51 protein-coding genes and 1 tRNA gene are annotated in these 56,940 nt (G+C 67.6%); 32 read left to right on the top strand and 20 right to left on the bottom strand.

Features of this window, described 5'->3' with window-relative positions:
* The first annotated feature begins 46 nt into the window (after positions 1-46).
* From ASE86_RS04715 to ASE86_RS04705, 3 genes are all read left to right on the top strand, one after another.
* A complete protein-coding gene (locus ASE86_RS04715; protein WP_056423013.1) occupies positions 47-271 on the top strand; it encodes a hypothetical protein in 225 nt (74 codons plus the stop codon).
* Positions 272-391: 120 nt separating this feature from the next.
* Positions 392-691, top strand: a complete 300-nt coding sequence (locus tag ASE86_RS04710) for a DUF1153 domain-containing protein (protein ID WP_056423010.1) — start codon at positions 392-394, stop codon at positions 689-691.
* A gap of 183 nt (positions 692-874) precedes the next feature.
* A complete protein-coding gene (locus tag ASE86_RS04705) occupies positions 875-1,126 on the top strand; it encodes a GlsB/YeaQ/YmgE family stress response membrane protein (RefSeq protein WP_056423007.1) in 252 nt (83 codons plus the stop codon).
* A 186-nt stretch (positions 1,127-1,312) separates the two neighbouring features.
* Here the strand turns inward: ASE86_RS04705 and ASE86_RS04700 are convergent, their stop codons facing one another.
* Positions 1,313-2,029, bottom strand: coding sequence for an SIMPL domain-containing protein (locus ASE86_RS04700; protein ID WP_056423004.1), 717 nt, complete (start codon positions 2,027-2,029; stop codon positions 1,313-1,315).
* A 276-nt stretch (positions 2,030-2,305) separates the two neighbouring features.
* Between ASE86_RS04700 and ASE86_RS04695 the strand changes: the two genes are divergently transcribed.
* From ASE86_RS04695 to ASE86_RS04685, 3 genes are all read left to right on the top strand, one after another.
* Positions 2,306-3,475 carry an efflux RND transporter periplasmic adaptor subunit gene (locus ASE86_RS04695; RefSeq protein WP_082441672.1) on the top strand — a complete coding sequence of 390 codons (1,170 nt, stop codon included), beginning with the start codon at positions 2,306-2,308 and terminating at the stop codon, positions 3,473-3,475.
* A gap of 10 nt (positions 3,476-3,485) precedes the next feature.
* The gene (locus ASE86_RS04690; RefSeq protein WP_056422999.1) at positions 3,486-6,641 is read left to right on the top strand and encodes an efflux RND transporter permease subunit; all 3,156 of its coding nucleotides are present in this window, start codon (positions 3,486-3,488) and stop codon (positions 6,639-6,641) included.
* Positions 6,642-6,748: 107 nt separating this feature from the next.
* Positions 6,749-7,957 (top strand): DUF445 domain-containing protein, encoded by a 1,209-nt coding sequence (locus tag ASE86_RS04685; protein WP_056422997.1) that lies wholly within the window; start codon positions 6,749-6,751, stop codon positions 7,955-7,957.
* Positions 7,958-8,088: 131 nt separating this feature from the next.
* On the opposite strand, the gene ASE86_RS04680 is transcribed toward ASE86_RS04685, so the two are convergent.
* Complete coding sequence (locus tag ASE86_RS04680) at positions 8,089-8,766, bottom strand: HAD family hydrolase (RefSeq protein ID WP_056422995.1); 678 nt, start codon at positions 8,764-8,766, stop codon at positions 8,089-8,091.
* A gap of 62 nt (positions 8,767-8,828) precedes the next feature.
* Between ASE86_RS04680 and ASE86_RS04675 the strand changes: the two genes are divergently transcribed.
* The 5 genes from ASE86_RS04675 to ASE86_RS04655 all read left to right on the top strand — a co-directional run bounded on the left by ASE86_RS04675 (position 8,829) and on the right by ASE86_RS04655 (position 13,018).
* Positions 8,829-9,923 (top strand): ABC transporter permease, encoded by a 1,095-nt coding sequence (locus ASE86_RS04675; RefSeq protein WP_056422992.1) that lies wholly within the window; start codon positions 8,829-8,831, stop codon positions 9,921-9,923.
* On the top strand, positions 9,923-10,759 hold the full coding sequence (locus tag ASE86_RS04670) for an ABC transporter ATP-binding protein (RefSeq protein WP_056422987.1): 837 nt from the start codon (positions 9,923-9,925) through the stop codon (positions 10,757-10,759). Before ASE86_RS04675 ends, ASE86_RS04670 begins: the two co-directional genes overlap by 1 nt.
* Positions 10,759-11,724 (top strand): MlaD family protein, encoded by a 966-nt coding sequence (locus ASE86_RS04665; RefSeq protein WP_056422984.1) that lies wholly within the window; start codon positions 10,759-10,761, stop codon positions 11,722-11,724. The genes ASE86_RS04670 and ASE86_RS04665 overlap by 1 nt, the downstream gene beginning before the upstream one ends.
* A gap of 8 nt (positions 11,725-11,732) precedes the next feature.
* Positions 11,733-12,314 (top strand): ABC-type transport auxiliary lipoprotein family protein, encoded by a 582-nt coding sequence (locus ASE86_RS04660; protein WP_056422981.1) that lies wholly within the window; start codon positions 11,733-11,735, stop codon positions 12,312-12,314.
* 107 nt (positions 12,315-12,421) lie between these two features.
* Complete coding sequence (locus ASE86_RS04655; RefSeq protein ID WP_056422976.1) at positions 12,422-13,018, top strand: hypothetical protein; 597 nt, start codon at positions 12,422-12,424, stop codon at positions 13,016-13,018.
* Positions 13,019-13,030: 12 nt separating this feature from the next.
* Here the strand turns inward: ASE86_RS04655 and ASE86_RS04650 are convergent, their stop codons facing one another.
* On the bottom strand, positions 13,031-13,900 hold the full coding sequence (locus tag ASE86_RS04650) for a peptidylprolyl isomerase (RefSeq protein ID WP_056422973.1): 870 nt from the start codon (positions 13,898-13,900) through the stop codon (positions 13,031-13,033).
* A gap of 89 nt (positions 13,901-13,989) precedes the next feature.
* Here ASE86_RS04650 and ASE86_RS04645 point away from each other — a divergent pair.
* Together ASE86_RS04645 and ASE86_RS04640 are read left to right on the top strand one after the other, a co-directional pair.
* Positions 13,990-14,080, top strand: a tRNA-Ser gene (locus ASE86_RS04645).
* A 519-nt stretch (positions 14,081-14,599) separates the two neighbouring features.
* Entirely contained in the window at positions 14,600-15,079 is a 480-nt protein-coding gene (locus ASE86_RS04640) for a DUF3833 family protein (protein ID WP_235523988.1), read from the top strand.
* Positions 15,080-15,290: 211 nt separating this feature from the next.
* Here the strand turns inward: ASE86_RS04640 and ASE86_RS04635 are convergent, their stop codons facing one another.
* The 6 genes from ASE86_RS04635 to ASE86_RS04610 form a co-directional block, all read right to left on the bottom strand.
* Positions 15,291-15,710, bottom strand: coding sequence for a TetR/AcrR family transcriptional regulator (locus ASE86_RS04635; RefSeq protein ID WP_235523987.1), 420 nt, complete (start codon positions 15,708-15,710; stop codon positions 15,291-15,293).
* Positions 15,711-15,975: 265 nt separating this feature from the next.
* Positions 15,976-16,251, bottom strand: a complete 276-nt coding sequence (locus ASE86_RS04630; RefSeq protein ID WP_056422970.1) for a hypothetical protein — start codon at positions 16,249-16,251, stop codon at positions 15,976-15,978.
* Between the two features lie 81 nt (positions 16,252-16,332).
* Positions 16,333-17,070 (bottom strand): spermidine synthase, encoded by a 738-nt coding sequence (locus ASE86_RS04625; protein ID WP_235523986.1) that lies wholly within the window; start codon positions 17,068-17,070, stop codon positions 16,333-16,335.
* A gap of 196 nt (positions 17,071-17,266) precedes the next feature.
* Positions 17,267-17,602, bottom strand: coding sequence for a DUF6481 family protein (locus ASE86_RS04620; protein ID WP_056422968.1), 336 nt, complete (start codon positions 17,600-17,602; stop codon positions 17,267-17,269).
* Positions 17,603-17,802: 200 nt separating this feature from the next.
* Positions 17,803-19,185, bottom strand: coding sequence for a sensor histidine kinase (locus tag ASE86_RS04615; protein WP_056422966.1), 1,383 nt, complete (start codon positions 19,183-19,185; stop codon positions 17,803-17,805).
* Complete coding sequence (locus tag ASE86_RS04610; RefSeq protein ID WP_200911483.1) at positions 19,175-19,840, bottom strand: response regulator transcription factor; 666 nt, start codon at positions 19,838-19,840, stop codon at positions 19,175-19,177. Before ASE86_RS04610 ends, ASE86_RS04615 begins: the two co-directional genes overlap by 11 nt.
* Before the next feature lie 100 nt (positions 19,841-19,940).
* Between ASE86_RS04610 and ASE86_RS04605 the strand changes: the two genes are divergently transcribed.
* The 6 genes from ASE86_RS04605 (at position 19,941) to ASE86_RS04580 (ending at position 26,131) form a co-directional block, all read left to right on the top strand.
* Positions 19,941-21,014, top strand: a complete 1,074-nt coding sequence (locus tag ASE86_RS04605; protein WP_056422963.1) for an ABC transporter substrate-binding protein — start codon at positions 19,941-19,943, stop codon at positions 21,012-21,014.
* Positions 21,011-22,486 carry a porin gene (locus tag ASE86_RS04600; protein ID WP_056422957.1) on the top strand — a complete coding sequence of 492 codons (1,476 nt, stop codon included), beginning with the start codon at positions 21,011-21,013 and terminating at the stop codon, positions 22,484-22,486. Before ASE86_RS04605 ends, ASE86_RS04600 begins: the two co-directional genes overlap by 4 nt.
* Before the next feature lie 26 nt (positions 22,487-22,512).
* Positions 22,513-23,814: a CitMHS family transporter gene (locus ASE86_RS04595; RefSeq protein ID WP_056422955.1), complete on the top strand. Its 1,302-nt coding sequence runs from the start codon at positions 22,513-22,515 to the stop codon at positions 23,812-23,814.
* Between the two features lie 18 nt (positions 23,815-23,832).
* Positions 23,833-24,489 carry an alpha/beta fold hydrolase gene (locus ASE86_RS04590; protein ID WP_056422952.1) on the top strand — a complete coding sequence of 219 codons (657 nt, stop codon included), beginning with the start codon at positions 23,833-23,835 and terminating at the stop codon, positions 24,487-24,489.
* A 93-nt stretch (positions 24,490-24,582) separates the two neighbouring features.
* Positions 24,583-25,158: a pseudouridine synthase gene (locus ASE86_RS04585; RefSeq protein WP_056426603.1), complete on the top strand. Its 576-nt coding sequence runs from the start codon at positions 24,583-24,585 to the stop codon at positions 25,156-25,158.
* A 139-nt stretch (positions 25,159-25,297) separates the two neighbouring features.
* Positions 25,298-26,131: a 23S rRNA (adenine(2030)-N(6))-methyltransferase RlmJ gene (locus tag ASE86_RS04580; RefSeq protein WP_056422949.1), complete on the top strand. Its 834-nt coding sequence runs from the start codon at positions 25,298-25,300 to the stop codon at positions 26,129-26,131.
* Between the two features lie 20 nt (positions 26,132-26,151).
* Here ASE86_RS04580 and ASE86_RS04575 read toward each other — a convergent pair whose 3' ends face one another.
* Complete coding sequence (locus ASE86_RS04575; RefSeq protein WP_056422946.1) at positions 26,152-26,472, bottom strand: hypothetical protein; 321 nt, start codon at positions 26,470-26,472, stop codon at positions 26,152-26,154.
* 45 nt (positions 26,473-26,517) lie between these two features.
* Positions 26,518-27,357 (bottom strand): formate/nitrite transporter family protein, encoded by an 840-nt coding sequence (locus tag ASE86_RS04570; RefSeq protein ID WP_056422942.1) that lies wholly within the window; start codon positions 27,355-27,357, stop codon positions 26,518-26,520.
* A 230-nt stretch (positions 27,358-27,587) separates the two neighbouring features.
* Between ASE86_RS04570 and ASE86_RS04565 the strand changes: the two genes are divergently transcribed.
* The 7 genes from ASE86_RS04565 (at position 27,588) to ASE86_RS04535 (ending at position 37,156) form a co-directional block, all read left to right on the top strand.
* Entirely contained in the window at positions 27,588-29,936 is a 2,349-nt protein-coding gene (locus ASE86_RS04565) for a TonB-dependent receptor (RefSeq protein ID WP_056422939.1), read from the top strand.
* Positions 29,937-29,940: 4 nt separating this feature from the next.
* Entirely contained in the window at positions 29,941-31,206 is a 1,266-nt protein-coding gene (locus ASE86_RS04560) for a spinster family MFS transporter (RefSeq protein WP_056422936.1), read from the top strand.
* The gene (locus tag ASE86_RS04555) at positions 31,203-32,819 is read left to right on the top strand and encodes a carboxylesterase/lipase family protein (protein ID WP_056422933.1); all 1,617 of its coding nucleotides are present in this window, start codon (positions 31,203-31,205) and stop codon (positions 32,817-32,819) included. The genes ASE86_RS04560 and ASE86_RS04555 overlap by 4 nt, the downstream gene beginning before the upstream one ends.
* Complete coding sequence (locus tag ASE86_RS04550) at positions 32,816-34,399, top strand: AMP-binding protein (protein WP_056422929.1); 1,584 nt, start codon at positions 32,816-32,818, stop codon at positions 34,397-34,399. The genes ASE86_RS04555 and ASE86_RS04550 overlap by 4 nt, the downstream gene beginning before the upstream one ends.
* A 32-nt stretch (positions 34,400-34,431) precedes the next feature.
* Positions 34,432-35,112 (top strand): TetR/AcrR family transcriptional regulator, encoded by a 681-nt coding sequence (locus ASE86_RS04545; RefSeq protein ID WP_056426600.1) that lies wholly within the window; start codon positions 34,432-34,434, stop codon positions 35,110-35,112.
* 92 nt (positions 35,113-35,204) lie between these two features.
* Positions 35,205-36,074: an SDR family NAD(P)-dependent oxidoreductase gene (locus tag ASE86_RS04540; protein WP_056422926.1), complete on the top strand. Its 870-nt coding sequence runs from the start codon at positions 35,205-35,207 to the stop codon at positions 36,072-36,074.
* Between the two features lie 200 nt (positions 36,075-36,274).
* Positions 36,275-37,156: a polysaccharide deacetylase family protein gene (locus ASE86_RS04535; protein ID WP_056422922.1), complete on the top strand. Its 882-nt coding sequence runs from the start codon at positions 36,275-36,277 to the stop codon at positions 37,154-37,156.
* A 7-nt stretch (positions 37,157-37,163) separates the two neighbouring features.
* On the opposite strand, the gene ASE86_RS04530 is transcribed toward ASE86_RS04535, so the two are convergent.
* A complete protein-coding gene (locus tag ASE86_RS04530) occupies positions 37,164-37,658 on the bottom strand; it encodes a nucleoside deaminase (protein WP_200911482.1) in 495 nt (164 codons plus the stop codon).
* A gap of 22 nt (positions 37,659-37,680) precedes the next feature.
* Positions 37,681-37,893, bottom strand: a complete 213-nt coding sequence (locus ASE86_RS04525; RefSeq protein ID WP_235523985.1) for a hypothetical protein — start codon at positions 37,891-37,893, stop codon at positions 37,681-37,683.
* A gap of 153 nt (positions 37,894-38,046) precedes the next feature.
* On the opposite strand from ASE86_RS04525, the gene ASE86_RS04520 reads away from it, so the two are divergent.
* Genes ASE86_RS04520 through ASE86_RS04510 form a run of 3 tightly spaced genes read left to right on the top strand, consistent with a single transcriptional unit; the run spans position 38,047 to position 41,899 of the window.
* Positions 38,047-38,541 (top strand): 2Fe-2S iron-sulfur cluster-binding protein, encoded by a 495-nt coding sequence (locus ASE86_RS04520; protein WP_056422917.1) that lies wholly within the window; start codon positions 38,047-38,049, stop codon positions 38,539-38,541.
* On the top strand, positions 38,538-39,527 hold the full coding sequence (locus ASE86_RS04515; RefSeq protein ID WP_056422913.1) for an FAD binding domain-containing protein: 990 nt from the start codon (positions 38,538-38,540) through the stop codon (positions 39,525-39,527). Before ASE86_RS04520 ends, ASE86_RS04515 begins: the two co-directional genes overlap by 4 nt.
* A complete protein-coding gene (locus ASE86_RS04510; protein WP_056422911.1) occupies positions 39,524-41,899 on the top strand; it encodes a xanthine dehydrogenase family protein molybdopterin-binding subunit in 2,376 nt (791 codons plus the stop codon). The genes ASE86_RS04515 and ASE86_RS04510 overlap by 4 nt, the downstream gene beginning before the upstream one ends.
* 3 nt (positions 41,900-41,902) lie before the next feature.
* Here the strand turns inward: ASE86_RS04510 and ASE86_RS04505 are convergent, their stop codons facing one another.
* On the bottom strand, positions 41,903-44,227 hold the full coding sequence (locus tag ASE86_RS04505) for a S9 family peptidase (protein WP_056422908.1): 2,325 nt from the start codon (positions 44,225-44,227) through the stop codon (positions 41,903-41,905).
* Positions 44,228-44,473: 246 nt separating this feature from the next.
* Between ASE86_RS04505 and ASE86_RS04500 the strand changes: the two genes are divergently transcribed.
* Positions 44,474-45,544, top strand: a complete 1,071-nt coding sequence (locus tag ASE86_RS04500; RefSeq protein ID WP_056422905.1) for an ABC transporter ATP-binding protein — start codon at positions 44,474-44,476, stop codon at positions 45,542-45,544.
* Here the strand turns inward: ASE86_RS04500 and ASE86_RS04495 are convergent.
* Genes ASE86_RS04495 through ASE86_RS04485 form a run of 3 tightly spaced genes read right to left on the bottom strand, consistent with a single transcriptional unit; the run spans position 45,521 to position 48,518 of the window.
* Positions 45,521-46,381: a carbohydrate ABC transporter permease gene (locus tag ASE86_RS04495; protein WP_056422902.1), complete on the bottom strand. Its 861-nt coding sequence runs from the start codon at positions 46,379-46,381 to the stop codon at positions 45,521-45,523. The genes ASE86_RS04500 and ASE86_RS04495 overlap by 24 nt on opposite strands.
* A complete protein-coding gene (locus ASE86_RS04490; protein ID WP_056422898.1) occupies positions 46,372-47,253 on the bottom strand; it encodes a carbohydrate ABC transporter permease in 882 nt (293 codons plus the stop codon). The genes ASE86_RS04495 and ASE86_RS04490 overlap by 10 nt, the downstream gene beginning before the upstream one ends.
* Positions 47,250-48,518, bottom strand: a complete 1,269-nt coding sequence (locus ASE86_RS04485; RefSeq protein WP_056422895.1) for an extracellular solute-binding protein — start codon at positions 48,516-48,518, stop codon at positions 47,250-47,252. The genes ASE86_RS04490 and ASE86_RS04485 overlap by 4 nt, the downstream gene beginning before the upstream one ends.
* A gap of 175 nt (positions 48,519-48,693) precedes the next feature.
* Here ASE86_RS04485 and ASE86_RS04480 point away from each other — a divergent pair, with 175 nt between their 5' ends.
* Entirely contained in the window at positions 48,694-51,612 is a 2,919-nt protein-coding gene (locus ASE86_RS04480) for a TonB-dependent receptor plug domain-containing protein (RefSeq protein WP_235523984.1), read from the top strand.
* Positions 51,613-51,655: 43 nt separating this feature from the next.
* Positions 51,656-52,393: a glycosyltransferase family 2 protein gene (locus tag ASE86_RS04475; RefSeq protein WP_056422892.1), complete on the top strand. Its 738-nt coding sequence runs from the start codon at positions 51,656-51,658 to the stop codon at positions 52,391-52,393.
* A gap of 47 nt (positions 52,394-52,440) precedes the next feature.
* Here ASE86_RS04475 and ASE86_RS04470 read toward each other — a convergent pair whose 3' ends face one another.
* The 3 genes from ASE86_RS04470 to ASE86_RS16195 all read right to left on the bottom strand — a co-directional run.
* On the bottom strand, positions 52,441-53,919 hold the full coding sequence (locus ASE86_RS04470) for a deoxyribodipyrimidine photo-lyase (RefSeq protein ID WP_056426589.1): 1,479 nt from the start codon (positions 53,917-53,919) through the stop codon (positions 52,441-52,443).
* Positions 53,920-54,238: 319 nt separating this feature from the next.
* Positions 54,239-56,524 carry a putative bifunctional diguanylate cyclase/phosphodiesterase gene (locus ASE86_RS04465; protein ID WP_162233306.1) on the bottom strand — a complete coding sequence of 762 codons (2,286 nt, stop codon included), beginning with the start codon at positions 56,522-56,524 and terminating at the stop codon, positions 54,239-54,241.
* Positions 56,525-56,713: 189 nt separating this feature from the next.
* A partial coding sequence (locus ASE86_RS16195; protein WP_200911480.1) for a hypothetical protein occupies positions 56,714-56,940 on the bottom strand: 227 nt, incomplete at its 5' end.

Below are 56,940 nucleotides of genomic sequence, written 5' to 3'. Positions count from 1 at the left end.
CGGGCCAAAGACGGGTTTCACACCGACACTTGGATGCGCTCCGCTCTTGGACCTCAGCTTCGCCCGTTTCCATGGCCACCCGGTCACCGTGCTGCCCGTCGAGCTGGCGGTGCTGCTGGTGGGCGTGGCCAGCCGGCAGGCCGCGAGCCAGACGGCGCGGATGCAGGCCGCGATCGATCGCGCAGGGCCGGTCGATGCGCTGATGGCACCCGCCAGCGGGTGTTTCAGCACGGCGACCGCCCGCGCGCTCATGCGGTGGAAAGACGAATGAAGACGCCGTTTACCGCGGCGCTTGAGAGGATGTTCAAGCTCGGCCGCTAACGGTCGTTACACAGGGATGGAGATGGGGAGCGGCACCCGGCACGGGCCCGCTTCCGGTTTTGAGGTACGAATGATCGAGAACCAGAAAATCCGGCCCGCGAAGGTCATCGGCCCGCTTGGCGAACCGTTGACGCTCGACACGCTGCCGCCGCCCGAAACGACCCGCTGGGTCGTTCGGCGCAAGGCGGAAGTCGTGGCCGCGGTCAACGGCGGCCTGTTGAGCATCGATGAGGTCTGCGATCGATACGGCCTCACCGCCGAGGAATTTGCCGGCTGGCAACGCGCGATCGACCGGTCGGGTATGCCCGGCCTGCGCGTGACCCGCATCCAGCACTACAAGTCGCTGTACGAGCGCCAGCAGAAATACTGACGATCTTCCCAGGTCCGGTGCCGACTTCCCCTGGCATCAACCGCAGGAACGGCCCGTCTTTGCCCCGAAGGCGGGCCGTTTCGCGTGGCGGACATTAGAAACGCGCCCGGAACAAAAGTACGGCCTGCCGCATTTCCCCGTCACACTATCCGGAAAGGGCCGGATGTAACGGAGGGATTGGTCATGGGTATCATTATTTGGCTGGTCGTCGGTGGCGTCGTCGGCTGGCTCGCCAGCATCATCATGCGTACCGATGCGCAGCAGGGCATTTTCCTGAACATCGTCGTCGGCATCGTCGGCGCGGTCATCGCCGGCTTCGTCACGGGCGCCAACATCAACAACGGTGTGACGGTGATGAGCTTCTTGTACTCGCTGATCGGCGCGGTCGTGCTGCTCGCGATCGTCAACCTCGTCCGTCGCGGTTCGGTGCGCTAAGCGCCCGACCCGACTACCGGGTTAAAAAAAGGGGTCGCCCAGCCGGGCGGCCCCTTTTTCTTTTGCGTCTCGATCTTTCGTCATTCCCGCGTTGGCGGGACTTCATCGCCCGCCCGCGCCCAGCGAACGGTCCGCGAGATGGGTCCCCGCCCTCAAGGGGACGAAGTAAGGGAAAGGAAAACCGCCTTACTTCAGCAGGAAGCGGACGGTCGTGCTGATCGTCACATCCTGCTCGCCCGGCGCGATCGCGGTGTCGGCCATCTCCTTCGTCGCCATCCGCGCGACCATCATCGGCATCGGTGGCGGCGGGGCGTAGCCGCCGCCCTCGGTGATCGAGAGGATGCGATCGACCCGCAGCCCTGCGGCGCGGGCATAGACCTCGGCCCGGGCACGCGCCTTGGCGATGGCGTCGGTTCGTGCGGTATCCTCGGCAGCTTCGGGCTTGTCGATCGACAGGTTCGGCCCGTCGATCTGATTCGCCCCGACCTTCACCAGCGCGTCCAGGATCGCCCCGCTGCGCGCGACGTCGCGGAAGCGCACCGAGACGGTGTTCGACGCCTGATAGCCGGTGATGACCGGCGGCACATTCTCGCCGTAGCGATATTGCGGCTGGAGCGAGATCGTCGAGGTCTGGATATCGCGATCGGTCACGCGCGCGGATTTCAGCGCGGCCAGCACGCGCTGTACACGCTGGGCATTGTCGGCGAGCGCAGCCTCCGCCGTCGCGGCCTGGGTGACGACGCCGGCGCGAATCGTCGCGACATCGGGCGTCATGCTGGTCTTGCCGACCGCGGTCACGTCCAGGATCGTTCCGTCGACGACGACGACGGGCTGCGCGGGCACCTGCGCGCCGGCGGTCATCGGCACGGCAGCGGCGGCGGCCAGAATGGCGAGTGTCTTCATATGAGCCCTTCCTCCTGTTGGGTTGGCCGTATCGGATAACGGCGCCATGCCAACGCGCGATGAACGATGTGCGGCCAATCGCACCGCACCGGCCGCAATCCCGCCACTTCGTTGCACCAGACGGGCGGTCGGCGACGAAACGGGTTGCCGATACGGCGTGAGAAAGGTCTTTCTCCGCGCTTGAGCTTGGTGACTTATTTATCTAATACAGCAGCCGAGCACCACGCCGCGGGGGGCGCGGCGGGATCTGACGATACGGGACGGATGAGAGCTTCGATGCAGGGGAACGACACGCAGTACGCGCTGACCGACGAGCGCGCGCGGCCGAATCGGCGAAAGTGGATCATCGGGATCGTCGTCGCGATCGTCCTGATCGCGATCGCCGCCGCCTATGCCCTGCGTGGCGGCGGGGACAAGCCGGCGGCCGATGCGGCGGCGCCCAAAGGTGGCCAGGGCGTACCGACGGTGTCGGTAGTCGTCCCCGGCCGATCCTCGGTCGCCACCACCATCACCGGCAACGGCACGATCGCCGCCCGCCGCGAAATGCCGGTAGGCGTCGCCGGCGAAGGCGGCATGGTGACGCGCGTGCTGGTGGAGCCGGGTAGCTGGGTCCGCACCGGCCAGGTGCTGGCGACCGTCGACCGGTCAGTCCAGGCGCAGACCGCGCAGAGCCAGTCGGCGAGCATCAGCGTCGCCCGCGCCGACGCCGACCTCGCCAAGGCCGAACTCGACCGCGCGAAGCAACTGGTCGACCGCGGTTTCGTATCGAAGGCCGACGTCCAGCGCCGCGAGGCGACGCTTGCTCAGGCCAATGCCCGCGTCCGCGTGGCGCAGGCGCAGCTCGCCGAGACGCGCGCGCGCAATCAGCGGCTCGACATCCGCGCACCGGCCGAGGGCCTGGTCCTGACCCGCGGCGTCGAGCCCGGCCAGATCGTCAGCGCCGGCAGCGGCCAGCTGTTCCGCATCGCGATGGGCGGCCAGATGGAAATGCGCGCCCAGCTGGCCGAGGGCGACCTGGCCCGCGTCCGCACCGGCATGGTCGGTCGCGTGACGCCGGTCGGATCGACCAAGGCATTCGTCGGCGAAGTCTGGCAGGTGTCGCCGATCATCGACCCGCAGACGCGCCAGGGCATCGCCCGCATCGCCCTGCGCTACGACACCGCGCTGCGCCCCGGCGGCTTCGCCAGCGCGGCGATCGACGTCGGCGGCGTGCAGGCGCCGCTGCTGCCCGAATCGGCCGTACTCAGTGACGGCATGGGTAATTACGTCTACATCGTCGATGGGGCGAGCAAGGCGGTGCGCCGTGACGTGACGGTCGGCGAAGTGTCCGACGCCGGCGTCTCGATCGCGACCGGTCTGGACGGCAGCGAACGGGTCGTCGCCTCGGCCGGTGCCTTCCTGAACGAAGGTCAGCAGGTCAAGCCGCAGCTGATCAAGGCTCGATAAGGAACGCGATATGGGTTTCCGCAACATCTCGGCCTGGTCGATCCGCAATCCGGTTCCGCCGATCGTCCTGTTCCTGTTCCTGACGATCATGGGGCTGGTCAGCTTCCTGCGGATGGACGTGAACAACCAGCCCGCGATCGATTTTCCCGTCGCGGTCATCGGCATCAGCCAGCCCGGTGCCGCCCCCAGCGAACTGGAGGGCCAAGTAACGCAGCGCGTCGAGGCGGCGGTGCGTTCCTTGCAGGGCGTCGACGAGATCAATTCGACCGTGACCGAGGGTCGGTCGCAGACGATCGTCCAGCTTCAGATCGGCACCCCGATCGACCGGGCGGTCAACGACATCCGCGATGCTATCCAGCAGATTCGCGGCGATCTGCCCGACGGCATCCTCGAGCCCCAGATCTCGCGCGCCGATTCGAGCGGCAACGACGTCGCCAGCTTCACCGCATCGACCTCGTCGATGACTCTCGAGCAGCTCAGCTGGTACATCGACAACACCGTCTCGAAGGAGTTGCTGAGCGTTCCGGGCATGGCGACGATCGAACGCAATGGCGGTGTCGATCGTGAAATCCGTGTGATTCTGGACCCGCTGAAGTTGCAAGCGCAAGGACTCACCGCGAGTCAGGTGAACCAGGCGCTGCGCCAAGTGAACCTGGACGCCGCCGGCGGACGCGCCGAGATCGCAGGGTCGGAACAATCGGTGCGTGTGCTTGGCAACGCGCGCGACGCCTATTCGCTCGGCCAGACCCAGATCTCCGTCGCCGGCCGGTCGGTGCGCCTCTCCGACGTTGCCGAGGTCCGCGACCTGTACGCCGAGCAGCGTTCGCTCTCGACCGCCGATGGTCGCCAAGTACTCAGCTTCGACTTCCAACGCGCCAAGGGTGCGTCGGACGTCACCGTATTCAAAGACGCGCAGGCGAAGCTGGAAGCGCTGCAGAAGCGCAATCCGGAAGTGCAGTTCCACCTGCTCTTCGACTATTCGAAATATGCCGAGGAACAATACCACGTCGCGATCGACGCGATGATCGAGGGCGCCGTGCTCGCCGTGCTCGTCGTTTTCCTGTTCCTGCGAGACTGGCGCGCGACGGTCATTTCGGCGCTCGCCATCCCGTTGTCGGCGATCCCCAGCTTCTGGTTCATGGAACTGCTGGGCTTCGACCTCAACCAGATGACGCTGCTTGCCCTCAGCCTGGTCGCGGGCGTGCTGGTCGATGATGCGATCGTGGAGATCGAGAACATCGTCCGCCACATGCGCATGGGCAAGTCGGCGTACCAGGCGTCGATCGATGCCGCGGACGAAATCGGCGTCGCGGTGCTGGCCACCACCATGTCGATCGTCGCGGTATTCCTGCCGGTCGGCCTGATGCCGGGCGTGTCGGGCCAGTTCTTCAAGAACTTCGGCCTGACCGTCGTCGCGTCGGTCCTGATGAGCCTCGCCGTCGCGCGAATGCTGACGCCGATGATCGCGGCCTATTTCCTGAAGGCGAAGGGCCACGCGACCCACGGCGAAGGAAAGCTGATGGACGGCTACATGGCCATCCTGCGCTGGACGCTGATGCACCGCTGGTCGGCGATTGTCGGCGGCATCGCGGCGCTGGTCGCGACCGTGCTGATGTTCATGGTCCTGCCCAGCACCTTCCTGCCCGAAGAGGACAATGATTCGGTCACCGCGATCGTCGAACTGGTGCCGGGATCGACGCTGCTTCAGACCGAAGCGGTCGTGCAGAAGACCGCCAACATCCTGCGTCGCCAGCCCGATGTCGAAAGCGTCTATACCCGCTCGTTCGTCGGCCAGGGTCGCGTCACCGCGCAGCTGAAGGAGGATCGCAAGCAGAAGAGCTTCGAATTCCAGCGCGCGATCGGCCCGACGCTCAGCCAGATTCCGGATGCGCGCGTGTCGTTCCGCGCCGGCGGCTGGGGCGGCGGTTCGGGCCGGGCGCTCACCATCACGCTGGGCGGCGACGATCCGGTCAAGCTCAACCAGGCCGCGGTCGCGATCGTCGACCAGATGCGCAAGCTGCCGACGGTCCGCAATCCGCTGATCACCGGCGACCTGAAGCGGCCGGAAATCGTCATCCGTCCGCGCCTGGACCTGGCGGCACAGCTGGGCGTCACGACGTCGGCGCTGTCGTCGGCGATCCGCATCGCGACGCTGGGCGACATCGACCAGAATTCGGCGCGCTTCTCGCTTTCGGACCGTCAGATCCCGATCCGCGTCGCGCTGAACCAGTCGGCGCGCCAGCGGCTGTCGACGATCGAGGACCTGCCGGTCCCGACCGCCGGCGGCGGTTCAGTCCCGCTGAAGGTCGTCGCCGAAATCGGCTTCGGCGCAGGCCCCACCAAGATCGAACGATCGGGCCAGGTTCGTCGCCTGACGATCGGTGCCGACCTGGCGCCGGGCGAAGTGTCGGGCGAAGCGATGAAGAAGATCCGCGCACTGCCGGCGATGCAGAACCTGCCGATCGGCGTCAGCGAACTGAAGCTGGGCGAATCGAAGCAGCAGGCGGAGATGATCCAGAACTTCGTCGGCGCGGTGCTTGCCGGCATCTTCCTCGTCTTCTCGGTCTTGGTTCTGCTCTACCGCCGCGTGATGCCCCCGTTCGTCAACATGGGCTCGCTCATGCTGGCGCCGCTCGGCGGCCTGATCGCGCTGTGGATCTGCGGGATGCCGATCTCGCTGTCGGTCTACATCGGCATCCTGATGCTGCTGGGCATCGTCGCCAAGAACTCGATCCTGCTGATCGACTTCGCGCTGGAGGAGATGGCGAAGGGGGTGCATCCGGTCGATGCGATCCTGGATGCCGGGCACAAGCGTGCGCAGCCGATCGTGATGACCACGGTCGCGATGGTCGCGGGCATGGTGCCGACCGCGCTGTCGCTGTCGGGTGACGGATCGTTCCGCCAGCCGATGAGCGTCGTCGTGATCGGCGGGCTGATCCTGTCGACCATCCTGACCCTCGTCATTGTCCCCGCCTCGTTCAGCCTCGCGGTGGGTATCGAGCGCTGGATCGGGCCAAAGCTCGGCCGGCGCCTGCTGACCTATCGCCCCGGTGACGATGGCCAGCCGGTGATCGACCATGAGGGGCCGGACCGTCCCCAGCTGGGACAGGGCCCGCGCAAACTGGGCCATGGTCCGTACGACGATGCGTCGCAGCCTGCGGAATAACGCGACCACGGCTTGAACAATCCCCGGTTTCGGGGATTGTTTCACCCATGGCATTCGCCGCAACGGCCCTCGGCAGCGGGGGAGCCCCTCCCCCCGCCCTCCGGCGGATGCGTATCGTCGCCACCGGGCTGCTGGTGGCCATGGCGGTTGTGTACGTCCTCGCCCGCACCAACGAAGGGCTGCATCCCGCGGTCGGCTATGTCCGTGCCTTTGCCGAAGCGGCGATGGTCGGTGGTCTCGCCGATTGGTTCGCGGTGACCGCGCTGTTCCGCCACCCGCTCGGCCTGCCGATCCCGCACACCGCGATCGTGCCGCGCAACAAGGAACGGATCGCGGAGACGCTGGGCACCTTCCTGCGCCAGAATTTCCTGATCCCGCGCGTCGTTGCCCGGCGGATGCAGCGGATCGACGTCGCCGGCGCCGTTGGCCGCTGGCTGTCGACACCCAATGGCGCGGGCGCGGGCCGCCTGCGCCGCGGGGCATCGCGCCTGGCGGGCAACATCCTCGAATCGCTCGACCAGGACCGGCTGGGCGGCATGGTCCGCGCGGCCCTCGCCGGGCAGTTGCGGCGGATCGAGGTCTCGCCGATGCTCGGCAAGGCGCTCCAGGCCGCGATCGTCCAGAACCGCCATCAACCGCTGATCGACGCGGGCGTACGCTGGGCGGGCAAGACGATCGAGGCGAACGAGGCGATCCTCCGCGGCATGATCTCGTCGAAGGCGGGCAGCATCCTGCGCTGGACCGGACTCGACGAAACTCTGGCCAACGCGATCCTCGACGGGCTGTACAAGCTGGTCCTGGAGATGGCCGACGATCCCGAACACCCGTTGCGCGCCAAGGCGGAGGAAGGCCTGGCGACCCTGGCGCTCGACCTGCAGGGCAATTCGCGCGCGCGCCGCAAGGTCGAGGCGTTCAAGAACGACATGCTCGAGAATCCGGCGCTGACCGACTGGTGGCAGGGCATCTGGGACCAGGCGCGCGAAGCGATGCTGCGGATGACGCGCGATCCCGACACGCTGATGAGCGGACAGCTGGGCGAAGCGCTGCGGCAACTGGGCGAAACGCTGCAACGCGACCCGCGCCTGGCCCGGACGATCAACCGCTTCGTCCGCCGCGCGGCGGTCGGTGCGGCGTCGGACTATGGCGACGGCATCGTCCGCCTGGTCAGCGATACCATCCGCAGCTGGGACACGCAGACACTGACAACCCGACTGGAAAACAGCGTCGGCAAGGATCTGCAATATATCCGCGTCAACGGGACATTGGTCGGCGGGCTGGTCGGGGTGACGATCCATACGGTCGGGGCATGGCTGTGAGGGAAGCGTCTGGCTCTTACCCTCTTCCCGTTCGTGCTGAGCCTGTCGAAGCACCGTTCTTCGAGCCGCGCGCGACCAGCAAGCCTATCGCAGTACAGTGCTTCGACACGCTCGGCACGAACAGGACTCGGTCAAGTCCGCCAGTCGAGCACCGGCCAGCCCTTCGCCCGCGCCAGTGCCCTCAGCGGTCCGTGCGCGTTCACCGCGAACGGCTCGTCCGACCATTCGAGTACCGGCGCGTCCGACACATGGTCACTGTAGAAGCGCACACGGCAATCGGCGCGGTCGAGGCCGGTCTTTGCCATCCACGCCTCGACCGCGCGCAATTTGGCGGCGCCATAGACGTTTTCGCCGGCGATCCGGGGGGTCAGCGCGCCGGCGGGGTCGTGTTCGCTTTCGGTCGCGATCACGTCGTCGAACCCCAGCCGCGCGGCGATCGCGCGCGCGTAGAAGGCGTAGGATGCCGTCGCCATGACGAGCCGGTATCCCGTCGCCCGGTCCGCCTCGATCCGGTCGCGCGCCTGGTCGAGCACGCCGGTTGCGACGACGTGGTCGGCAAAGGCATCGGTCAGCGTCGACACGTGATCCGCCGCGATGCTGCCGCCCAGCAACCATTTCTGCGTCGTCTGCTTCAGCCTGGCCCGGTCGATCAGCTTGGCGCCATAGGCGAGCCCCGCGATAGCCGCCCACGGCAGCAGCGCAAGGCGCCAGCGCGCGCGGCGCCGCATCGCGAACGCCAGGAACGGCGTCCAGGTGGGCGTCCGCGTGATGGTCTTGTCCATGTCGTAGATGGCGAGCAGTGTGCGCATCGTCGCTTAGTACGCACGGCTCGGCTTGCCGTGAAGGCGGGAATCGGGAAAGAGGAGCGCGGATGACCCAGCCAGCGACCTTCACCCAAGACGGCGGCACCCTGAAATTTTCAGGCGACCTGTCGCTGGCCTGCCTGGGCGACCTGCCCGAGCGGCTGGATGCGACCGATGGCGCGCGCGCGATCGACCTGTCGGCGATCGACCGGATCGACACGGTCGGCGCATGGGTGGTCCATCGCTACGCCGACCGCAACGGCATCCCGATCCAGGGGCTGTCGGACGACGGCGCGCATCTGCTGGAGCAGGTCCAGAAATCGGACGCTCCGATCTCCGCGCCGGCCGCCCCCCTGCCGTCGTTCCTGCGCGTCGTCAGCGAGATCGGCGAGGCGACCGCGACCGCGGGGCGCACGCTGGTCGGCCTGCTCGGCTTCTTCGGCGCCACCGTCCTCGCCTTCTGGTCGCTGATCCGCAATCCCGGCCGCTTCCGGTTCAACGCGGTCATCCAGCGATTCGAGGTCGTCGGCGTCTCCGCACTCGGCATCATCGGGCTGATGAGCTTCCTGATCGGCATCGTCATCGCGCAACAGGGCGCGGTGCAGCTCCGGCAGTTCGGCGCCGAGGTCTTCACCATCAACCTGATCGGCCGCATCACCCTGCGCGAACTCGGCGTGCTGATGACCGCGATCATGGTCGCCGGGCGTTCAGGCAGCGCTTTCGCGGCACAGCTCGGAACGATGAAGCTCACGGAAGAGATCGACGCGATGCGCACTATCGGCGTGTCGCCGATGGAAGCGCTGGTCGTGCCGCGCACCATCGCCGCGATCCTGCTGATGCCGCTGCTCGGTTTCTACGCGTCGCTGATCGCGATCATCGGCGGCGGGCTGCTGTGCTGGATCAGCCTCGACATCCCGCCGATCACCTTCATCCAGCGTATCCGCGAAGTCGTGCCGATCACCGACCTGTACGTCGGGTTGGTCAAGGCGCCCGTCTTCGGCGCGATCATCGCCATCGCCGGTTGTTTCCAGGGGATGCAGGTGGAAGGCGACGCCGAACAGGTCGGCACGCGCACGACCTCCGCGGTCGTCCAGGCGATCTTCCTGGTCATCGTGCTCGATGCGTTCTTCGCGGTGTTCTTTACCTATATCGGGTGGATCTGATGAGCACCGATCCGACCTTCGATGGCGACGCGATCATCCGCGTGCGCGGCCTGAAGAACAGCTTCGGCGATCAGGTCGTCCATGAGAACCTCGACCTCGACGTCCGGAAGGGCGAAATCCTGGGCGTCGTCGGCGGCTCGGGCACCGGTAAGTCGGTGCTGATGCGCGCGATCATCGGGCTCCAGTCGCCCGACGCCGGCACGGTCGGCGTGTTCGGCAAGGACACCGACGAGGAAGGCCGCAACGCGATCGCCGTACGCAAGCGCTGGGGCGTGCTGTTCCAGGGCGGCGCGCTGTTCTCCACCCTGACGGTCAGCGAGAACATCCAGGTCCCCTTGCGTGAATTCTACCCGAACCTCGATCCCGTGCTGATGGCCGAGATCGCCGGATACAAGGTGGTGATGACCGGCCTGCCCGCAGAGGCGGGGCCGAAATACCCCTCCGAACTTTCGGGCGGCATGAAGAAGCGCGCCGGCCTGGCGCGCGCGCTGGCGCTCGATCCCGAACTGCTGTTCCTCGACGAACCGACGGCAGGGCTGGACCCGATCGGTGCGGCGGCGTTCGATGAACTGACCAAGTCGCTCCAGCGGACGATGGGGTTGACCGTGTTCCTCATTACCCACGATCTCGACACGCTCTACGCCATCTGCGACCGCGTCGCGGTGCTGGCCGACAAACGCGTGATCGCGGTCGGCACGATACCCGAACTTCTCGAACTGGATCATCCGTGGATCCAGGAATATTTCAACGGCCCGCGCGGCCGCGCCGCCACCGCCGCCATCGCGCGGACGGAGGAGCAAACCAACGCGCAGAATCCCAAGCAGGTGACAGGCTGATGGAAACCCGTTCGAATCACGTCCTCGTCGGCGGCGTCGTGCTGATCCTGCTGCTGGTGCTCGCGCTCTTCACCGTCTGGCTGTCGCGCATGGGCGTCGCCGAGGACAAGGAATACGACATCCTGTTCAAGCAGGCGGTCGATGGTCTGGCCCGCGGGTCGGTGGTCAACTATTCCGGCGTGCCGGTCGGCCAGGTCAAGGACATCGCCCTGTATCCGCCCGATCCGCAGCTGGTGCGCGTGCGCGTGACCGTGAAGCCGGAAACCCCGGTGCTGCAGGGCGCGACGGCGGCCGTCGTCGGCAGCTTCACCGGCACCAGCACGGTCCAGATCGATGGCGCCCAGCGCGGCGCCCCGCCGATCGTGTGCCCCGACACGGACCCGCAGCGCGTCTGCCCGTTCGGTGTGCCGCTGATCCCGCCGCGCGCCGGGGGCCTGGGCGCGCTGCTCAGCTCCGCCCCGCAGCTGCTCGAACGCCTCACGACGCTGACCGAACGGTTGAGCGGCCTGCTCAGCGACCGCAACCAGGCATCGATCGCCGGCATCCTGGCGAACACCAACCGCCTGACCGATGCACTGGCCGATCGCGGGCCGGAAATCGCCGCGACGCTTGCCCAGACGCGGATCGCGATCCAGCAGGCCGGCAACGCCGCGCAGCAGATCGGCGACTTGGCCGAGACGGCCAACGGTGTCGTCGCGCAGGACGTGAAGCCGGCGATGGCGAACCTCAACAAGGCGATCGGTTCGGCGCAGAAGAGCATGGATTCGCTGAATGACGTCATCACCGACGCCAAGCCCGCGGTGCAGGGCTTCAGCCGCAACACGCTGCCTGAAGTGAACCAGCTGGTCCACGACCTGCGCGTAATGGCGGCATCGCTGTCGTCGGTCGCCGAAAAGGTCGACCAGCGCGGCGCCGGCGCGCTGATCGGTTCGTCCAAGCTTCCCGACTACGAGCCCAAGAAGTGAGACCGCCCATGAAGACGACCGCGCTTGCGCCCGTGCTCCTCGCCCTGACGCTCGGGGGCTGCCTCAGCTTCGGGGGCAAGGTGCCGCCCTCGCTGCTGACGCTGACGCCGACGCAGCCGGTGGCGGTCGGCCAGACCCAGATCGCGACGTCGGGCACCGTGACCATCGCGACGCCGGCGGTGCCGCAGGAAATTTCCACCCTGCGCGTTCCCGTCCGGTCGACCGACACCAGCGTCGCCTATGTCAAGGATGCGCAGTGGATCGAGCCGCCCAGCCGCCTGTTCGCGCGCCTGGTATCGGATGCCGTCACCACGCGCACCGGCCGCGTCGTCATCGCGACGCGCCTGATGGGCGAACCCGGTGCCAGCCTCGCCGGCGACCTGCGCAGCTTCGGCGTCGATGCCGCGACGTCGAGCGCAGTCGTAACCTACGACGCCCTGCTCCAGCGCGACGGCGGCAAGCCGGTCGAGAAGCGCCGGTTCGAGGCGCGCGTACCCGTCTCCCCGATCGACGCGACCACCGTTGGCCCGGCGATCAACCAGGCCGCCAACCAGGTCGCGAGCGATGTCGCGGACTGGATCGGGCGTTGATCCGGATTGGATGCGGTTGCGATTGCCGATGATCGACGATTGACCGACCCTCTCCGAATGTCGGCCCGCGATCGACTCGCGTGCGCCGGCAACAGGGGAGGCACCGCATGGCGATCGTTCCGGAAACCCGTCCGCGGCTCAGCTACGCGGCGTTGCTGCCGCGCGTGACCGCACTCGGCCTGAACGTCGAAACCCATCCGGTCTTCATCGTCGGCATTCGCGGGTATTACACCGCATCGATGGGCGAGCCTGGCAACGACCGCGGCATCTACGATGATGCCATCTTCCTCGTCTCGCCGGCCTTCTTCGGCGCGTACAACGGCAACACCGATCCCAGCCGATACCGCGCAGGCACCGCCTCCGGCCCGGGCAAGGGCATGGCCCGCCTGATGCCTGGTCTTTGGATGGTCCACACCTTCGACCTGCATCGCGGGAAGTCGGCACCGCCCTACCTCGCGCTATGCCAGCGCAAGGGCCCGGTCAGCGTCACCCGCGACGGCGTGGATCAGCCGGTGAGCGGCAACTTCGGGATCAACATCCATTGTGGCCGCAAGAATGGAACATCGAGTGAGGGGTGCCAGACGATCTATCCCGATCAATGGCAGAGCTTCATTCAATCGGCGCAGGATCAGGCCCGCCGCTTCCTCGGCGTAAACTGGTCGCACGCGACGATCCCGTATGCGCTGCTAGTCGACGCCGACTGACGCCGGGGCGGCTCAGGGCGTCTTGCGGACAGGCGGCAGGGCGTTGCAGATGTCCGCGCCTCCGGCCGGCACCGTGAAGAACGGCGGCTCGCGATTCTCACGCGCCTTGATCCACGCGGCGAAGCGCGGGCCCCCGGGCTTGCGATACTGGTAGCGCGGGCGCTCGCCCTCTGGCAGGTCGCTCGCCAGCCGGGCGGAGACGATCCCGACGTACTGCTTCGGATCCTCGTACAGCCCCAGTCCGCCGCCAGTTCCGCGGGGCAGCGTCGACAACGCATCGATCCCCTCGATCACGCGGCCGACGATCGCGATGTTGCGATCGAGATGCCGCGGGGCATGGCCGATGTTGGTGTACAGGTCGCCGCCCGATCCCGTCGACGGCGCCAGGTCGCGCGCAACGCCGACCATGCCGTAGCAGTGCGGTATCCACGCCTGTCGCCCGTTCGTCGCCAACGGCCAGCCATCGCGGCTGTACCCCACCCTGGTCGCGTAAGGGTCGCCCTTGCTCAGCGTCGCAACCGCATCGAACGCGGGCCACGTGTATTCGGCGGGCGGATTGGCGACGACGCCCGGCGGCAGCGGCTTCTTCTCGGTCGCATCGCCCCATTGCGCGACATAATTGTCCTGCACGCGGTACACGCTTTCGCCATCCCACCACTTGGCCCGCGCGATCCTGCGGATGTTGTCGGTGTGCACCGGCACATAGCGCGCCGGCGCCAGCCGGACGACGAACCGCCGACCGTTCGCGAGCGTGAAGACCAGCATCTCGTCATCGGGCACCGCCACCCAATCCTCCGGCCTGGCGTCGTAGGGCTTGGGCGCAGGTGCTGCGGCAGGTGCGGCCTGAAGCAGCGCGGCGGCGGCGATGAAGGCGATCGTCATGGTCCCCAAGCTGGCACGCCCCGCGCCTGCGAGCAACCGACTTGCGCAACCCGCAACTTCCCCCTAGTCCGCGCCCTTCCAGTGCATGCGGAGCGGTGGCCGAGTGGTCGAAGGCGCTCGCCTGGAAAGTGAGTATACGCCAAAAGCGTATCGAGGGTTCGAATCCCTCCCGCTCCGCCATTCAGTCTTTGGCGAACCGTTGATCGCGAAGATGGAATTGCAGCTCCATGGTACGGCAGTCGCCGCTGGCGGCACCTGATCGAAGCCCCGCCAGGCTCGCGCGACATCGCCTCCCTTGGGCACGGCACCACCGAGCTTGCCTATTTCCGTGAGCCCGACGGCAACAAACCGTGCGGGATCCATCTCCCGAAGTAATCGCGGCGGCCGCGGCATGGTCGGGATACGCCGCCCGTCCGCGATGTGGGCAGGCGGCATGCCGGCGCGGCGCGGAGGCACAAACAGGACCGTCGCGACAGACCCGGGTGAAGTCGTAACAAGCCGCCGTGTGGTTCCCCCGTTGTCCCGCTATTCCACCGTTCAGCGGGCGTCATCCTCAAGTCGGGAGCAACCCCGCCGCGCGGGAGTTTGCCAGGGATGATGGAATGGTTTTCACGCTCGACGTCCCGCCGGCACGCTGTCGAACCGATGGTTCTTGACAGAGGAAGATGCTGCCGAGCGGTCGGGCTATCCGCGCTCACCTTGGTAATCAGCTCGTGCGCGTCGATCGGGCCTTCGGCGAGACTTGACGCGCCTGCCCCTGTATTTGCGCCGCTGGCGTTTTTCACCGGACATTCCGTTGGCGAAGGCGTGCTGCGCGTGACGCTATCGCACGCACGCCGGGTCCATGTCGTCAGCGATGGCGAGGTCGATCCTGACGGGACGCTCGTTCTCGTCCAACATGTCAAGGAAGGAAGCAAGCCGCCGCGCGAACGCACCTGGCACATGCGTGAGCTCGGCGGCGGCCGGTTCGCGGTATCGCTCAGCGACGCGATCGGTCCGGTCGAGGCTGACGTTGCCGGCAACCGATTGCACCTGCGCTTTCGAGGAAAGGGCGGGCTTGGAATTGAGCAGTGGATTTATCGCCAGCCTGGCGGCGATACCGCGTTGAACCGCATGGTGGTGCGAAAGTTCGGGCTGCCGGTCGCCTCGCTGCGCGAAACGATCCGACAGGTGCCATGAGCGCGTAGCGGCGTGAGGCGCCGCTCGCGGGTATCGCATACGGCGGCGATCACCCCTTGCGATCGATGGCGTCAAGCAACCGAGATCGAAGCCGATCGATGATCCTTCGGAATGAGGCCTCGTCCACGAGCGCGCGCGCCAGGACGATCGCTCCCTGGATGCCGGAAACCGTCTCTTCGGCGAGAGCCGTCGCCGACACGGATGATACGTCTCACTTTTCGAGGCAACCGGCGAGAGCCGCGATCCAGCGCGTGAAATACTGCCATATGCTGCTCGCGAAAACGTCGCCTGAGGCAGTTAGGCCTAGGCTTCCCACGACGCACACCCTCCTGCCGGACAAGAAGTAGGTGGCGGCGACGTCAAACATGGCCGTGACAGCCTCTGCGGGGTCAGGGCCCTCCTCCAAGGGTCGGAAGATCGCCTCGGCGAACCACCGGCCGATGTCGTCGAGAACAGCTCCCATCATCTCCGCTTTCCCGCCGGGGAAGAAATTGTAGGGGCTGCCTTTGCCAAGGCCCGTCGCCTTCGAGAGCATGGCAAGGCTCGCGCCGTCGTAGCCGTGCTCCCGGAAGGCCTCCGCCAAGGCCGGAAGCGCGGCTCCGCGATCCGTCAAGGCGCGCTTCGGCTTCACAGGTCCAGGTCGCTGAGCGACGGAAGGCCGTCCGGACGGCGCCCCAGCGGCCAGCGAAACTTCCGTTTCGTCTCGGCGATCGGCAGTTCGTTTACCGATTGGTACAAGCCAAGTTCGTCGGGACGACCCAAGGGAGCGAGAACACCCCGCGCGCCGAGGCCCGGTGCGCATCGGGAGGATCAAGCTATCCGCGCTCATGGATGAGTGCGCTTGCGCTCGGGCCGTCCGCCCGACCTGACGGGCGGATATGGCCGCGACCGCCCGGCTACAGGCCGGCTCGTTCGATCATCGCCGCAACGTCGGTGGGTAGCTCGGCTTCGTCTTTGGGCAACAGACGGTTGAGGGCGGTCTGGACGCGCTTTCGGGCGACTTGATACGCTTTGTGGCGTACCGCGCGGACGGCATTGGTTCGCCAGGATGGGCTGGCACCCAGGATCGCCTCCCACCTGGCTTCTTCCGCCAGCAAGATCGACAGCGCGAGGCGTAATCCGTCCCGTCGTCCGCGTGCATAATCTTCGGATCTAGCCGGCGAGTCCTTCATGCGCGCCACGGTGACGGGGCAGCAGGTCGATCACAACAGAAACCTGCCCATTCCACAGCCGCAACCAGGACACTGGCGCGGTTACCCGGCAATCTCAGGCCGCGTCGCCAGCCAGATCGTGTAGGGCGCCCGTTCCGCGCTGACTTCGTCGGGTACCTCTATTTCCTGGACATCGAACCCTGCGCCTTCGAGCCGCACGTGGAAGGCATCGTCACGATAGGCGGACCAGACCGCGAGTACGCCGCCGGGCCGTAGGGCGCGGCTCGCGTCTCGAAGGCCCCAGTTACAATAGAGCCGGTCGTTTGCGGCGCGGATGAACCCGTCAGGTCCATTGTCGACGTCGAGCAAGATAGCATCGAAGCTGCTGTCGGCTTCCGCGATCACGTCATGGACATCGCGGATGTCGAGCGTCAGGCGAGGATCGCCGAGCGCAGTCCCGTAAAGGTGCGCAAGTTCGCCCTTCGCCCAACTCACGACCTTCGGCACCAGTTCGGAGACGACGACGCTCGAGCTGTCCGGAAGCGACGAGAGCGTGGCCTTCAGGGTGAAGCCCATGCCGAGCCCGCCGATCAGGATGCGATCGCACCGCTCCCCGAGCCGCTCGATGACCAGTTCGGCCAGCGCCTCCTCGGACCGGTAGGCATCGCTCCCCATCAATTCGTCCTCGCCGAACTGGATCGAAAAGGACGAACCGCAGCGCAGCAGCCTCAACACGCCACCGCCCGGGATGGCCGCGGTGTCAATGCATTCGACTTGCGGTGGGGAAGCCGCGCCGATCGACGCGTCGTGGGTCATGACGGCCGCGCCGGACATCACCATGATCGTCCAGCCAGCGGCAACATTAGGGTTGCGGGCGTAGCGCGCGTGCGAAGTCGCCGCGGAAGGGCGGCTGCAAGATCGTTCATCAAATTCCTTGGTGTCATCGATCGATGCGTGGCCGGAACCGCTGGCCGAAACGCTTTTCGATACTCGGTCGGGGCGCCGCCGCAGCGTCCGGCCCGACAGGGGACGGATATCAGCGCTTTCGTGCCTTGCGTGCGGCGTATCGCGCGTCGCGTTCCGCTTTCCGCTCCGCTTCGGTCGGGGCAGCCCGCTGTGCTTCTGCCCCGGCGGCCGCCGCGTCGGCGAGCTTCTTCGCCGCCTTCTGCGTGGCCGCCGCCTCGACGGCGGCAGCCTTGGCCTGACGCTTCTCCTCGGCCGCGGCGTCACGCGCAGCCTGTGCCGCCTGACGCTCGGCGACGATCGCCGGATCGAGCGGCGGCTTGTTACGCAGTTGCTCGAGCGCCTTTTGCTTGGCTTTCGTCGCTGCCGCTACGCGGTCGTTGAAGTCGGGATCCTTGAAGCGCGCCATTACTCATACCCTCTGTCAAGCAGCGGAGTGCGGCCTTGGGACATGCCCCCCCTAACAGGCTCAGCTCCAACCGCCCAATGTAATCGACACGTCCGTATGGGCGTGCCGGGCCACGGTCGCCGGGCCGAAACCCTCACCCGACCACCGCCGGTTCGCCCCGAGGCGCAAGGGCGACATGTGCACCGACACCGTGACTTCTCTCATTCGACCCTGGAATGGAAGCGCAGCGTACAGCGCAGTCCCGGACGGGTGTTTGCGATCGCCAGTTCCGCGCCCAGCCGCTGTGCGGCAGACCGGACGATCGCCAGGCCCAGTCCGCTGCCCTCGCGGTCGCGGCCGGATGTGAAGCGGACGAACCGTTCGCCGGCGCGCGCGACATCCGCGTCGGACAGGCCGGGGCCATCGTCGCCGACCGCGATCGACGCCCCGTCCGCGTCCGCATCGACCGTGATGGTCACGGTGCCGCCGGCCCGATTGTAGCGGATCGCATTGTCGAGCAGGTTCGACAGGATTTCGAACACCAGCGTGCGGTGGCTGTCGAGGGTCAGGCTGGGCGGCGCGTCGAGGATCACCTCGACCCCCGCCTCGATCGCGCGGGCGATGTGGCGGTTAATGACCGCGACCGCGACTTCGCGCAGGTCGACCGGTTCGAACGGCGGCGTTTCGCCGACTTCCTCCGCCCGCGCGAGCGCGAGCAGTTGCGTGACGAGATGTTCGAGCCGGTCGGCGGCGTCGGCGATCTCGTCGAGCGCGGCACGATCGCCGCGCCGGGCCAGCGCCACCTGGATCTTGAGCGCGCTCAAGGGCGTCCGCATCTGGTGCGACGCGTCCGAGGTGAAGCGCCGCACGCCCGCGGTCGCGGTGTCGAGCCGGGCAAGAACGTTGCTGAAGGCCTCGGCCAGCGGCCTTAGTTCGGCGGGCAACGGCCCGGCATCGATCGGCGAGAGGTCGGGCGTCGCGCGCGTGTCGCGGGCGGCGACCGCGCGACGCAGGCGGGCGAGCGGCCGCAGGCTCCAGCGCAGCGCCGGGCCGATGAACAGCGCGGCGATTGCCAGCAGCACGAGTTCGCCGGCCACCAGCGCGAGCACCAGCCGCCGGTGCAGCGCGCGGCGACCGTCGAGCGTCTCGGCGACCTGGATGACGACCGGCCCCGCGATCCGCGGCAACGCGCGGCGGACTTCGGCGATGCGGATGTCCTGGTCACGGTAGCGCGCGAAACGGAAGCGCGGCACGTCCAGCGTCAGCTCCTGCGGGCGCGGCGGCGACAGATCGCCGTAGCCGGTGACCAGCCGGTCGCCGACCGCGATCCGGTAGTAGATATTGTCGCGCTCGCTGTTCTCGAGCATTCCGAATGCCGCGGCCGGCAGGTCGAGCGTGACGTCGCCGCGTTCGACCGCGACCGTTTCCGAGATCGCACCGAGCGCACCGCCGAGCACGCGGTCGTTGGTGCGTCGCACGACATCGGCGATCAGCGCCGCGCCGGCGAGGCCCAGCGCGATTGCGGTCAGCAACAGGGGGCCAAGCATCGCCGCCAGCAGCCGCGTCCTGAGCGCGATCGCGGGCTGCGGGCGATCAGCGGGCATCGAGCAGATAGCCGACCCCGCGTACGGTGCGGATCGCGGGACCATCGGGCGCGAGCTTGCCGCGCAACCGCGTGATGTTCACCTCCAGCGCATTGGGGCCGACCGGCTCGTCATAGCCGAACACCTCGGCCTGCAACGTCTCGCGCGGCACGATCTGCCCGGCGCGGATCGCGAGCGCGTCGAGCACGGTCCATTCGCGCCGCCGGAGGTCGAGCAGACGCTCCCCGACGCGTGCGACGCCCGCCGAGCGATCGAGTACCAGCGTGCCGACGACCAGTTCCGGCGTCGGATCGCCGCCGCGACGCCGCCCGAGCGCACGGATGCGCGCCTCGAGCTCCTCGGGCGCGAAGGGTTTCCGCAGGTAATCGTCGGCGCCGAGATCGAGTCCGCGGATGCGGTCGTCGAGCGCGTCGCGCGCGGTCAGCATCAGCACCGGCACGCGCTCACCGCGTCGCCGCAGCGCCTGCAACACCGCGAAACCGTCGATCCCGGGCAGGCCGACGTCGAGCACGACCAGCGCATAGGGCTCGTCCCCGGCGATCGTCAGCGCATCCTCGCCGCTCGTCATATGATCGACGGCATGGCCCGCTGCGCGCAGCAGCGCGGTCAGGCTGCGCGCAAGCGCGGCATCATCCTCGACGATCAGGATGCGCACGACGCGACCGATCGGTGAAAGGTGGATGACAGGTTCGCCGCGTAGGTCATGCTGGCAGGCTTACCCGAACTCAGAGGCGGGAAGCGAGAGGACCTGGACGATGCGTATTACGATGTGCTCGATCATCGCATTGCTGCTGGCGACGCCGGCCGCGGCGCAGCGCCCGGCGGACTATCCGTCGAGCTATGACGCGCTGGTCGCCCGCGCGCGGGGCGAACGCGGCGTGCGGGTCTATGGCAACGCCGATGCCGCGGCGATGGCGCCGCTGATCGCCGCGTTCCAGCGAACCTATCCTGGCGTCAGCGTCCGGTACGACGAACTCGAATCGCGTGCGATCTACGACCGCGTCGTCGCCGATGCGCGTGGCCGTCGCCCGAGCGCCGACCTGGTCTGGTCGTCCGGCATGGACCTGCAGGCCAAGCTGATCAACGACGGGTATGCGCAGGCGTATCAGAGCCCGGAGAAAGCGGCGCTGCCGACGGCCGCGGTCTGGAAGAACATGGGCTACGGCGTCACGACCGAGCCGGTCGCGATCGTCTACAACCGCCGCGCGATCCCTGCCGCTCAGGTCCCGCGGACGCATGAAGCGCTGGAGCGGATGCTGACCGATCGTCGCGGCGCGCTGACCGGGCGCGTGGCGACCTATGACCCGGCGCGATCGAACGTCGGCTATCTCTATCTGACGCAGGATTATGCGATCACCCGCGACACGCGCTCGCTGCTCCAGGCGATCGCGGCGACGCGACCCTGGGTTGCGCGCACGACCGATGCCATGCTCGCCGCGATCGCCGACGGGCGGATCGCGATCGCCTACAACGTCGTCGGACCCTATGCGCTGGCCCAGGCGCGGCGCGACCCGCGCATCGGCGTGGTCTTCCCGCGCGATTACACCATCGTCGCCTCGCGCGTTGCGTTCATCACACGTCAGGCGCAGCGACCGGCGGCGGCGCGGCTGTTCCTCGATTTCCTGCTGTCGCGCACCGGGCAGGCGCTGCTCGCGCGCGAATGGCTGCTGCCGGTCCGCACCGACGTGCGCGCGCCGCGACTCGCCCGCGATCAGGCGCGGCCGATCCGCCTCGGGCCGCAGCTTCTCGTCAATCTCGATTCGATCAAGCGTCGCCGGTTCCTGGCCGACTGGCGCACCATCCTCGCCGAAGGAGCGCTCCGTAAATGACCGTCCTGAAAACCGCCTGCGCACTCGTTGCGCTAGTCGCGGCCACCCCCGCACTGGCCCAGGCCCCATCACAAGACGATCTCGCCGCGCTGGTCCGCCAGCAGGCCGCCGAGATCGCCGCGCTCCGCGCCCGTCTCGACCGGATCGAAGGCGTGCAGGCGAGCGCGGCGCAACCCGTCCCGCTGGCGCCGCAGGCCACGCCGCCGGTCGCGCTCGCCGCCTCGCCGCAGCAGGTGATCACGCCGCCGTTCGCGCCGCAGCTCGTCTCGCCCGGCCCCGCGGACCGGGACATCGGCCGTGCGCGCGAAGCCAATGCCTCGGGCGTCACCACGGAATGGGGCGCCGGCCTGCCCGTGTTCCGCTCGGCGGACGGCGTGTTCACCTACAAGCCGCGCGGCCGCATCCTGACCGATGTCAGCTCGACGTTCGGTTCACGCTACGATGCGCGCAACATCACGACGACGGGCATGCGCGCGCTGCGCCTCGGCCTCGAAGGCGGCGTCGGCACGCATTTCTTCTACCAGTTCGAAAGCGATTTCTCGGAGAACGAGGTCGACGTCGTCACCGCCTTCATCGGCTGGCGCAACAAGCTCGGCAAGATCGGCGACTATGACGTACGCGCCGGGCACCTGTTCAACGACCGCGGCTTCGAAGGATCGACCGGCTCGGATTCGACGCCGTTCATGGAACGCACCGTCGTCTCCACCGCGATCATTCCGCAGCGCGGCTTCTACGGCATCGGCATCATGCCGCGGCTGTTCTGGAAGAGCGGCCACGCGTCGCTGACCGTGACCGGCGACCGGGTCGACGGCAACCAGGCGACGAGCGACAGCCGCACCGCCCTCGCCCGCGTTCACTGGAACCCGATCAAGACCGATCGCGGCGTGCTGCACCTCGGTTTGTGGGGCTTCGACGAGGCGCTGGCGTCGGGCGCCACCTCGCTGACCCGCAACACCGTCATCGGCGGGCGCTTCAACGGCGCGCTGCGGGTCTCGACCGGTACGCTGACCGGCGGCACCGGGACGACCGGCTACGGCGCGGAGGTCGGCGGCTATGTCGGCCCGTTCTGGCTGATGGGCGAGGCCGGGCGCCGCGACGCGCATCTGGACGGCGGCCGCCCCGATTTCACCAGCAAGGCGTGGAGCCTGTCGGGCGGCTGGTTCCTGACCGGCGACCTGCCGCCGTACAATCCGCGCCTCGGCAGCTTCGGCCAGCCGCGCGTGCTGAAATCGATCTTCGACGGCGGGCCCGGCGCGATCGAGCTGACCGCCCGCTACGAAAACCTCGACTACACTGACCTGCTGACCGGCGGGCGCGGCTGGGCCGCGACGGTCGGCGCCAACTGGTATCTCAACAGCTTCATCCGCTTCCAGTTCAACGTCGTCCACTGGAACACCGACAATCGCGCCGGTGACTTCACAGGGCCCGACGACGGCCAGACCGTCGGCACCCGCATCGCCGTCACCTTCTGACGCCCCTCTCTCCCGAGGACACGCCCATGACTCTCACCGCCTATGGCTTCCTGATGGTCGCCGTCTTCATGACGCTGATCATGACCAAGAAGATGACGCCGCTCGTCGCGCTCATCCTCGTCCCCACCGTCTTCGCGCTGATCGCCGGCTTCTCGGCGGGTCTCGGCGACATGATGATCGACGGGATCAAGAACCTGGCGCCGACCGGCGTCATGCTGCTGTTCGCGATCCTGTTCTTCTCGACGATGACCGATACCGGGCTGTTCGACCCGCTGGTCGGGCGGCTGATCCGGCTGGTCCACGGCGATCCGCTGCTGATCCTGGTCGGTACGGTCGTGCTGTGCGCGATCGTCAGCCTGGATGGCGACGGATCGACCACGTACATCATCTGCATCGCCGCGCTTCTGCCGCTCTACAAGCGCTTCGAGATGAACCGCCTGTACCTCGTCGCGCTGCTGATGAGCACCAGCGGCATCATGAACCTGACGCCGTGGGGCGGGCCGACCGCACGCGCGGCAAGCGCGCTGAAGCTCGATCCGGCCGAGCTGTTCCTGCCGCTGATCCCGGGCATGATCGCGGGCCTGGTCTTCCTGATCCTGCTCGCGGTCTATTTCGGGCGCAAGGAACGCCGCCGCATCGGTCACGTGAAGGGCAATGCGCCGACCGACTTCACCGGCATGGCGGTGTCGCAGTTCCCCGAGGCGCGCCGGCCCCATCTTCGCTGGTTCAACGGCGCGCTGACGATCGCGCTGATCGCCGCGCTGGTGCTCGGCATCCTGCCGCTGGCGATCACGATGATGCTCGCCTTCGCGATCGCGATGGTCGTCAATTACCCGATGATCGCCGACCAGAAGGAACGCATCGCCGCGCATGCCGGCAACGTGCTGGCGGTCGTCTCGCTGATCTTCGCCGCGGGCATCTTCACCGGCATCCTGTCGGGCACCGGCATGGTCGAGGCAATGAGCCGCGAAGTCGTCAGCGTCATCCCGCCGGCGATGGGGCCGTACATGGCACCGATCACCGCCGCGCTCAGCCTGCCGTTCACCTTCTTCATCTCGAACGACGCCTTCTATTTCGGGATGCTGCCGATCCTGGCCGAGGCGGGCGCGCATTACGGGGTCGAGCCGATGGCGATCGCGCGCGCGTCACTGATGGGCCAGCCGGTGCACCTGCTCAGCCCGCTGGTCCCGTCGACCTATCTGCTGGTCAGTCTGGCAGGCGTCGAATTCGCCGATCACCAGCGTTTCACGCTCGTGCCCGCGACCCTGGTCTGCATCGTGATGACGCTGACCGGGCTTGCCGTCCTCGCCTTCCCGTTCGTCGGCTGAGCATTAGGAGGTCCGACGATGGCCTATCGTACCGTTCCGCTGGTCCTGCTGCCTGCCATGGGCTGTGACGGACAACTCTGGGCGCGCCAGATCCTCGACCTGGGGGACGTCGCGCATCCCGAGCTCGGCGATCTGACCGTGGACGACACGCTCGCCGCGATGGCGCAGCGGGTCCTGGCGCACGCCCCGCCGCGCTTCGCGGTCGCCGGTGTCAGCCTGGGCGGGTATGTCGCGCTGGAGATGATCCGCTGCGCGCCCGAGCGGATCGAACGGATCGCCCTGTTCGGGACGCGGGCATCGCTTCGCTCGCGCCCCCGGACGGTCGCCGAGCAGGGCCTGCTCGCGACCGCGCCCCACGCCGACCCGATGCTGACCCCGATCGTCAGCGGCCCCGTCCAGGCGATGGCCGACCGCGTCGGCACGCAGGTGTTCGAACACCAGCAGCGCGCGCTGCTCGCCCGCCCCAGCCTGACCCCGGCGATCGAGGCGATCCACGTGCCGACGCTGGTCGCCGTTGGCGATCGCGACCGCATTTGCACGCCGGAGGATGCGCAGGCCCTGGCGGACCGCATCCCGACGGCGCGGTTCCATATCCTGCGCAACTGCGGCCACCTCGCCCCGATCGAACGCCCGGGCGAGACGACGATGCTGTTGCGCGAGTGGCTGGAGCGATGAGCGCGATGTCGCGGGCGTTCTCCCGGACGGATCGGGCGGTCGACAACCGCGAGCGGTGAAGACACGCCCGCCGCCCGGCGATATGGGGCGATGATGGCCCGGCTGCTGCTCTTCAACAAACCGTTCGGCGTTCTGTCGCAATTCACCGACCGGGGGTCGCCGACCGTGCGGTCGACCTTGTCGGACTTCATCGACATGAAGGGAGTCTATCCTGCCGGCAGGCTGGATCGGGATAGCGAAGGCCTGTTGCTGCTATGCGATGACGGGCGACTGCAGGCGCGCATTGCCGATCCACGGTTCAAGATGCCCAAGACGTATCTGGTGCAGGTCGAAGGCGACCCGCAGGAGGCCGAATTGGAGCGCCTGCGGCGGGGCGTCCGGCTCAACGACGGCCTGACCCTTCCCGCAGATATCGACCGTATCGCTCCGCCGGACCTCTGGCCGCGCGACCCGCCGATACGCCAGCGCAAGATGATCCCCGACACCTGGCTGAAGATCACCATCCGCGAAGGACGCAACCGGCAGGTCCGCAGGATGACGGCGGCGGTCGGCCTCCCCACGTTGCGGCTGGTCCGCTGGTCGATCGGCGACTGGTCCGTCGCCGGAATCGCACCGGGCCAGTCCGCCGAACTTGCCCTCACCAGCGGAAGTATCGACGGCATCCGCTGACGTTGCCTGGCCAAGCGCCACGCGAAGCGTCTGGCCGAAGCGCGTCTCGCGGCACTATAGGCTGTCGGTCACCGCCGGGCGATCCGCTTCCTCACCCACACGCTCGCCCCACAGTACGTCGGCAGGGTTTCCAGCACCAATGAACTATCGCCATTCCTATCATGCCGGCAACAGCGCCGATGTCGTGAAGCACAGCCTGCTGATCGCCCTTGTCCGGACCTTGCAGCTGAAACAGGGTGCGTTGACCCTGATCGACACCCATGCCGGCTGCGGGCTCTACGACCTGGGTGGCGAACAGGCCCAGCGGACCGGCGAGGCGACGCACGGCGTGCTGCGGGCGCTGGCCGACGTGCACCCGTTGCTGGACGACTATCGTGCCGCGGTGCAGGCGGTGAATGCGGGGGCGGATGCGGGCCGCCTCTACCCCGGGTCGCCGCAGATCCTGGTTGAGCTTCTGCGTCCGCAGGACGTGCTGATCCTCAACGAAAAACATCCCGAGGACGCCCGGGCGCTGCGCGGCGCGATGCGCGGCACCGTGGCTGCCGTGCACGAGCGTGATGCCTATGAGCTTTGGCTTGCGATGCTGCCGACGCGGACCAGTCGGGGCATGGTCGTCGTCGACCCGCCGTACGAGCAGACGGACGAACGCGACCGCATCACCGCGACCCTTGCCGCGGCCCATCGCAAATGGGCACATGGCGTGACGGTCATCTGGTACCCGCTGAAGGATCGCGCGACGCACGAGCAGTGGAAGTACAAACTGCGTCGGCTCGGCATCCCGAAGTTCCTGGCGGTGGAGCATTGGCTGTACGATGCCGATCAGCCCGGCATCTACAACGGCGCGGGTCTTTTCATCGTCAACCCGCCCTACGCCTTCACCCAGGCGCTACCGCCGCTGCTCGAGGCCCTTCGCGCAGCGCTGGCGCCGGAGGGACACAGGGGAGAGATCATCGCTGACTGGCTGAATAGCTGACCGTCGCGAGTGCGGTCGCCTCAGTTGCCGTCGGCATCGACCATGAAGGTCACCGGCTTCCCCCGCGATTCGGGCTCCCAACCCGCCGACAATGCGGCACGCACGCACCGCGTGATCGTCGCGTCGTCGAGTTGGAGGCGGCCGCGCGGCAAGCCTTTCAGGAGCCGTTTGGGCGGCGGGAATTCCATCCAGGCTTCGCGCTTGGCACCGTGTTGCAGCAGCGAGATCGTCATCCCCTTCCAGCCCTCGTCATCCGAGAGATGCGGCTCGTTTCGAAGGCGCCAATCATATGTCGTGCCGTCGACATCGATCGTGCCACCGTTGGTCTGGGACTTTGACATGCAACGGCCTTAGCAGGTCGGCGCGATCAGGACAGAGGTCGTCGATCAGCGGCGACCCGGGCCATTCGATGGCAGCCCGTCGCCTTGCGGCGGCATCTCGGGTCGGACCTGGCCGTGGGCCAGCAGGGCGAACAGGCCGGCGCCGCCGACCAGGTTGCCGAGCGCTGCCGGCAGGATCGCCCCGGCCACCGCCGCCGGCAGGTCGAGCCGGCCGGCCCAGACCAGCGCGAAGGCCTCTGCCGAACCGACGATCGAATGGCTGAAGCCCGCCGCGCCGACGACATAGGTCACGACGAAGATCAGCCAGAAGGATTGATCACGTGCGTTGGGCAGCAGCCACGCCATCGCCGCGATCAGGAAACCGGCTGGAATCGCGGTCCAGAACGTCGCGACCGCATCATGGTGCAGGATCACGGTCGATACCGACACGATGCCGTCGCGCAAGGGGGCGTCGATCAGCGGCAGCGTCGCAAAGCCCGCCGTGGCGATGGCCGTGCCCGCCAGGTTCGCGATCAGCACGAGCGCCCACAGGCGGACCGTCCGGCGCGCGGTCCGCCACGACGGGTGGGTGGCCAGCGGCAGCATCGCCGTGATCGTGCTTTCGGTGAAGAACTGCATCCGTCCGAGGACGACGATCATGAAGCCCAGCGGATAGCCCAGCGTCACGATCAGGCTGCTCCAGGGACTGGACGGCACCGCCTGGACCAGCGCCGCCTCGGCCACCAGCGATGCGGTGATGGCCAACCCGCCGGCGAGCCCCGACCAGAGCAGGGACGCGGTCGGACGATCGATCTCCGCCTGTCCTTCCTCGCGCACCGCGCGGTGAAGCTCCTTTGCGTCCGCCGCCTTGATGTCCTCGACGTCGGATGGATTCGGATCTGTCATGCGCGGCAAACGGCCGCGGCGATGATTGGCTCCACCCCCCGCGCCGGGACGCAAGTCGACAGCACCAGACCGTTGGAACTTCGCTCATCGCGTCGCGCAGCAGAAGCAAAACCACGCCTAGGAATTACATTCACACGCGTGATAGTGAATGTTGACACCGCCGATTTCCCCCGGCATCTTCGTCACACAAGCCGAGTCCAATCATCGGCAGCGACAGTGGGAGAGGAAGCATGCGGGCACTGCATCTGGCATCGACGTGTGCCGTGGCGATCGTTCTGGGGACGAGCGGGGCGACGGCGCAGACGGTGGTCGCGCCGGCGACGCCGACGACCGAGGGCAAGCCGCCCGTCATCGGGCAGGAATCGACCGACGAGACACCCGGATCGAACGACGTCATCGTCACCGCCACCCGCCGCGCCGAGCGGTTGCAGGACGTGCCGCTGAGCATCACCGCGTTCCAGCAGGAAGAGCTGACGCAGAAGGGCATCGTCGGTTTCGAGGGGATTGCGCGCGAGACGCCGGGCGTCGTGCTCAACCGTCCGACCCAGAATTTCAACAACTTCACCGCCCGCGGCATTGCGACCAACGGCTACAACGCCAACCTGCAAAGCTCGGTCGCGGTCTACATCGACGAACTGCCGGTTTCGACCATCGGCAATACCACCGTCGTCGATCCTAACCTGTTCGATGTCGAGCGCGTCGAATTCCTGCGCGGGCCGCAGGGCACGCTGTTCGGATCGGGATCGCTGTCGGGGGCGATGCGCATCCTGACCAAGAGCCCGGACCTTAACGACTTCGACCGTTCGGCGCTTGCCGACCTGGGGCTGACCGGCAGCGACAGCTTCCGCCAGCGCTACAACGCGATGATCAACGTGCCGATCGTCAACGACAAGCTGGCCGTCCGCGCGGTCGGTTTCTATCGCAACGAGGAAGGCTATCTCGACAACGTCGGAACCGGCGTCCACAACGCGAACACGCTGATCGATTACGGCGGGCGCATCATCGCGCTGTTCAAGCCGACCGATCGCTTCTCGATCCGCCTGCTCGCCAGCTACGAGAACAGCGACCCGAAGGATTCGTCGCTGACCAGTCCGTCGCTGGGCCGCGAGAAGCGCATGTCGGACCAGCCCGATCGCTTTACCGGCGAACAGACCGTGCTGAACGCGACGATCGACTATGATTTCGATTTCGCCAAGCTCACGTCGTCGTCGACCTTCTCTGACTTCAACCAGCGCTTCTATGTCGATCTCGCCGGCACCTTCCCGCGCCAGGCCGCCTTCCCCGGTGCGCCGATCGCGTTCGGGCTGGATGCGGACGCGTTCGACAAAGTGTTCGTGCAGGAAACGCGCCTTGCCTCGTCGCTGGGCGGCAAGTTCGAATTCGTCGTCGGCGGCTTCTACCTGAACCGTCGCCGCGACGTCGATTTCAACTACCGCTCGAACCCGCAGTTCCTGGCCGCCCGCCGCCTGACCGGCCTGCCCGACCAGTATTTCCAGAAGCTGTTAACCCATTCGAACAGCGAAGAACTGGCCGGCTTCGGTGAGCTGACCTACCGCTTCTCGCCCAAATTCTGGCTGACCGGCGGGATGCGCTACGGCCGGACCTCGGCACAGGCGTTCACCGAAGCGGGCGGCTACGTCGCGACCGATACGCGCGGCCTCAACTACTATGCGCTCGCACTGCTCGGCCTGTCGGGCAATTTCGTGACCTTCACGCCGTACCAGCCGGTGACGGGCGTAAAGGCGACCGGATCGAAGCCGTCGTGGAAGGCAAGCGCCTCGTTCAAACCGACCGAGTCGGTCACGACCTACGCCACCTTCTCGACCGGGTTCCGCGCGCCGATCGTCAACGCCGCCGCCGGCCGCGCGAGCACGGTACCGGGTGCCAACGACGTCATCATCCCCAACGGTGCGTCATCGGACGACCTGAAAAGCTACGAGATCGGCGCGAAGGGGCGGTTCCTGAACGGCCTCGTCACGATCAACGCCGCGGCATACCTGATCGACTGGAACAACATCCAGGCGCAGGCCAACCGCGTGTCGGATTCGGTGCAGTTCGCGACCAACATCGGCGGCGCGCGCAGCAAGGGGTTCGAGGTCGAGATGGGCGTCGTTCCGGCAAAGGACGTCTTCATCGGCCTGAACGCCGCGTACAACGATTCGAAGATCACCAAGCTGAGCGCGGCGGAAGCGGCGATCTCGGGTGCGGTGCTCGGCCACCGGCTGTCGGCGCCGCGTCTGCAGGGCGCGCTCTACACCTCGATCGGCTTCGACCTGGGCGAGACGGCAAAGGGCACGCTGGCGGTCAACGCGCAATATGTCGGGTCGTACAACAGCTCGTTCCCGAACACGCCGGGCAACCCGAACCTGCGTCTGGCGACGTTCGGCAAGACCGACGAATATGTGAATACCAACATCAGCTTCGGCGTGAAGAGCGGACCGATCTCGGCACAGGCCTATGTCGAAAACGTGTTCGACGACCATTCGGTGACGTACATCCACCCCGAGGCGTTCCTGCTCAGCCGTGCGGGTACGCTCCGCCCACGCACCATTGGCATCCGCCTCGGCTACGGGATCTGACATCATGGCAAGCATCGCCACGCCCGCCCCGGCCCGCCGCCCCGGCGTGGTGCTGGCGGTGCTGACCTTCGTCTACATCCTGAACTTCCTGGATCGGCAGTTGATCGGCATCCTCGCCAAGCCGATCCAGGACGCCTTGCAGATCACCGATGGGCAACTGGGGCTGATCGGTGGCCTGTACTTCGCGATGTTCTATTGCTTCATCGCGATTCCGGTCGGCTATCTGGCGGACAAAACCAATCGTGTCGGCGTATTGTCACTTGCGTGCGCGGTCTGGAGCGGGGCGACGGTCGCTTGCGGCATGGCCAACAACTACGCCCAGCTGGTCGTCGCGCGGATGCTGGTGGGGTTCGGCGAAGCGGGCGGCGTACCGCCGTCCTACGCCATCATCACCGACACCTATCCGCCGGGCAGGCGGGGCGCCGCGTTCGGCATCTTCAACATGGGACCGGCGATCGGCGCGGCGGCCGGCGTCGCGTTCGGCGCCGCGATTGCCGAACGGTTCGGCTGGCGGATGCCGTTCATCGTCGTCGGCGGAATCGGCATCGTGACCGCAGGCCTGGTCTGGCTGATCGTCCGCGAGCCGGCACGTGGCGGCTTCGACACCGTGCGAAGCGCGGACACCGCCCGCTTCTGGCCGACCCTCAGGATGTTCTTCTCCAACCCCGTACTGATGCTCGCGGCGCTCGGCAGCGGGGCGACCCAGTTCGTCACCTATGGCCTCGGCAACTTCGCGGTCCTGTTCCTGATGCGCGACAAGGGCATGGTGTTGAGCGAAGTCGCGGTCTGGTACGCGCTGGTGCTGGTCGTCGGCATGGCCGGGGGCATGATGCTGTCGGGGCGGATCATCGACCGGATGACGCGCACGTCGCGCGCCGGCTACGCGGTCGCGCCCGCCGCCAGCCTCGCCATCGCCATGCCCTTCTACATCGCCTTCGTCTGGGCGCCGACGTGGCCGCTCGCGCTGCTGCTGCTGACGGTCGTGATGGTGTTCAACTATTTCTACCTGTCGGCCTCGGTTGCGCTGGTGCAGGAGGAGGTGCGACCCGACCAGCGGGTGCTGTCGGGCGCGCTGTTGCTGCTCGTCATGAACTTCATCGGCCTCGGCCTCGGCCCGACCTGGGTGGGCTTCGCCAGCGACTGGTTCAAGGCCAACGGCGCGGCGCAGTCGCTCCAGTCGGCGCTCTATACGCTGACGCCCTTCTACCTGATCGCCATCGCCCTGTTCGTCACACTCGCACGGCGGCTCGGCCGCGAGGTTCGCGTATGAAAGCCCTGTTCGCCGCCGCACTGCTCGCCGGCGCGTCGCCTGCGCTCGCCCAGACCGTCGCGGCGCCCGCGGGTACGGTCGAAGGCACGACCGAGCGCGGGCTCAGCGTCTTCCGCGGCATTCCGTACGCACAGCCGCCCAAGCGCTGGCAGCCGCCGGTGCCGCTCGCGCCCTGGAGCGGCGTGCGCAAGACGACGCGCTTCGGCCCCGCCTGCATCCAGCCGCGGCCGATCAGCGCGGGCATCTACACCAACCCGCCCGCGGCGATGAGCGAGGACTGCCTGACGCTCAACATCTGGGCGCCGAAGCAGGCACCTAAGCAGGCTGGGGCACTGCCGGTCGTCGTCTGGATCCACGGCGGCGCGCTGGTGTCCGGCTACAGCCACGAACCGATGTACGACGGCGCGGCCATGGCGGCGCGCGGCGTGGTCGTCGTGTCGATCAACTATCGCCTGGGCATCCTCGGCTACCTCGCGCATCCGGCGCTGAGCGCGGAGAGCCCCGAGGGCGTTTCGGGCAACTACGGCCTGCGCGACCAGATCGCCGCACTCGACTGGGTGAAGCGCAACGTCGCGGCGTTCGGTGGCGATCCGGCGAACGTCACCATCGCGGGCGAATCCGCTGGCGGCTTGAGCGTCCTGTACCTGATGGCAAGCCCGCAGGCGCGCGGGCTGTTCGCCAAGGCGATCGCGCAGAGCGCCTATATGATCTCGACGCCCGAGCTGAAGACCACCGCACACGGCACGCCGTCGGCGGAGGCCGCCGGCACCGCGATCCAGACGGCACTGGGTGCCTCGGACCTTGCGGTGCTTCGGGCGATGGATGCGGAGACGCTGACGGTCACCGCCGCCGCCAAGGGCTATGGTCCTTGGGCGACGGTCGACGGCCGCTACCTGACCCGCCAGCTGGTCGATACCTGGGACCGCGGCGAGCAGGCGCCGGTGCCGCTGATCGCCGGGTTCAACGCCGGCGAGACGCGCTCGCTCAGGATGCTGGTGCCCCCCGCGCCGGCCGATGCCACAGCATACGAAGCGACGATCCGCGCGCGCTACGGCGACCTCGCCGAGCCGTTCCTGGCGCTCTATCCGGCGAGCAGCATGAGCAACTCGATGCTCGCGACCGCCCGCGACGCGCTCTACGGCTGGACGGCGCAGCGGCTCGCGATCGGCCAGACCGCGATCGGCCGGCGCGGGTACCTCTATCTCTTCGACCACGGCTATCCCGCCGCCGACGACGCCGGGCTGCACGCCTTCCACGCCGCCGAAATCCCCTATGTCTTCGGTACGCCCGACAAGACCCCGCCGCTGTGGCCGCGCGTGCCCGACACGCTCGGCGATCGGCGGATGTCGGATGCGATGCTCGGATATTGGACATCCTTCGCCAAGACCGGCGCGCCGGTCGCGGCCGGCCAGCCCGCCTGGCAGCCCTATGGCACGGCGGCCAACTACATGGCGTTCGCGGCGAAGCCCGAGCTTCGCCGGAAACTGCTGCCCGGCATGTTCGCGCTGCACGAGGCTGCGGTGTGCCGCCGCCGCGCGGCGGGCGACCAGCCGTGGAACTGGAACGCGGGCATCTGGTCGCCGGTGCTGGCCAAGACGGCAGGCTGCAAATGATCGACGGGAGTATGCAGGATTACGAGCTGACGCTCGACCGCTTCCTGTGCCATGCGGCCAAGTGGCATCCGGACGTGCAGGTCGTCACGGCCGATGAAAACGGTGCGACGGCGCGGATCGGCTATGCCGCGCTGAAGGCACGGGCACGCACCGTCTCTGCGGCCCTCGCGACGCTTGGCATAGCGCGCGGCGACCGCGTCGCGACGCTCGCCTGGAACAGCGCAGAGCATGTCGAGGCGTGGTACGGCACGATGGGCATGGGCGCGGTATGCCACACGCTCAACCCGCGACTGACCGCGCAGCAGCTCGGCGCGATGGTCCGCCAGTCGGAAGCTGCGGTGCTGATCGTCAGCGCCGACCTGCTGCCGCTCGGCGCCGCGATCGTCGACCATGCGCCGGTCGTCGCGCATATCCTGGTCATCGACGGCGAGCCCGATCCCTCAATCAAGGCGCGCGCCCGGATCGCGACGCTGGAGGACGCGATGGCGGGCGCCGGTTGCGGCGCCGCCTGGGGGCGGTTCCCGGAAACCGCGCCGTCCGGCCTGTGCTTCACCTCGGGCACCACCGGCGCGCCGAAGGGCGTCACCTACACCCACCGGTCGAGCTACCTCCATACGCTCCGGCTGTTGCAGGTCGACACGATGGCTATCTCCGTCGCGGACACGGTGCTGGCGGTGGTGCCGATGTTCCACGCCAACGCCTGGGGCCTGCCGTTCGCGGCCCCGGCGGCCGGCGCGACGCTTGTCCTGCCCGGTCGCAAGACCGATGGCGCGAGCCTGGCGCGACTGATCGCCGGCGAAGGCGTGACTGTCGCGGTCGGCGTGCCGACCGTCTGGCTGGGCCTGGTCGAGCATCTCGAGGCGACCGGCGGCGACCTGCCGTCGCTCCGGCGGATCATCGTGGGCGGCGCGCCGTTGCCGCCCGCGCTGATGGAGCGGATCGAGACGCGGCTGGGCGTCGAAGTGCAGACGAGTTGGGGCATGACCGAGCTCTCCCCCTCCGGCACCGTCGCGCGCGCCGGCGACACAGATCGGTCCGCCGCACATTCCGGCAAGCCCGCGATCGGCGTCGACCTGCTGCTGACCGATGCCGACGGCACCCCCCTGCCCGACCAGCGCGACGGCGAAGGGCATCTGCGCGTCCGCGGTGCAGCGGTGGTCGATCGCTATTTCGGCCAGGCCGCCACCGCGTGCGACGCGGACGGCTGGTTCGTGACCGGCGACCTCGCGCGGATCGATGCGGCGGGCAACCTGACCATCACCGGCCGCGCAAAGGACCTCATCAAGTCGGGCGGCGAGTGGATCAACCCCGCCGAAATCGAGGCAGTGGTCGGTGCCCTGCCGCAGGTGTCGCTCGCCGCGGTCATCGGTCGCAGCGACATGAAATGGGGCGAACGGCCGCTTCTGCTGGTGGAACTGCGCGAGGACGGTGTCAGCGACGGCGACCTGCTCGCCGCACTCAAGGGCCGGGTCGCGTCGTGGTGGATTCCCGACACCGTCGTTCGCCTGCCCGCGATGCCGCTCGCTCCGACCGGCAAGATCGACAAGCTGCGCCTGCGCGCCGAATTCGGTGCCGCTTGACGACGCTGCGCGCCCGCCCGACAGGTGCCGCCGTGCCTGAGACCGCAAAAGCCCCGCGCCGCTCGAAGAAAGCGGAACAGCGCGCCGAGACGATGGAGCAGATCCTCGACGCGGCCGAATATCTGTTCTCGAAGCACGGGCTGCACGGCGTCACGCTGAAGGACGTCGCTGCCCGCGTCGGCGTCCACCACACGCTGCTGAACTATTATTTCTCCGACAAGACGACGTTGTTCGACGCCGTCTTCTCCCGCCGCGCGGTCGTGACCAGCGAGCGGCGGATGCACGCGCTCGACACGTACGAGGCGGCGTGCGCGGGCAAGCCGACCGTCGAGGGTGCGCTGCGCGCGTTCCTCGACACCGACCTCGACCTGTATATCGAGGGCGGTGAGGGCTGGAAGAATTACGCGGCGCTGGGCGCGCAGGTCGCCAACACCCCCGAATGGGGCGCCGAGCTGATGGACGAGCATTTCGACCCCGTCGTGCTCCGCCTGATACATCTGCTGAAGCAGGCGCTGCCCGACTGTGCCGAAGCGGACATCTTCTGGGGATACCACTTCGTCACCGGCGCGCTGATGCTGACGCTGGCGCGCACCGGCCGCATCGACAAATTGTCGCAAGGGCTGTGCAAGTCCGACGATTTCGTCGCGGTGAAGGAGCGAATGGCATCCTTCATGGCCGCGGGCTTCCTGCAGATCTGCAACGCGAAGCCGTAACGGCGATCCGTTCACCCGCCTGCTTCATTCACTCTCTTGATAGTGAAACTACGGCGGTGTAGCGCTCTCGCAGTATAACGAGAGGATACTTCATGAAGCTCGCCAATCGCGTCGCGATCGTTACCGGTGCCGGCGGCGGTCTGGGTCGGTGCCATGCGCTGTACCTTGCCGGTCAGGGCGCGGCGCTGGTCGTCAACGATGTGTCGGACGCCAACGCCGCCGCCGTCGCAGCAGAAATCACCGACGCCGGCGGGCGGGCGATCGCGGCGACCGGGTCGGTGACCGACGAGGCGGCGGTCGGTGCGATGATCGACAGCGCACTGTCGCGCTTCGGCAAGGTCGATATCCTCGTCAACAACGCCGGCATCCTGCGCGACAAGAGCTTCGCCAAGATGACGATCGACGATTTCCGCCAGGTCGTGGATGTCCACCTGATCGGCGCGGCGATCTGTTCGAAGGCGGTGTGGGAGCCGATGCGCGAACGCCGCCATGGCCGCATCGTCATGACGACGTCGTCGTCCGGCCTCTACGGCAATTTCGGCCAGGCGAACTATGGTGCTGCCAAGATGGCGCTGGTCGGCCTGATGCAGACGCTGGCGATCGAGGGCGAGAAATACGGCATCCGCGTCAACGCGCTGGCCCCCACCGCCGCGACGCAGATGACCCGCGACGTGCTGCCCGACGACAGCCTGCGCCTGCTCGACCCGGCGCTGGTCAGCCCGGGCCTGCTGCCGCTGGTGACCGACGACGCCCCCACCCGCGCCATCCTGTGCGCCGGCGCCGGCCACTTCGCCGCCGCGCAGGTCACGCTGACCCGAGGCATCCAGATCGGCGGCGCGGCGACCGCGGGAGAACAGCTCGTCGCCCGCTGGAGCGAAGTCACCGACCCAACGGATGCGATCGTCCCCGCCTACGGCTTCCAGCAGGCCGAACGGGAAGTCGCTGCGGCCAAGGCCGCCTGACGCCGCCGAAAGGTGACCCGCCTTTCATCGACCATGCTCGCACTGTTCGCTCCGCGCATGGCCCGCTGTCGCGATCGCCGCGACAACAGGCGAGGATCCTGGTCGTCCGCTCGGCAACCAAGACCGAGAAGAGCAGCGCGATCGGGGTAGTACCGCAACCAGACCCGGTCCGTTTCGTCGATCTGCGCGTTCGGGCCAGCATGAGCCGTGTCCATCATGATCGCTACCCGTACCGCGCCATCGTCGATCGCCCGGACTATGACTGGCCCGGCGGACGGCGGCTCGCGATCTACCTGGGCGTGAACTACGAGGTCTTCGACTTCGGCGGCGGGCTGGGTGCGAAACTGGCGCCGTCGCAGACCGACCCCGATGTCATGAACTATGCGTGGCGCGACTATGGCAACCGGGTCGGCGCCTGGCGGCTGTTCGACCTTTTCGACCGTCTCGCCCTGCGCACCACCGCGCTCCTCAATGCCGACGTCCTCGACGCCTGCCCGGGCCTGGCCGAGGCGTGCCGCGACCGCGGCGACGAAATCGCGGCGCACGGCGGCAGCAACGCCGTCGCGCAAGGGAGCCTGGCGAAGCCGGGCGAGGCGCAGATGATCCGCGACGTGACCGATCGGCTGGCGAGCCTTGGCGTACGGCCGACGGGATGGCTGGGCCCGTGGATTTCGGAGAGCCGGCACACCCCGGACCTGCTGGCCGAGGCGGGGTATCGCTATGTCCTCGACTGGGCGCACGACGACCAGCCCACCCGGCTGGCGACCGCGCATGGCCCCCTGCTGTCGGTGCCCTATTCGCAGGAGATCAACGACATTCCCGCGATCATCCAGCGCAAGCAGGAAGCCGAGACCTTCGCCGCCATGATCCGCGCTGCGGTCGAGCAACTGCTGTCGGAATGCGATCGCCGGCCCGTGGTGCTCGGCATCGCGCTGCATCCCTACATCATGGGGCAGGCACACCGCGTTCCGCCGCTCGCCCGCGCGCTGACCGAGCTGCGCGCGGCGAACGATCCACGCATCTGGTGGACCACCGCGGGCGACATCGCCGAGCATGTCGAGGCCAACGGGCTGGCGGTGTAAGGTCTGGTCAGCGCGGCGCGCGGGGTGCCGAACGGTCGGCAGCGCGGGCGTGGAGGCTGCGCACCTCGTCGGCGAATGCATCCACGGGGCCTTCGACCTGCGCGCCAGGCACGACATCCGTGATCCTGAGCGGCGCGATTGCGAGCGACGACCGCCCTAGCTCCTTCATCCACGCGCCGAGCTGTATCGTCGAAGTCGCGTAGACGATCCGTCCCAGACCGGCGATGCCGTGCGCCGCCGCGCACATCGCGCAATGTTCGCCGGAGGTGTAGACGGTCGCCGATCGTCGCGCGTCGGCGGACAGATGCGCCACGGCCCAGCGAACGATCGCGAATTCGGGGTGGCGCGTGGCGTCGCCACCGCCCACGCGGTTCCGGTCCTCGAACAGCCTGTCGCCCTCGGCCGAGACGAGGACCGAGCCGAACGGCTGGTCGCCCGCATCGACCGCCTCTGCGGCAAGATCGACGCATCGGCGCAAATGATGAAGGTCGCGGTCATCCATGATCGGTCCGTCCGTCGGATCTTCAGGCCCGCGCGCCGGCGATCATCCGGCGCGCGATCGTCCGCACCGCTTCGTCGTCCTTGTCGGGGCCGGTCGCGGGATCGCCCAGATAGTCGAGACTTGCGTCCAAGACATCGAGCAGGCCGGGATGGCGCGCCTCGACATATTCGATCGTCTTGAACAGCAGATGATCGGTCGCGATCTCGCGGCGGCGGGTCTGGGTGATATCGTCCATGGGCAAAACTCTCTTGTTCGAGCCTTCAACGCCGCAGGCCCCCCGATAGCTGCGCGGCATCCGCCATCCGGTACGTGAAAGGTTTGTTCCGGACGGTGGCACTCGACGCCTTGTCCTTCGTTCCGCCTCTGCAAAGACAATCGGGAGTGAGAGATGCCGCTCGTCGTCAATGGGATGGAAGTGCCGGCCCCCGCCGACGCACGAACGTCGCTGCTCGATCATCTGCGGGAGGGATTGCACCTGACCGGCACCAAGAAGGGCTGCAATCAGGGCGCCTGCGGGGCGTGCACGGTGCTGGTCGATGGCGAACGGATCCTGTCGTGTCTGGCCCTGGCGGTGCAGTATGACGGCCGACGGATCACGACGGTCGAGGGGCTCGAGGAAGACGGCGAGCTCCATCCCCTGCAGGCCGCCTTCATCGAGCATGACGGTTTTCAGTGCGGTTACTGCACGCCCGGCCAGATCTGTTCGGCGATCGGCATGGCGGCGGAGGCGCGGCGCGGGGTGCCGAGTTATCTGAGCGACGACCTTTCCGCCGACGTCACGCTGACCCGCGACGAGGTCCAGGAACGAATGAGCGGCAACCTATGCCGCTGCGGGGCGCACAACGGGATCATCGATGCGATCCGTGCGACGGTGGCGGCATGACCCCGTTCGACTATGCCCGCCCCGCCGACCGGACCGAAGCCGTTCGGATGGGCGCCGCGAGCGACGCCGCGTATCTCGGTGGCGGCACCAACATCGTCGACCTGATGCGCGAGCGGATCGCGCGACCGACGCGGCTGGTCGACGTCAGCGGCCTGCCGGGCGAGATCGTCGAGACCGACGGCGGCGGCCTGCTGATCGGCGCCGCGGTGCGCAACACCGCGCTTGCCGAGCACCACATCGTGCGCGAGCGCTATCCGGTGCTGGCCCGCGCGATCCTGGCGGGCGCTTCGGCGCAGGTCCGCAACATGGCGACGGTCGGCGGCAACCTGCTCCAGCGGACGCGGTGCACCTATTTCTACGACACCGACGGATCGCGCTGCAACAAGCGGGAACCTGGGTCGGGCTGTGACGCGCGCGAGGGGTTCAACCGTATCCATGCCGTGCTCGGTGCGTCGGCGGCGTGCGTGGCGACGCATCCGTCCGACATGTGCGTGGCGCTGGCCTTGCTCGATGCCACCGTGCACCTCGATGGTCCGAACGGCGCGCGCACCCTGGCCTTTGGCGACCTGCACCGACTGCCCGGCGACCGGCCGGATCGCGACACCGCGCTGGAAGCGGGCGAGCTTGTCACCGCAGTGGAGCTTCCCCCGCTGCCGCTTGCCGCGACCTCGACCTATCGCAAGGTCCGCGACCGCGCGAGCTACGCCTTTGCACTCGTTTCCGTCGCCGCAGCAGTGGAGATGGACGCGGATCGGATCGCCGATGTGCGGATCGCGCTCGGCGGCGTCGCGCACAAGCCGTGGCGCGCAACCAGGGCGGAAGCAGTGCTGCGCGGCGGGCCGGCGACGCACCAAGCGTTTCTCGACGCCGCCGCAGCCGAATTCGCCGACGCCCAGCCGCTTAGCGACAACGGCTTCAAACCGGCGCTGGCATCGCGAACGCTCGCCGCCGTGCTGGCCGAACTGACCAAGGGAGACGCGGCATGAGCATCGTCGATACCGCCAAGCAGACCGCACAGGGGCTGGTGCAGAGTGCGCTGGAAAAGCTCGTCCCGCTCGCCCCCGACAGCTGGATCCCCGGCGGGAAGCCCGATCCGCTGATCGCCCGCAAGCATGGGCTGATCGGTACACCCGTGTCCCGGCTCGACGGCCGGCTAAAGGTAACGGGCGCCGCCGCCTTCGCGGCCGAACACCGGTTCGACGACATGGTTTATGCCGCGCTCGCCTATGCGACGATTCCGCGCGGGCGGATCGCCGCGATCGACACGCACGCAGCCGAGGCTGCGCCCGGCGTCGTGCTGGTGATGACGCACCTGAACGCCCCGCGGATGGCGCCGCCGCCTGTGTTCGGTTCGTCGCCGACCGCAGTCGGCGCGTCCGACCTGCCGATCCTGCAGGACGACCGCATCCACTGGAACGGCCAGCCGGTCGCGTGCGTGCTGGCCGACAGCCAGGAACAGGCCGACTACGCCGCATCGTTGCTGGACGTGACCTACGACACCGATCCATCGACCACCGATCTTGCCGGCGCCCGGGCGAATGGCGTCGAACAGGGCCTGTTCATGGGCCAGCCGCTGCTGAACGAGATCGGCGATGCGCAGGCCGCGCTGGCCGCCGCGCCGCACCGGGTCGACCAAGTCTATCGGACGCCCCGTCACAATCACAACCCGATCGAACCGCACGCCGCGACGCTCGCCTGGGTCGGCGACACGCTAGTGATCCACGACGCCAGCCAGATGGTCACGCAGCAGGCGCAGACCATGGCCGACGTGTTCGGGCTGAAGACCGAACAGGTCCGCCTGACCTCGCCCTATGTCGGCGGCGGGTTCGGCAGCAAGGGGCTGTGGGACCATCAGATCATCGCCGCCGCCGCTGCGAAGCTCAGCGGCCGGCCGGTGTGCATCGCGCTGTCGCGAGAGGGAGTGTACCGCATCGTCGGCGGGCGTACGCTGACCGAACAGCGCGTCGCGATCGGCGCGCAGGCGGACGGACGATTCGACGCGCTGATCCACACCGGCCTGTCGGTAATGACCCCGCACAACAATATGCCCGAGCCGTTCATCCTCGGCACGCGCGCCGCCTATGCCGTGCCGAACATGCTGCTGAAGGTCGAGATCGCGCGCATGAACATGCTCGCCAACACCTTCATGCGCGCGCCGGGCGAAGCGGTCGGCACCTTTGCGCTCGAATCCGCGATCGACGAACTGGCCGTCGACCTCGGCATCGATCCGGTCGAACTGCGCATCCGCAACGAGCCGGACAAGGATCCGACGAGCGGCCTGCCGTTCTCGTCGCGCCACATCGTCAAGGCATGGCGTCAGGGCGCCGAGCGGTTCGGCTGGCAGGATCGCCCCACCACGCCCGGATCGCGGCAGGACGGCGAATGGCGGATCGGCACGGGCTGCGCGACCGGCACGTACCCCTATTACCGGATGCCCGGCGCAGAGGCACGGATCACGCTGACCCGCGATGGCGACGACGTCACCGCGATGGTGGAGGTCGCCGCGGCCGAGATGGGCATGGGCACGTCCACGACGACCGCGATCGTCGCCGCCGAGCGATTGGGATTGCCGCTGGAGCGGGTCGATGTCGGCTATGGGGATTCCACCATCCCCGGCGCGATCATGGCCGGCGGATCGCAGCAGACCGCCGCGATCGGGGCCGCCGTCATCGCCGCGCACGGCGAACTGGTCGGCGAGTTGCTGAAACTTGCCGGCAACGACTCCCCGCTCGCCGGGCTGTCGGCGGACGAAGTCGGCAGCGATGCCGGCGGGCTTGCCAGCCTGGACGATCCCGCGCGGCGCGAAAGCTACGCATCGATCCTCGCCCGGGCCCAACGCGACAGCGTGACGGTGACGAAGGCCGGCTCGACCCCGTTCGAACTGATGCACTGGTCGATGCATTCGCACAGCGCGCTGTTCTGCGAAGTGCGGGTCAATGCCGTGACCGGGGAGACGCGCGTCACGCGCTTCCTGGGGTCGTTCGATTGCGGCCGCATCCTCAATCCCAAGACCGCGACCAGCCAGTTCCGCGGCGGGATCATCATGGGGCTCGGCATGGCGTTGATGGAGGAGACGCTGTTCGACGAACGCAACGGCCGGATCATGAACCCCAGCCTGGCCGAATATCACCTGCCGGTGCACCTCGACGTGCCGGAGATCGACGTGATCTGGACCGACATTGCCGACCCGCACACGCCGATGGGCGCGCACGGCATCGGCGAGATCGGCATCACCGGCGTCGCCGCCGCGGTCGCCAACGCCATCTACAACGCGACCGGCACGCGCGTCCGCGACCTGCCGATCACGCTGGACAAGGTGATCGGCGCAGTCGACGGACAGGGGTCGGGCGACGGGTAACGGTTACTTGCCGGCGCCCGGCCCGACGATCCTGAATTCGCTGGGTGGCGTCGCGCCCATCAGGTGCTCGACGAAATAGTCCCACCGGCGGCGCATCATGTAGCTGGACTGATCGCCATACCCGTGGCGGGCTCGCGGGAACAGGATCAGGTCGAAGTCCTTGTTCGCCTTTTGCAGCGCATCGACGACCAGTAGCGTGCTCGACACCGGCACATTGTCGTCGAGCATACCGTGCGCGAGCAGCAGCTTACCCTTCAGATTTTTGGCCAAGTCCTGGTTAGCCTGCAGGTCGTAGTTCGTCGTCTTACCGTCATTCTTCAGCAACCCGAGATACTTCTCGTAATAATCGTCCTCGTAGTTCCGGTTGTCGTGGTTGCCGCTTTCGGCGATGCCGACCTTGAAGAAATCAGGGTAGCGGAACATCGCCGCCGCGGTCGCATTGCCGCCGCCCGAATGCCCCCAGATGCCGATGCGGTCCGTATCGAGCCAGGGGTAGCGCCGGGCAAGATCCTGGATGCCGGTCACCTGATCGGGCACGGCCTGCTTGCCCATGTCGCGATAATAATAGTCCTGGAACGCCTTGGACCGCCGCGGCGTGCCCATCCCGTCGATCTCGACGACTGCGAAGCCCAGTTGCGCCAACGCCCCGGCGTCGCCCGCAGCCGCGGAGAATTGCCGCGACGGGATCGTCCCCGTGAACGGGCCCGGATAGATGTAATCGACGACCGGATATTTGCGCGCCGGATCGAGCCCGGCCGGCTTGAAGAGCAGGCCGTGGCACAAGGTCCTGCCGTCGCTGCACCGGACAGCGATGCTTTCCGGCGCCTGCCACCCCGCCGCCCGCAAGCGGGTCAGATCGCCCTTGGCAAGCTGCTGCACGACCGCGCCGTCCGCGCGCCGCAGCACCGCGGTCTGCGCCTCCTGCGGGGTCGAATAGATGTCGACGAAATATCGCCCGTCGCTCGACGGGATCGCGATATGGTCCTGGCGCTCGGGCGTCAACAGCGTCGGCGTGCCGCCCTTCAGGTCGATCGCGTAGATGCTGCGGTAATAGGGATCGACCCCGCGCTCGCGCCCGACACCGGCGACGAGCATACGGCCCGTACGCTCGTCGATGTGGACAGGGTGATCGACGTTCCATTGCCCGCGCGTCACCTGCCGCAGCAGTTTCCCGGTGCGCGCGTCGTACAGATAGTAATGCCCCCAGTCGTCGCGCTGCGACCACCACAGGATTTCCCCACGCTCCGACAGATAGCGCCAGTTGATCCCCTCGTCGTTATACCCGCTGTCGAACCAGGTCGGCACGGTTTCGGTGAACACGTCGCGCACCGCGCCGGTCGTCGCATCGGCGATACGCACCGTCTCCACCTTGTGGTCGCGCGAGGTGGAGACGAACGCCAGCGTCCGCCCGTCCTTCGCCCACTGCATGTCCTGCGGGCCGTCGCCGCACACGATGTCGTCGCACAGCGACGACCGGTGCAGGTCCACCGGCATCTTGAGACGGGTCACGGCGCCGGCGTCGACATCGACGATGACGCGGTGGATTTTGAAGATATCCTTGTCGCCGACGAACGGATATTTCCACGTCTCGACGACCGAATGACCGACCTGCGTCGTGGTGGTCGAGAAATCGGCGACGGCGCGCTGGTCCTGCTGGAAGGTCGCCAGCTTCCTGGAATCCGGCGACCAGATCACGATCGCCCTGTCCGAACGCTGCCAGCCCGCATTGTCGGTCGCGTAGCCGAAATCCTTGACGCCATCGGTCGTCAGCTGCCGCTCCGCCCCGGTGCCCATGTCGCGGACCCACAGGTTCCAGTCGCGCACGAAGGCCGCACGCCTGCCGTCCGGCGACACGACGCCCGCCGGCTCGGCCCGGCGCGCGGCCGGCGTCTCCGGCGCCTTCGTGCAGCGATAGGGTTGGACCAGCGCGCACGCGTAGCGCTCGCCACGGACGCTGACGACCGCGCTGTTCTGCGCGAAGTCGGGCTCGAAACCGCTCAGCCCAAGCTTCGTCGCGTCCCGTTCCTTCAGCCCCGCCGCGTTCAGCGCACCCAGCAGCACGCCGGTATCGACCGCAGGCGCCGTCGTGCCCTTTTCGGCATCGACCAGCATGATCGTCGGCACGCCGCGGTTTGTGTCGATGTACCAGAAGCGCCGTGCATCGACCCAGGTCGCGCTGCGCACCGCATGATCGACCAGCGGGCCGGTCCACGGACCCAGCTGGCGCATGGCGCGGGAGTAGTCGGCATCGGTCACGACCGGCCGCTGTTGCGCGGCCGCCGTGCCGGCGATCAGGGAAAGCGAGAGACAGCTGGCGAGAAGACGCATCAGGGAGCTTTCTGAACAGGACGATCCGACGATCCGCAGGCAAACAGATGCAGGAGCGATCGTCCCTGCCCGCTAACCGGCGACCCCGTCGCAATCGATAGGATGCGCGGGGTTATGCAGGCGGTCCACGGTGGTCGCAAGAGCGCCCGTCCGCCGATTTCCTTGCGGAACCTGCCTCTATTCTCGTGGCATTGGTCGGATCTGCGACTACGCTGGGCGCGGTTCGCAATCCAAGGCCTTGTGAAAATGGCACGTGTCGCAGTCGAGGGTCTGGAAAAGCGGTTCGGTGCGACGGTCGCGCTGGCGCCGACCGACCTGTCCATCGCGGACGGTGAGTTCGTCGTAATCGTCGGGCCATCCGGGTGCGGCAAGTCGACGCTGCTGCGGCTGATCGCCGGGCTGGAGCAGGAAACGGGCGGGCGCGTCGTCATCGGCGGGCGCGATGTCACCGACGCGCCCCCCGCGGAGCGTGGCGTCGCGATGGTGTTCCAGTCCTATGCGCTTTATCCGCACCTGACCGTTGCCGGCAACATCGGCTACCCCTTGCGGATCGCGCGGCAGCCAAGGCCCGTGATCGCCGCGCGCGTGGCGGAGATCGCCGCGACCCTCGACCTGACCGACCTGCTCGATCGGCGTCCGGCTGAGCTGTCGGGCGGGCAGCGCCAGCGCGTGTCGATCGCCCGCGCGATCATCCGCGAACCCGGCGTGCTGCTGCTGGACGAGCCGCTCTCCAACCTGGACGCAGAACTCCGCGTGCGGATGCGGCATGAATTCGCGCGGCTGCACGACCGGCTGAAAACGACGATGATCTATGTGACGCACGACCAGCTGGAGGCGATGACGCTCGCCAACCGCATCGTCGTCATGAACGGCGGCCATGTCCAGCAGGTCGGCGCGCCGATCGACCTGTACGATGCGCCGGCGAACCTGGCGGTCGCGCGCGCGATCGGGTCGCCCAGCATGAACTTGATCCCCGGCGTGCTGGCGGACGACGGCCGCACCGTGCGGCTGGGCGACGGGACCGCGGTCGCGACCGCCGTTCGCGGACGGCCGGGCGAAAGCGTGACGCTGGGCGTGCGGCCCGAACATCTGGTCGCCGCCGACGACGGCGTCTTCGCCGGCGCGGTCGAGCTGTTCGAGCGGCTGGGCCCGCTCTCGTTCGCGCACCTGGGTGCCCGTGGAGCTGTCGGCACGATCGTCGCGCAACTGCCGGGCGACCGCGGCGTCACGTTGGGTGAGACGCTACGCTTTGCCGCACCACCGGGTCGCGTCCACGTCTTCGGCGCCGACGGCTCAGCCCTTCACGCTGCCGCCTAGCAGCCCGGTCATGTAATAGCGCTGCAGCGCCAGGAAGATCGCCAGCACCGGCAGCGTGGTGACCACCGACGACGCCATCATAAGTTCGCCGTCCGCGGCATGTTCGCGTACGATCGCGGCGACCGCGACGGGCAGCGTATATTTGTTCTGGTCGGTCAGCACGATCAGCGGCCACAGGAAGTCGTTCCAGCTGGCCAGGAACGTGAACACCGCCAGCGTCACGGTGACCGGCGCCAGCAGCGGCAATATGATCGTGCGGAAGATCTGCACTTCGCTCGCCCCGTCCAGCCGCGCGGCGTCGATCATCTCGTCGGGAATGGCCAGCGTCGTCTGGCGGACGAACAGCACCGCGAAAATGCCGGCAAGGCTCGGCAGGATGACCCCGGCATAGGTGTTCACCAGGCCGACCGCCTCCAGCATCAGGAACAGCGGCAGCATCGCGACCTGCCCGGGAATGACGAGCGCCGCGATCAGCAGTTTCAGCAGCCGCGCCCGCCCGCGGAACTCCAACTTGGCAAAGGCATAGCCCGCCGGCACCGTCAGGATCAGCGCGAGCAGCGTCGCGACCGCCGCCACGAACAGGCTGTTCCACAGCGCCGGCAGCACGCGGTAATCGAACCACACGCCCTCATACAATCGCCGGACCAGCAGCTCGTGATAGTTCTCGAGGCTCCAGCGCTCGGGCCAGAACGGCGGCGGGAAACGGCTGGAGGCGTAGCGCGGCATGAACGACACCAGCACCATCCAGACGAGCGGCAGCAGCGTCACCGCGGTCAGGACCGCGACCGCCGCGTTCGCCAGAATCGCGCGGGTCCGGCGACGCCCGATCACAGCCACCGGTACCGCCGCCCGATCCGCGCCTGGACCCAGGTCACGCCTAGGATCAGCACCAGCAGGACCAGCGCGACCGCCGATGCCTGCCCCAGGTTCCACCATTTGAACCCTTCGTCGAACATGAAATACAGCACCGTCACCGTGCTCTGCGCCGGACCGCCCATCGTCATGACATAGGGTTCGGCAAAGATCTGGAGGAAGCCCGCGACGCTCATCACCGCGGCCAGCAGCAGCGTCGGGCCGATCGCGGGCAGCGTCACGTCGCGGAACCGCTGCCAGCGCGATGCCCCGTCCAGCCGCGCCGCCTCCATCAACTGGGTCGGCACGGTCGACAGCGCCGCGGTAAAGACGATCATGTTGTAGCCGAAGATCTTCCACGTCACGAAGATCAGGATCGCCGGCACCGACGCGCGCGGATCGCCCAGCCAGTCGACCGGCCCGATCCCGACCGGGCTGAGCGCATAGTTGAGCAGGCCGTAGCGGGTGTTGAGCACATAGCGCCACACGATCGCGGTCGCGACGACGCTGGTGACATAGGGCGCGAACAGCGCGACCCGCCAGAACGGTTTCCACCGGACGCTGGAATCGTTCAGCAACAGCGCGGCGAATAGCGACGCGCCGATCGCCATCGGCACGCCCAGCACCGCGAACAGCGCGGTGTTGCGCAGCGCCCGCCAGAACAGCGGCGTCGCGAACAGCTCGCGGAAATTGTCCAGCCCGACGAAGCGAAGGTTCCGCGTGTCGGCCATCGCGTAGATGCTATAATCGGTCACCGACAGCGCCAGCGCCAGGATCGTCGGCGCCAGGAAGACGATCGTGATGATCGTCAGCACGGGCGCGGTAAACGCCCAGCCGGTCCTTTCCTGCCGCGTCATGCGATCTGCCCGCCCGCAACCAGCGCGCGGCGCTTGGCGAGGATGCTGTCGGCACGGCGATCGGCCTCGGCAAGGCCCGCGTCGATCGTCATCAGCCCGCGCGCCATGCGTTCGGCGATCAGCTGCACCTCGATCTGGATGCGCTCCCACCCGACGATCATCGGCGAACGCGCCAAGTCGTGCGCCTGTTCGAAGAACGGCTGGAGCACGGGCTGCGGAAAGGTCAGCCGGTCCCAGGCGTCGATCCGCGCCGGCAGGCTGCCGATCAGGTCGGCGAAGCGCAGCTCGCTCGCCGCCGATGTCAGATACCGGACCAGCCGCCAGCCATCGGCCTGCCGCGGCGATGATGCGGACACGCACAGGCTGACGTCCTTCGCCGATGTCGGTCCCGGCCCGCGCGGTCCGGCGACGCGCGCCGCCCCCCACAGCGCCGCCGGCAGTTCTGCCTGGCGTCGGCGCATGTCGAGCAACCACGTCGGCTCCGCCTCCCACACCGCGAACTGCCCGGCGGCAAAAGCGGCGAGCGGGTCCTGCACTTCGGTCGACGCGGCCAGTGGGGCATAGCCGTCGCGGAACAGCGAGATGTAATAGGCGAACGCCTCGCGAGCCTCGGGCGTCTGGAAATTTCCGCGGGTGTCTTGGTCCTTCAGCGGATAGGCGTCGTTCTGGGCCAGCATCGTGAACAGCCAGCCTTCGTAGTTGAGCAGCGCCAGAAAGACATGGTCGTCGGGGCGCCGTCGCTTGATCGCCGCCGCCATCGTCCGCCAGCCGTCCCACGTCACCGGCGGTGTCTCGTACCCGGCGTCGGCCAGGATATCGCGCCGGAAATACTGGACCTTCGGCGCGACCGACCAGGGCACGCCATAATCGCGCCCGGCGATCCGGCTGTCCTCGACAAGTCCCGGGAACAGGCCGGCGGTCAGCGACGGATCGGGCACCGGGGCGATGGCGCCGATCATCTGGAATTCGGACAGCCAGCCATTGGGTAGCATCAGCACATCGGGCAGGACGCCCCCGGCATGGGCCGTCAGCAGTTTCTCGTGCGCGGCGGTCCACGGGATCGACTGCACCTCCACCGGCACGCCGGTCGCCTGGGTAAAGGCGGTGGTCAGGTAGGGCGCGTAGTCGCCCTGGTAGCTCATCGCCCACAGCACGATCGCCCGCGGGTCGCGACGGGGGGCACAGGCGCTCGCCAGCAGCGCGAGCGGCGCTCCGCCCAGCAGGGTCCGGCGGTCCAGCCCGCCGATCTGGCCGATCCGCTCCACGCGCGACAGCGTGGCAGGTTGCCCCGGTGCCGGCCAGCGAAGTCTAATGAAAGCTTTTGATCGCGATCAACTTGGACGCGCTCGGTACTCTATCGTGCTTGCCGCATCCTACCGAATGGGCGCTTAGTCACGGCAACGTCGTGCCGCGAGCCCGGCTGGAAACGGGGAAAGACACATGCCGATCACACTGTCCGCGCGCGCGATGCTCTTCTGCGGCATCGCGCTGCTTGCGTGCATCGCCGCGGCTCCGGCGCACGCTCAGACGACCGTGCCCGAAGCGCCGGCCGCCGCCGACGACACCGCCGCCGCGCCGGAGGTCGTCGTCACCGGATCGCGCATCCAGCGCCCGGATTATGCCGCGCCCAACCCGATCGTCTCGCTCGACGCAACGACGCTGCGCGAATCCGGCAACACCAACGTCACCAGCTTCCTCCAGCGCGTGCCGGCGCTGACCAACTCGCTCGACAACAGCCGTACCGCCGGCAATTCGCAGAACGAGGCGAGCCTCGGCCAGGCCGGGCTCAACCTGCTCGACCTGCGCGGCCTGGGCACCAACCGCACGCTGGTGCTGGTCAACGGCCGGCGCCACGTCGCCAGCCAGTTCGATACCGCGGCCGTCGACATCAACGCGATCCCGACCGACCTGATCGAGCGGGTCGATGTGCTGACCGGCGCGGCGTCGGCCGTGTATGGCGCGGACGGCGTCTCTGGCGTCGTCAATTTCGTGCTCCGCCGCGACTTCGACGGTATCGCCGCGCGCGCACAGGCCGGCATCTCGGCCCGCGGCGACGCCGGCAACCGCTTTGCCTCGGTCATCGCCGGGCGCAACTTCGCCGACGGCCGCGCGAACGTGACGCTCGGCTATGAATACAACGCCGAGGACCCGCTGGCGAACGACGATCGCAGCTTCCTCGCCTCCGCCAATCGCTTCAACTTCGTCAATCTCGACAATTACGATCCGACCCGCCCCGGCAGCTACCAGCAGGGGCCGGTCGCCGATATCCGCTATGCGCAGAGCTCGCCGTACGGCCTTGTCTATATCGGCAACCAGATCTTCCGCGGCGACGGCGCGATCTACACGCCCGGCCGGCAGTTGCAGAACGACAGCTACACGCTGGGCGGCGACGACACCCCGGTCGCGGGCTACATCGGCGACATCCTGCCGCGCACGCGTCGCCACGCGGTCAACCTGCTGACCCGCTTCGACGCATCGGATGCGTTCAAAGTCACGCTGGAGGGCAAGTTCGTCCAGTCGGAAGCCCGCACGTTCGGCAGCTACAGCGGCACCTACCCCTCGACGATCGCCTTCGACAATCCGTTCCTGCCGGCCTCGATCCTGCGCGCCGCCCGTGCCAACGGCGACAGCGCGGTCTATATCAGCCGCAACAACTTCGACCTGCCTCGCCGCGGCGAGGACGATCGCCGTCGCACCTGGCGCGGCGTGGTCGACGTCGCCGGGCGGCTGAGCGACCATGCCAGCTACGACGCCTACTACACCTACGGCCGCACCGACATTCGCGCGACCAAGCTGAACGATCGCATCGTCGCCAACTTCGTCGCGGCGATCGACGCCGTTCGCGACGCATCGGGGGCGATCGTCTGCCGCTCGGCCGCGGCAAGCACCGCGGGCTGCGTTCCGCTCAACACGTTCGGCATCAACACCGCCAACCCGGCCGCCTTCGATTATTTCCTGGTCGATCCGGTCAGCACCGCGCGCGTCGAGCAGCATGTCGCCAACGCATCTCTGACCGGTGACCTCGGCCAGTTGTTCGAGCTGCCGGGCGGGCCGATCCAGTTTGCGGTCGGTGGGGAATATCGCCGCGAATCGAGCCGCTTCCGGCCCGACGCCGGCTTGGCGAGCGGCGCGTACTTCTCGGTCGATGACGGGATCTACGACGAACCTGTCATCCAGACGCCGTCGCGCGGCGCCTTCGACGTATGGGAAGTGTTCGGCGAGCTGAACGCGCCGCTCGTCAAGGACCGGCCGTTCGCGCATCTGCTGTCGGTCGGCGCGGCGGGGCGCTATTCGGACTATTCCACCATCGGGGGAACGCGCGCCTACCAGTTCAACGCGGTCTATGCCCCGGTCCGCGACCTGACGTTCCGCGGGTCGTACGGGCGATCGGTTCGCGCCCCCAACATCGCCGAGATCTTCCGCCCGCGCACCGGTTTCGCCGACTTCATCAGCGATCCCTGCTACCTCGGCAGCCGCAATCAGGGGACGCAGTATCGCGAGGCGAACTGTCGCGCGCTGATCACCGCAGCGGGCGGCAATCCGGCAAGCTTCACCGACGCGAACAATCCCGACGCCAACGTCAACATCCCCGGCGCGCAGCAGGGCAATGCGAACCTGCGTCCCGAAGTCGCGCGGACGTGGACCGCCGGGCTGGTGCTGCGCCCCGGGTTTCTGCCGAGCCTGCAACTCGCGCTCGACTGGTACGATATCCGGCTGCGCGATGCGATCAGCCAGGCATCGCCGACGACGATCGCCGAACTGTGCGTCGATCAACCGACGACCGACAACCCCTTCTGCCGCGCGATCTCACGGCGGCGGGGGACGGGGTACATCAACGGCTATGTCGTCCAGCCGGAGAATGTCGCCGCCTTCCGCACCGTAGGGCTGGAGGCGAACGTGACCTACCGGATCGATACCGCCCGCCTCGGCCGGTTCGATCTCCGGCTGATCGGTGGCTATCTCCATCGCCTCGAACAGGTCGCGACCCCTGGTGCGGAGGTCGAGAACAACGTCGACCGGCCGTTCCGCCCGAAGTATACCGTCACCTTCTCGCCGACCTGGACGACGGGGCCGCTGACGCTCGCCTACAGCCTGCGCTGGCAGAACGGCGTGCGGCGCTTCTCGCGCTTCGCGACCGACGACAACCCGACCTTCGTCGCGCCGCAGTATTTCCGGTTCAAGGAATTGTGGCAGCACGACGTGCAGCTGGCGATCGCGGCGGGCAAGGATTTCTCGTTCTACCTCGGCGCCAACAACCTGGCCGACCAGAAGCCCGACATCGGGTTCGAGACGAACGTGCCCGTCTCGCCGCTTGGCCGCTATCTGTACGCCGGCGTCCGCGTGGGTCTGGGGCGCTGACGCCCCGCTTGCCCTGACCGACCGGGACACGCATAGGCGGGCGATGCACTTCCCCTCCGATGCGTTCCCGGCCGATCTGCCGCTCGACGCCTATGACGTCGTCATTCCCTGTTACGACCGCGCGCACGTCGTCGCGGACGCCGTCGAAAGCGTGCTGGCGCAGTCGCCCGCTCCGGCGCGGGTGATCGTGGTCGACGACGGGTCGCGCGACGGCAGCGCCGATGTCATTCGCGCGCTGGCCGCAGCGCATCCCGGCCGCGTCGAGGCCGCGATCCTGCCGCGCAACGGCGGCGCGTCGAACGCCCGCAACGTCGGCGCTGCGCTGTGCCCGTCGCCGTGGACCGCCTTCCTCGACAGCGACGACGTCTGGCTGCCCGGTGCCGCCCACGCCCTGCTCCACGGCGCACTGGCGAGCGGCGCGGACATCATCGTCGGACATTTCTCGCGCGTCGAACCCGGCGAAGCACCCGGTGCCCCGGAATGCGGCTGGGACGGCGGCTGCATCCGCGCCGGGCTGATCAGCGGCGGCGTGATCGGCCCGTCGTGGTCGATCGTCCGGCGCGAAACGGTGTTCGACATCGCCGGCTTCGACCCCAGCTTTCATAATTGCAACGACTGGGATTTCTACACTCGCGCCGCCGCGAACGGCGCCGTCTTCGCGCGGATCGACGCGACCGTCGCGCAGTACCGCACGGTCGCAGGCTCGCGACTGGTGAACGACCACGCCCAGGGCATGGAGAACGCACGCCGCGTCCTGGCGCACCCCTATCTGCTGGATTGATCGGTCCGGCAGCCAGGTCCTAGTTCACGACCGATCATGACTTCGGCTTAGGCGGTCGGCTCGCCGGTGAGATAGGGATCGACCGGCACCTCCGCCGGGATAGAAATCTGCGGTATCGGCCTGGACGCTGCCGCCGCCAGCCAGTCGGCGCCGCGCTCCCGCTGTCGAGTGGAGCCGTCACCGCGAGTTGGGACGCGACCATAGATCGTCCGTTCGCGGTCGGAGGGCGAGCCGGCAAACATGGTGGCCAAGTTGCCGTAGGTCGATGGGTCGCGACCATCCAGGCTCAGCCGGTCGTTGAGATAGCAAGCTGTCGCCCATGCCGCCTCGGGACTGGGCGTCATCGCGATGATGCGCTTGCCCCAGTACATCCGCAGATTGTTGTGCATCCAGCCATCAACAAGAAACTGCTTTTGGCAGGCGTTCCATGTCTCGTCGCGGGTCTCGCCGCGAACCAGCGCTTCGAGCGACTCCAGGTCGGGTCGGGGGTCGCCGGCGTGGTTTGCAAGCGTTTCGACGGCCCAGGTCGGGACGCGGTCGTATCGCTCCGGCGCGGACAGCCCCCGCGCCTGATAATGAAACCACTCCCGCCAGCCGAGAAGCTCGTCGGCGAACTTGGCCTTGTGCTTAGCGCCCGCCGTCGACGCGGACACCGCAGCCATCACCTCGCGGGGGCCGAGCACGCCAAAGTGCAGATACGGCGACAGGCCGCTCGCGCTGTCCTCCCGCGTGGCATCGTTGCGCGACGACGCATAGCCGGGCAGCACCTCGGTCAACAACCGCCCCACCCGATCTTCCGCCGCGTGTCGACCAGCCGGGTACATCGTGCTCGGCGGAACGCTGTGATCGATCGCGACACCGGCCACCAGCGCGCCGAGACTACATGCCGCAAGCTCGTCTGGTAAGAATGGCAGCGGCCCGGCGTACTCTGGCACCTGCGCCACCGCCTCGTCCGCTTCGATCCAATTCGCACGCTCGGGTTCTTGGCGCCGAAGGAAGCCGGAGCGACCGCGTATGTCGTCGCCGAGCACGGCCGGCGGTACCAGGCAGGCGGCGTTGACCGCATACACCGGCACCACCGCTCGCATCGCAACCCGATCGGACTGCCAACGGGCTACGAAGGTCGGCTGATCCTCCAGCACGATAGCCGCCGCCTCCGCACCGAGCCGGTGCACCAGACCTTTCTCCCGACGTCCTGCCCGATCGACGTGGTGAACGCAGACCAGGCCGCGTTCGCGGCATCCGGCGCCAAGATCGCGGCTGGCCCCAAGAATGAAATGGTGCAGACGGTCGGACGCATACGGATAATCCTCGCGCACGCCGTGATAAACCAGCACCGGCAAGCCCAGTGCATTGCCCAGCCGTATGCTTGCATCGATGACTGGATTATCGCGTGCGCGCAGCGCCTGCTGCAGCCAACACAGGACATAGCGGCCATTCAGGTTTGGCGCGCGGTTGTTCAGCGTCCGCACGCGCGGTGCATCCCGCCATTCCCGCAATCCTTGGGGCAGAGCGGCCGTCATCATCTCCGGATCCACGGCAGACCTTTCAGCGGCCCGCTTGAGTTGGACCTGCTCCGGCCGCCGCAGAGGCTACCGGCGGTGTCGGCGACACTCGCGCCGATGATCGGGATCCAACGATGCATGGCAGACGTCTCCTCTCCTGACCAACGAACGAGACAGGATAAGTCGCACAGCTGAGACATTTTCCGGTCCGCAATCTGCGGCGGCAAAAGCGCGCTGGTCAGCCAGCTTCGTCGACGGACGAGGGCGCTCGTTTCTTCAATACGTCGCGCACCCACCCGCGTTTTCGCGGGAATTTTACCTCGTCGATTGGGCAGCGGACTTACGCGACATCTGCCAATCGCCTGCCTTGGTCAACGAGCATGGTCGCGATCGCACAGGCGTCGACCGGCCGGCTGATAAGATACCCTTGCGCGAAGTCGCACTGGACCGAAGCGAGGAATGCCAGGCACGCCTCGTCTTCGACACCCTCTGCAACGACCTTCAAACCAAGTTCGTGGGCCAGGTCGACGGTCGATCGCACGAGGATCGCGTCTGCGCGGTTCTGGTGTGCATATTGAACGAAGCTGCGATCGATCTTCACTTCCGTCAGCGGCAAACGCTTCAGGTACGACAGCGTTGACTGGCCAGTTCCGTAATCGTCCATCGAGATGGAGATGCCCATGTCGCGGAACAGCGTGAGCGCTGTTCGGGCAGCTTCCGGTTCGACCATCGCTGCGGTTTCGGTCACCTCGAAAATCAACCGCTCGGGCGCGATGCCGCTGCGATGCAACAGCGCGATCAGGTCCGCGCTGAAGCTGCCGGAACTCAGCAGCTTGGCGGAAAGATTTACAGCCGCGGTGAGCGTGTGTCCGGCCCGGCTCCAGGTCCGGAGATCGACGAGCGTCCGTTCGATGACGGCCAGGGTCAGGCTCTCGATCCGGTCGTTCCGTTCGGCAAGCGGGATGAAGAGATCCGGACGCAGCAGGCCGCGCGTCGGGTGCTCCCACCGCACAAGGGCTTCGACGCTCGCGATCCTTCGCGAGGCGAGATCGAGCTTCGGCTGGTAGAGGACCGTCAGCTGACCGTTCTGCACCGCCTCCGTCAGTTCGCCGAGCAATGAAAGATCCAGGTCGATCGCGGCGCCCTCGGCATCGGTGTGAAGGTGCCAGCCGGTCTGTGCTTCGTGCGCATGTTCGGCGGCCAGGGCAGCATTGGCGATCGTCTGATCGCCGTCGTCCGTCCGGCCATGAGCGACGCCGATGGAGAAGCCCACATCGATCCGCCGCCCGCCGACCTCGATCGGTGACAGCATCAGCGCGCGTAGTGTGGCATACCGGTCGGCAAGCTGATCGGCCGTGACCGTTCCGCGCCATGCCAGCATGTGGTCGTTGATCCGATGGATCTCGGCATCCTTGCTGATCAGCCGAATGCGATCGGCGACGCGAAGGAGTAATTGTCCGGTACCGTCGAGAGACAGTCCGCTTGCGAGCTTTTCGAAATCGGCCACGCGAACGACGACTATTCCGCGATCGCGCGAGGTTCGCAAAAGCCCGAGAAGCGCCTGGCGATTGGGCAGACCGGTAAGCACGTCACGCAGGCGCCGCGATTGCCACGCCGTCGCCAGATGCATGGTTATCGTCGCGACAAGCGCACTGCCGACCAGCACGATCGCGGGGACGACGACCACGACGGCGCCAAATGCCGCCTGCACGCCGACGGCCAGCAAAACGAGGATGATCGGAGAGGCGATCCCGATAATGGCGAGGTCGAGGGCGCGCTTGGCGCGGACGATGCCGATCGCCAGGACGAGTGCCACAAGAGCGGCGGCCAGCCAGCCGATACGAACGGGCACGCGCTCGGACAGCGTTTCCGCAGCCAGCGCCTGAATGACGACGCCAGGAACGACACCGTAGTTGGGGACGGGATAGCGATCGCCGAGTTCGATCGCCGTCGCGCCGATCAGGACCTGCCGGCCGCGGACGCTGGCCGGGTCAAAGCGCCCGTCACGGATGTCGATGAAGCTGTGGCGCGGAATGGTCGTGGGATCGATGGCATAGTCGATCGGGAAAAACGCCTCCGCGGTACCGGCCCGACCCGCCAACATCGCCGACAGGGATGGTCGCGGCACACCCGCCGTTACCGTGCCGATGGGCGCTTCTCGGATGGCTCCGTCGCGATCCGGAAGGATGCTGACCGCGGCCAGCGTCGCATTCCGGCGCAGCGCCTCCGGTGGGAGCGAGTCGATTTCCGCGCCATTACGGCTACCGGAAATCTGCCGGAAGGTTGGAAGGATGACCCGCCCTGGAGCCCGGTCGATCGCTGCTGCCAGCGCAGCGTCGCCGGCTCGGCTGGACCGTGACGAAAAGTCGATGTCGAACGCGATCACACTGGCGCCAGCGGCGCGAAGGCGATCGATGACCTTGGCATGTTCTGCACGCGACCACGGCCAGTCATCGATTGCTGCAACGCTGGCGGCATCGACCTCGACGATATGCAGCTCGCCGCTGGCGGGATGGTTCCGCAGCGCCGCGCTCCACCCCGCCAAGGCGCGCTCCATCCCGACACCGCTGCCCGTGGCACCGATCAGAAAAGCCAACAGACAGGAGGCCACCAGGATTGCGAGCACGACATACCGCCACGGTCCGGCTTCGCGCGGCATTGCAGTGAAGGAGTGACCTACCATTCTGTCGTCCTGACCGAAAATGGATAACGATTCGCCAAGAAGACCACTTTGTCCGGGCGTGGCTGATCCGCGAGACCGTTAAAAGTGCAGATCCTGCACGCTGTCCGCAATGAACAATTCGCTGCGGGTGCTCTACGTGTCCGAGCCATCTCTCCCACCGAGTTTTTTCGTGACGTCGTCGATCAGTTTGCGGACGATCTTGTTTGGCTTGCGATTATCGTCATTTTCCTTATTATCCGGCTTGTCGTTCTTGTCGGTGTCCTTGACGTCCGGCTTGTCCTTCTTGTCGGTGTCCTTAGTGCCCGGCTTGTCGGTCTTGTCAGTGTCCTTGGCGTCCGGCTTGTCGGTCTTGTCGGTGT

This window comes from Sphingomonas sp. Leaf33, from assembly GCF_001421785.1.
GTDB lineage: Bacteria > Pseudomonadota > Alphaproteobacteria > Sphingomonadales > Sphingomonadaceae > Sphingomonas.
The sequence above is the reverse complement of the archived record's forward strand: the minus strand, read 5'-3'. Positions and strand labels throughout refer to the sequence as shown.

Bases quoted from the DNA above. Each gene is read 5' to 3' on its own strand.
- ASE86_RS04710 (WP_056423010.1), top strand. From the start codon at position 392: ATGATCGAGAACCAGAAAATCCGGCCCGCGAAGGTCATCGGCCCGCTT.
- ASE86_RS04705 (WP_056423007.1), top strand. From the start codon at position 875: ATGGGTATCATTATTTGGCTGGTCGTCGGTGGCGTCGTCGGCTGGCTC.
- ASE86_RS04700 (WP_056423004.1), bottom strand. From the start codon at position 2,029: ATGAAGACACTCGCCATTCTGGCCGCCGCCGCTGCCGTGCCGATGACC.
- ASE86_RS04695 (WP_082441672.1), top strand. From the start codon at position 2,306: ATGCAGGGGAACGACACGCAGTACGCGCTGACCGACGAGCGCGCGCGG.
- ASE86_RS04690 (WP_056422999.1), top strand. From the start codon at position 3,486: ATGGGTTTCCGCAACATCTCGGCCTGGTCGATCCGCAATCCGGTTCCG.
- ASE86_RS04685 (WP_056422997.1), top strand. From the start codon at position 6,749: ATGCGTATCGTCGCCACCGGGCTGCTGGTGGCCATGGCGGTTGTGTAC.
- ASE86_RS04680 (WP_056422995.1), bottom strand. From the start codon at position 8,766: ATGCGCACACTGCTCGCCATCTACGACATGGACAAGACCATCACGCGG.
- ASE86_RS04675 (WP_056422992.1), top strand. From the start codon at position 8,829: ATGACCCAGCCAGCGACCTTCACCCAAGACGGCGGCACCCTGAAATTT.
- ASE86_RS04670 (WP_056422987.1), top strand. From the start codon at position 9,923: ATGAGCACCGATCCGACCTTCGATGGCGACGCGATCATCCGCGTGCGC.
- ASE86_RS04665 (WP_056422984.1), top strand. From the start codon at position 10,759: ATGGAAACCCGTTCGAATCACGTCCTCGTCGGCGGCGTCGTGCTGATC.
- ASE86_RS04660 (WP_056422981.1), top strand. From the start codon at position 11,733: ATGAAGACGACCGCGCTTGCGCCCGTGCTCCTCGCCCTGACGCTCGGG.
- ASE86_RS04655 (WP_056422976.1), top strand. From the start codon at position 12,422: ATGGCGATCGTTCCGGAAACCCGTCCGCGGCTCAGCTACGCGGCGTTG.
- ASE86_RS04650 (WP_056422973.1), bottom strand. From the start codon at position 13,900: ATGACGATCGCCTTCATCGCCGCCGCCGCGCTGCTTCAGGCCGCACCT.
- ASE86_RS04630 (WP_056422970.1), bottom strand. From the start codon at position 16,251: ATGAAGGACTCGCCGGCTAGATCCGAAGATTATGCACGCGGACGACGG.
- ASE86_RS04625 (WP_235523986.1), bottom strand. From the start codon at position 17,070: ATGGTGATGTCCGGCGCGGCCGTCATGACCCACGACGCGTCGATCGGC.
- ASE86_RS04620 (WP_056422968.1), bottom strand. From the start codon at position 17,602: ATGGCGCGCTTCAAGGATCCCGACTTCAACGACCGCGTAGCGGCAGCG.
- ASE86_RS04615 (WP_056422966.1), bottom strand. From the start codon at position 19,185: ATGCCCGCTGATCGCCCGCAGCCCGCGATCGCGCTCAGGACGCGGCTG.
- ASE86_RS04605 (WP_056422963.1), top strand. From the start codon at position 19,941: ATGCGTATTACGATGTGCTCGATCATCGCATTGCTGCTGGCGACGCCG.
- ASE86_RS04600 (WP_056422957.1), top strand. From the start codon at position 21,011: ATGACCGTCCTGAAAACCGCCTGCGCACTCGTTGCGCTAGTCGCGGCC.
- ASE86_RS04595 (WP_056422955.1), top strand. From the start codon at position 22,513: ATGACTCTCACCGCCTATGGCTTCCTGATGGTCGCCGTCTTCATGACG.
- ASE86_RS04590 (WP_056422952.1), top strand. From the start codon at position 23,833: ATGGCCTATCGTACCGTTCCGCTGGTCCTGCTGCCTGCCATGGGCTGT.
- ASE86_RS04585 (WP_056426603.1), top strand. From the start codon at position 24,583: ATGGCCCGGCTGCTGCTCTTCAACAAACCGTTCGGCGTTCTGTCGCAA.
- ASE86_RS04580 (WP_056422949.1), top strand. From the start codon at position 25,298: ATGAACTATCGCCATTCCTATCATGCCGGCAACAGCGCCGATGTCGTG.
- ASE86_RS04575 (WP_056422946.1), bottom strand. From the start codon at position 26,472: ATGTCAAAGTCCCAGACCAACGGTGGCACGATCGATGTCGACGGCACG.
- ASE86_RS04570 (WP_056422942.1), bottom strand. From the start codon at position 27,357: ATGACAGATCCGAATCCATCCGACGTCGAGGACATCAAGGCGGCGGAC.
- ASE86_RS04565 (WP_056422939.1), top strand. From the start codon at position 27,588: ATGCGGGCACTGCATCTGGCATCGACGTGTGCCGTGGCGATCGTTCTG.
- ASE86_RS04560 (WP_056422936.1), top strand. From the start codon at position 29,941: ATGGCAAGCATCGCCACGCCCGCCCCGGCCCGCCGCCCCGGCGTGGTG.
- ASE86_RS04555 (WP_056422933.1), top strand. From the start codon at position 31,203: ATGAAAGCCCTGTTCGCCGCCGCACTGCTCGCCGGCGCGTCGCCTGCG.
- ASE86_RS04550 (WP_056422929.1), top strand. From the start codon at position 32,816: ATGATCGACGGGAGTATGCAGGATTACGAGCTGACGCTCGACCGCTTC.
- ASE86_RS04540 (WP_056422926.1), top strand. From the start codon at position 35,205: ATGAAGCTCGCCAATCGCGTCGCGATCGTTACCGGTGCCGGCGGCGGT.
- ASE86_RS04535 (WP_056422922.1), top strand. From the start codon at position 36,275: ATGAGCCGTGTCCATCATGATCGCTACCCGTACCGCGCCATCGTCGAT.
- ASE86_RS04530 (WP_200911482.1), bottom strand. From the start codon at position 37,658: ATGGATGACCGCGACCTTCATCATTTGCGCCGATGCGTCGATCTTGCC.
- ASE86_RS04525 (WP_235523985.1), bottom strand. From the start codon at position 37,893: ATGGACGATATCACCCAGACCCGCCGCCGCGAGATCGCGACCGATCAT.
- ASE86_RS04520 (WP_056422917.1), top strand. From the start codon at position 38,047: ATGCCGCTCGTCGTCAATGGGATGGAAGTGCCGGCCCCCGCCGACGCA.
- ASE86_RS04515 (WP_056422913.1), top strand. From the start codon at position 38,538: ATGACCCCGTTCGACTATGCCCGCCCCGCCGACCGGACCGAAGCCGTT.
- ASE86_RS04510 (WP_056422911.1), top strand. From the start codon at position 39,524: ATGAGCATCGTCGATACCGCCAAGCAGACCGCACAGGGGCTGGTGCAG.
- ASE86_RS04505 (WP_056422908.1), bottom strand. From the start codon at position 44,227: ATGCGTCTTCTCGCCAGCTGTCTCTCGCTTTCCCTGATCGCCGGCACG.
- ASE86_RS04500 (WP_056422905.1), top strand. From the start codon at position 44,474: ATGGCACGTGTCGCAGTCGAGGGTCTGGAAAAGCGGTTCGGTGCGACG.
- ASE86_RS04490 (WP_056422898.1), bottom strand. From the start codon at position 47,253: ATGACGCGGCAGGAAAGGACCGGCTGGGCGTTTACCGCGCCCGTGCTG.
- ASE86_RS04480 (WP_235523984.1), top strand. From the start codon at position 48,694: ATGCCGATCACACTGTCCGCGCGCGCGATGCTCTTCTGCGGCATCGCG.
- ASE86_RS04475 (WP_056422892.1), top strand. From the start codon at position 51,656: ATGCACTTCCCCTCCGATGCGTTCCCGGCCGATCTGCCGCTCGACGCC.
- ASE86_RS04470 (WP_056426589.1), bottom strand. From the start codon at position 53,919: ATGATGACGGCCGCTCTGCCCCAAGGATTGCGGGAATGGCGGGATGCA.